This window comes from Parashewanella tropica (assembly GCF_004358445.1).
GTDB lineage: Bacteria > Pseudomonadota > Gammaproteobacteria > Enterobacterales > Shewanellaceae > Parashewanella > Parashewanella tropica.
In genome coordinates this window covers 2,258,116-2,315,786 of sequence record NZ_CP037951.1, presented here as the reverse complement: position 1 = coordinate 2,315,786, position 57,671 = coordinate 2,258,116, and the positions used below count along the sequence as shown (strand labels likewise).

The 57,671-nt window shown below is 40.0% G+C and carries 45 protein-coding genes, 1 tRNA gene, 1 pseudogene and 1 riboswitch (2 of these 48 only partly in view); of the genes and pseudogenes, 20 read left to right on the top strand and 27 right to left on the bottom strand.

Annotation, left to right across the window (positions count from 1 at the left end):
• From E2H97_RS10175 to E2H97_RS10150, 6 genes and pseudogenes are all read left to right on the top strand, one after another.
• A pseudogene (locus E2H97_RS10175) lies at nt 1-33 on the top strand (hypothetical protein); its annotated part reaches 183 nt to the left of the window's first position; the annotation flags it as partial.
• A 30-nt stretch (nt 34-63) separates the two neighbouring features.
• Nucleotides 64-1,416, top strand: a complete 1,353-nt coding sequence (locus E2H97_RS10170) for a DUF262 domain-containing protein (RefSeq protein WP_133407033.1) — start codon at nt 64-66, stop codon at nt 1,414-1,416.
• Entirely contained in the window at nt 1,413-3,326 is a 1,914-nt protein-coding gene (locus E2H97_RS10165) for a DUF262 domain-containing protein (protein WP_133407032.1), read from the top strand. Before E2H97_RS10170 ends, E2H97_RS10165 begins: the two co-directional genes overlap by 4 nt.
• A gap of 72 nt (nt 3,327-3,398) precedes the next feature.
• Nucleotides 3,399-4,253 carry an MATE family Na+-driven efflux transporter gene (locus tag E2H97_RS10160; RefSeq protein WP_133407031.1) on the top strand — a complete coding sequence of 285 codons (855 nt, stop codon included), beginning with the start codon at nt 3,399-3,401 and terminating at the stop codon, nt 4,251-4,253.
• A 68-nt stretch (nt 4,254-4,321) separates the two neighbouring features.
• Nucleotides 4,322-5,338 carry an IS110 family RNA-guided transposase gene (locus E2H97_RS10155; protein WP_133407030.1) on the top strand — a complete coding sequence of 339 codons (1,017 nt, stop codon included), beginning with the start codon at nt 4,322-4,324 and terminating at the stop codon, nt 5,336-5,338.
• A 339-nt stretch (nt 5,339-5,677) separates the two neighbouring features.
• Nucleotides 5,678-6,028 carry a hypothetical protein gene (locus E2H97_RS10150; protein WP_133407029.1) on the top strand — a complete coding sequence of 117 codons (351 nt, stop codon included), beginning with the start codon at nt 5,678-5,680 and terminating at the stop codon, nt 6,026-6,028.
• A gap of 584 nt (nt 6,029-6,612) precedes the next feature.
• Here the strand turns inward: E2H97_RS10150 and E2H97_RS18800 are convergent.
• The 16 genes from E2H97_RS18800 to acs form a co-directional block, all read right to left on the bottom strand.
• Nucleotides 6,613-6,756, bottom strand: a complete 144-nt coding sequence (locus E2H97_RS18800) for a hypothetical protein (protein ID WP_170308282.1) — start codon at nt 6,754-6,756, stop codon at nt 6,613-6,615.
• 184 nt (nt 6,757-6,940) lie between these two features.
• Complete coding sequence (locus E2H97_RS10145; RefSeq protein ID WP_218938209.1) at nt 6,941-7,408, bottom strand: ImmA/IrrE family metallo-endopeptidase; 468 nt, start codon at nt 7,406-7,408, stop codon at nt 6,941-6,943.
• A complete protein-coding gene (locus tag E2H97_RS10140) occupies nt 7,408-7,767 on the bottom strand; it encodes a helix-turn-helix domain-containing protein (RefSeq protein ID WP_133407028.1) in 360 nt (119 codons plus the stop codon). The genes E2H97_RS10145 and E2H97_RS10140 overlap by 1 nt, the downstream gene beginning before the upstream one ends.
• A gap of 255 nt (nt 7,768-8,022) precedes the next feature.
• Nucleotides 8,023-9,540, bottom strand: a complete 1,518-nt coding sequence (locus E2H97_RS10135) for a site-specific integrase (RefSeq protein WP_170308281.1) — start codon at nt 9,538-9,540, stop codon at nt 8,023-8,025.
• 310 nt (nt 9,541-9,850) lie between these two features.
• Nucleotides 9,851-9,938: transfer RNA gene (locus E2H97_RS10130), tRNA-Ser, on the bottom strand.
• A gap of 128 nt (nt 9,939-10,066) precedes the next feature.
• Entirely contained in the window at nt 10,067-10,684 is a 618-nt protein-coding gene (gene hisIE, locus E2H97_RS10125; protein ID WP_133407026.1) for a bifunctional phosphoribosyl-AMP cyclohydrolase/phosphoribosyl-ATP diphosphatase HisIE, read from the bottom strand.
• A 7-nt stretch (nt 10,685-10,691) separates the two neighbouring features.
• Entirely contained in the window at nt 10,692-11,468 is a 777-nt protein-coding gene (hisF, locus tag E2H97_RS10120; RefSeq protein ID WP_133407025.1) for an imidazole glycerol phosphate synthase subunit HisF, read from the bottom strand.
• Nucleotides 11,450-12,187, bottom strand: a complete 738-nt coding sequence (gene hisA, locus E2H97_RS10115) for a 1-(5-phosphoribosyl)-5-[(5-phosphoribosylamino)methylideneamino]imidazole-4-carboxamide isomerase (protein WP_133407024.1) — start codon at nt 12,185-12,187, stop codon at nt 11,450-11,452. The genes hisF and hisA overlap by 19 nt, the downstream gene beginning before the upstream one ends.
• On the bottom strand, nt 12,184-12,813 hold the full coding sequence (gene hisH, locus E2H97_RS10110) for an imidazole glycerol phosphate synthase subunit HisH (RefSeq protein WP_133407023.1): 630 nt from the start codon (nt 12,811-12,813) through the stop codon (nt 12,184-12,186). Before hisH ends, hisA begins: the two co-directional genes overlap by 4 nt.
• A complete protein-coding gene (hisB, locus tag E2H97_RS10105) occupies nt 12,813-13,901 on the bottom strand; it encodes a bifunctional histidinol-phosphatase/imidazoleglycerol-phosphate dehydratase HisB (protein WP_133407022.1) in 1,089 nt (362 codons plus the stop codon). Before hisB ends, hisH begins: the two co-directional genes overlap by 1 nt.
• A complete protein-coding gene (gene hisC, locus E2H97_RS10100; protein WP_133407021.1) occupies nt 13,898-14,956 on the bottom strand; it encodes a histidinol-phosphate transaminase in 1,059 nt (352 codons plus the stop codon). The genes hisB and hisC overlap by 4 nt, the downstream gene beginning before the upstream one ends.
• The gene (hisD, locus tag E2H97_RS10095) at nt 14,943-16,256 is read right to left on the bottom strand and encodes a histidinol dehydrogenase (RefSeq protein ID WP_133407020.1); all 1,314 of its coding nucleotides are present in this window, start codon (nt 16,254-16,256) and stop codon (nt 14,943-14,945) included. The genes hisC and hisD overlap by 14 nt, the downstream gene beginning before the upstream one ends.
• 5 nt (nt 16,257-16,261) lie before the next feature.
• The gene (gene hisG / locus E2H97_RS10090; protein WP_133407019.1) at nt 16,262-17,158 is read right to left on the bottom strand and encodes an ATP phosphoribosyltransferase; all 897 of its coding nucleotides are present in this window, start codon (nt 17,156-17,158) and stop codon (nt 16,262-16,264) included.
• A 462-nt stretch (nt 17,159-17,620) separates the two neighbouring features.
• Nucleotides 17,621-17,884: a GrxA family glutaredoxin gene (locus tag E2H97_RS10085; RefSeq protein ID WP_133407018.1), complete on the bottom strand. Its 264-nt coding sequence runs from the start codon at nt 17,882-17,884 to the stop codon at nt 17,621-17,623.
• Between the two features lie 64 nt (nt 17,885-17,948).
• Nucleotides 17,949-19,682 carry a DNA repair helicase RadD gene (gene radD / locus E2H97_RS10080; RefSeq protein ID WP_133407017.1) on the bottom strand — a complete coding sequence of 578 codons (1,734 nt, stop codon included), beginning with the start codon at nt 19,680-19,682 and terminating at the stop codon, nt 17,949-17,951.
• Nucleotides 19,683-19,905: 223 nt separating this feature from the next.
• Nucleotides 19,906-21,864, bottom strand: a complete 1,959-nt coding sequence (acs, locus tag E2H97_RS10075; protein ID WP_133407016.1) for an acetate--CoA ligase — start codon at nt 21,862-21,864, stop codon at nt 19,906-19,908.
• Between the two features lie 296 nt (nt 21,865-22,160).
• Between acs and E2H97_RS10070 the strand changes: the two genes are divergently transcribed.
• Together E2H97_RS10070 and E2H97_RS10065 are read left to right on the top strand one after the other, a co-directional pair.
• Nucleotides 22,161-23,753: an ABC-F family ATPase gene (locus E2H97_RS10070; protein ID WP_133407015.1), complete on the top strand. Its 1,593-nt coding sequence runs from the start codon at nt 22,161-22,163 to the stop codon at nt 23,751-23,753.
• A 346-nt stretch (nt 23,754-24,099) separates the two neighbouring features.
• Nucleotides 24,100-24,915, top strand: coding sequence for a cupredoxin domain-containing protein (locus tag E2H97_RS10065; RefSeq protein WP_133407014.1), 816 nt, complete (start codon nt 24,100-24,102; stop codon nt 24,913-24,915).
• 65 nt (nt 24,916-24,980) lie between these two features.
• Here the strand turns inward: E2H97_RS10065 and E2H97_RS10060 are convergent, their stop codons facing one another.
• From E2H97_RS10060 to E2H97_RS10050, 3 genes are all read right to left on the bottom strand, one after another.
• Nucleotides 24,981-25,751, bottom strand: coding sequence for a phytochelatin synthase family protein (locus E2H97_RS10060; RefSeq protein ID WP_133407013.1), 771 nt, complete (start codon nt 25,749-25,751; stop codon nt 24,981-24,983).
• An 86-nt stretch (nt 25,752-25,837) separates the two neighbouring features.
• On the bottom strand, nt 25,838-26,332 hold the full coding sequence (locus tag E2H97_RS10055) for a hypothetical protein (RefSeq protein WP_133407012.1): 495 nt from the start codon (nt 26,330-26,332) through the stop codon (nt 25,838-25,840).
• 147 nt (nt 26,333-26,479) lie between these two features.
• Nucleotides 26,480-27,394, bottom strand: a complete 915-nt coding sequence (locus E2H97_RS10050) for a M14 family metallopeptidase (RefSeq protein WP_218938208.1) — start codon at nt 27,392-27,394, stop codon at nt 26,480-26,482.
• Between the two features lie 359 nt (nt 27,395-27,753).
• On the opposite strand from E2H97_RS10050, the gene E2H97_RS10045 reads away from it, so the two are divergent.
• Together E2H97_RS10045 and E2H97_RS10040 are read left to right on the top strand one after the other, a co-directional pair.
• Nucleotides 27,754-32,784, top strand: a complete 5,031-nt coding sequence (locus tag E2H97_RS10045; RefSeq protein ID WP_133407010.1) for a hypothetical protein — start codon at nt 27,754-27,756, stop codon at nt 32,782-32,784.
• Nucleotides 32,785-32,872: 88 nt separating this feature from the next.
• Complete coding sequence (locus E2H97_RS10040) at nt 32,873-33,565, top strand: SDR family oxidoreductase (RefSeq protein ID WP_133407009.1); 693 nt, start codon at nt 32,873-32,875, stop codon at nt 33,563-33,565.
• Nucleotides 33,566-33,637: 72 nt separating this feature from the next.
• Here E2H97_RS10040 and atcC read toward each other — a convergent pair whose 3' ends face one another.
• From atcC to atcJ, 4 genes are read right to left on the bottom strand one after another with little or no spacing between them, the layout of a single operon-like run.
• Nucleotides 33,638-34,537, bottom strand: coding sequence for a cold adaptation protein AtcC (atcC, locus tag E2H97_RS10035; protein ID WP_133407008.1), 900 nt, complete (start codon nt 34,535-34,537; stop codon nt 33,638-33,640).
• Nucleotides 34,538-34,547: 10 nt separating this feature from the next.
• The gene (atcB, locus tag E2H97_RS10030) at nt 34,548-35,306 is read right to left on the bottom strand and encodes a cold adaptation protein AtcB (RefSeq protein ID WP_133407007.1); all 759 of its coding nucleotides are present in this window, start codon (nt 35,304-35,306) and stop codon (nt 34,548-34,550) included.
• On the bottom strand, nt 35,306-35,800 hold the full coding sequence (gene atcA, locus E2H97_RS10025) for a cold adaptation protein AtcA (RefSeq protein WP_133407006.1): 495 nt from the start codon (nt 35,798-35,800) through the stop codon (nt 35,306-35,308). Before atcA ends, atcB begins: the two co-directional genes overlap by 1 nt.
• A 24-nt stretch (nt 35,801-35,824) precedes the next feature.
• Nucleotides 35,825-36,106: a cold adaptation protein ActJcold adaptation protein ActJ gene (atcJ, locus tag E2H97_RS10020; protein ID WP_133407005.1), complete on the bottom strand. Its 282-nt coding sequence runs from the start codon at nt 36,104-36,106 to the stop codon at nt 35,825-35,827.
• Between the two features lie 278 nt (nt 36,107-36,384).
• Here atcJ and E2H97_RS10015 point away from each other — a divergent pair, with 278 nt between their 5' ends.
• On the top strand, nt 36,385-39,522 hold the full coding sequence (locus E2H97_RS10015; protein ID WP_133407004.1) for an ankyrin repeat domain-containing protein: 3,138 nt from the start codon (nt 36,385-36,387) through the stop codon (nt 39,520-39,522).
• Between the two features lie 41 nt (nt 39,523-39,563).
• Entirely contained in the window at nt 39,564-39,845 is a 282-nt protein-coding gene (locus E2H97_RS10010) for a hypothetical protein (RefSeq protein ID WP_133407003.1), read from the top strand.
• A gap of 80 nt (nt 39,846-39,925) precedes the next feature.
• Here E2H97_RS10010 and E2H97_RS10005 read toward each other — a convergent pair whose 3' ends face one another.
• Both E2H97_RS10005 and E2H97_RS10000 read right to left on the bottom strand, forming a co-directional pair.
• Nucleotides 39,926-41,824: a phytase gene (locus E2H97_RS10005; RefSeq protein WP_246028990.1), complete on the bottom strand. Its 1,899-nt coding sequence runs from the start codon at nt 41,822-41,824 to the stop codon at nt 39,926-39,928.
• Between the two features lie 11 nt (nt 41,825-41,835).
• A complete protein-coding gene (locus E2H97_RS10000) occupies nt 41,836-44,553 on the bottom strand; it encodes a TonB-dependent receptor (protein ID WP_133407001.1) in 2,718 nt (905 codons plus the stop codon).
• Between the two features lie 306 nt (nt 44,554-44,859).
• On the opposite strand from E2H97_RS10000, the gene E2H97_RS09995 reads away from it, so the two are divergent.
• The gene (locus E2H97_RS09995; RefSeq protein ID WP_133407000.1) at nt 44,860-45,789 is read left to right on the top strand and encodes a GGDEF domain-containing protein; all 930 of its coding nucleotides are present in this window, start codon (nt 44,860-44,862) and stop codon (nt 45,787-45,789) included.
• Complete coding sequence (locus tag E2H97_RS09990; RefSeq protein WP_133406999.1) at nt 45,783-46,793, top strand: AraC family transcriptional regulator ligand-binding domain-containing protein; 1,011 nt, start codon at nt 45,783-45,785, stop codon at nt 46,791-46,793. The genes E2H97_RS09995 and E2H97_RS09990 overlap by 7 nt, the downstream gene beginning before the upstream one ends.
• A 26-nt stretch (nt 46,794-46,819) precedes the next feature.
• On the opposite strand, the gene E2H97_RS09985 is transcribed toward E2H97_RS09990, so the two are convergent.
• Nucleotides 46,820-48,010 carry an ankyrin repeat domain-containing protein gene (locus E2H97_RS09985; RefSeq protein WP_133406998.1) on the bottom strand — a complete coding sequence of 397 codons (1,191 nt, stop codon included), beginning with the start codon at nt 48,008-48,010 and terminating at the stop codon, nt 46,820-46,822.
• Between the two features lie 266 nt (nt 48,011-48,276).
• Nucleotides 48,277-48,395, top strand: a riboswitch (TPP riboswitch).
• Between the two features lie 126 nt (nt 48,396-48,521).
• On the opposite strand from E2H97_RS09985, the gene thiC reads away from it, so the two are divergent.
• The 6 genes from thiC to thiH all read left to right on the top strand — a co-directional run bounded on the left by thiC (nt 48,522) and on the right by thiH (nt 55,197).
• Nucleotides 48,522-50,528, top strand: a complete 2,007-nt coding sequence (gene thiC / locus E2H97_RS09980; RefSeq protein WP_133406997.1) for a phosphomethylpyrimidine synthase ThiC — start codon at nt 48,522-48,524, stop codon at nt 50,526-50,528.
• Between the two features lie 5 nt (nt 50,529-50,533).
• On the top strand, nt 50,534-52,111 hold the full coding sequence (gene thiD, locus E2H97_RS09975) for a bifunctional hydroxymethylpyrimidine kinase/phosphomethylpyrimidine kinase (protein ID WP_246028989.1): 1,578 nt from the start codon (nt 50,534-50,536) through the stop codon (nt 52,109-52,111).
• Nucleotides 52,108-52,869, top strand: a complete 762-nt coding sequence (locus tag E2H97_RS09970) for a HesA/MoeB/ThiF family protein (RefSeq protein ID WP_133406996.1) — start codon at nt 52,108-52,110, stop codon at nt 52,867-52,869. The genes thiD and E2H97_RS09970 overlap by 4 nt, the downstream gene beginning before the upstream one ends.
• Complete coding sequence (gene thiS, locus E2H97_RS09965) at nt 52,866-53,087, top strand: sulfur carrier protein ThiS (RefSeq protein ID WP_170308280.1); 222 nt, start codon at nt 52,866-52,868, stop codon at nt 53,085-53,087. The genes E2H97_RS09970 and thiS overlap by 4 nt, the downstream gene beginning before the upstream one ends.
• A gap of 1 nt (nt 53,088) precedes the next feature.
• Entirely contained in the window at nt 53,089-53,865 is a 777-nt protein-coding gene (locus E2H97_RS09960; protein WP_133406994.1) for a thiazole synthase, read from the top strand.
• 219 nt (nt 53,866-54,084) lie between these two features.
• Nucleotides 54,085-55,197, top strand: coding sequence for a 2-iminoacetate synthase ThiH (gene thiH / locus E2H97_RS09955; RefSeq protein WP_133406993.1), 1,113 nt, complete (start codon nt 54,085-54,087; stop codon nt 55,195-55,197).
• 72 nt (nt 55,198-55,269) lie between these two features.
• Here the strand turns inward: thiH and E2H97_RS09950 are convergent, their stop codons facing one another.
• A protein-coding gene (locus E2H97_RS09950; protein ID WP_133406992.1) for a TonB-dependent receptor crosses the window boundary here: on the bottom strand, nt 55,270-57,671 show its 3' portion. It continues 772 nt past the right edge of the window; 2,402 of the gene's 3,174 nt are visible here — the last part of the coding sequence; its start codon lies beyond the right edge, outside the window; its stop codon occupies nt 55,270-55,272.

Below are 57,671 nucleotides of genomic sequence, written 5' to 3'. Positions count from 1 at the left end.
GTGCTCTACCACAAACCAAACATGCCACTTGCCGATGCCATAGTTGAGGAGGCACTGGCGTAAATGTCGATTATTCACAAGGATGTACAGTCCGTTAAATCACTGTTAAGCGAACCTCTGTCCATTCCCAGTTACCAGCGCCCCTATAAATGGCAGGGCAAGCATGTCAGTCAATTACTGGACGATGTCATTCTGCATCGCAGCAAAAGCCGTTACAGGCTGGGTACGGTAGTCTTACATCAAGATGATAAGAAACAGCAAAAAAGTATTGTGGATGGTCAACAAAGGCTGCTGACCCTGACACTGCTGTGTTCACTACTGGATAAAGCTAGACAGTTTCGTCCGCCCCTGCTGGAACAAACGTTCAGCTCAAAGGTGACACGTGAGAACCTACAACATAATGCCGCAGTGATTGAAAGCCGGATCAAACAGCTAGGAGAGGCCGATCGGGAAGAACTGATCGACTTTATCCTACATAAGTGTGAGCTGATTGTTGTCAGGCTGGACAGTCTGAGTGAAGCCTTCCAGTTCTTTGATTCCCAGAATGCACGGGGTAAAGAGCTAGAACCCTTCGATCTGCTGAAAGCCTTCCATCTCAGGGAGATGGAACACAACACTGAAGATGAGCGTACCCTGTGTGTGCAAAATTGGGAGGACAGTGTCAGCCCAGACCACACCCGAAAGCAAAGCCTGCCCAGCCTGCATACTATTATGAGCGACTATCTGTTCCGCCTGCGCTGCTGGGCAGATGGAAAGCCCGGCCAGTTGTTTAGCCGCCATAATATCGATGTGTTTAAAGGCGTGAATCTCAATCAGAAAAGTTACCCGTTTGCTTCCGCCATGCGGGCGCTGGATGTTCAGGTTGACCAGTATAACCTTGACTCAGTAAGGCGCTGGGATCAGCAGATCATGGGCTATCCGTTTCAGGTGGATCAAACCATGCTGAATGGTAAGCGTTTCTTCGAGTACATTCAGCACTACATCCATATCTACAAAACCCTGTTTATTGATGATAAACCTGAGCTTCGACAGTTGATGAATATTATCAATCACTACAAGGGGCGTAGCCGCAAGGGTGACCATTATGTGAGAAACCTGTTTTTCTGCGCGGTAATGCACTATTACGACCGCTTTGGTGATGACGAGCTGGAAAAGGCAGCACGGCTCTGTTTTGTGTGGAGTTATCGCATTCGTTTGGAACAAAACCGTGTGGTTATTGAATCTATTGATAACCAAGCCAGAGCGCGGAACGAACTGCTTCATGTGATTCGTCAGGCACTGCAACCACAGCAGGTGCTGGCATTTCCTATGGTACCAGTACATAGGGACAGTATCAAAGGCACCAATCTTGGTAATCATAACCCTGAAGTGAATGGCCTCGTTGAACAGTTTGAAGAGATGGGATATATCCAATGACCAGTTTAGAGAATAAAGAAATAGAAGAACTGTCTGTATCCCAGCTGTTCTGCGAGCAGACGTATGTGATTCCCATCTATCAGCGCAACTATGCTTGGGGTGAACCTGAAGTTGAACAGTTGCTTCAGGATGTGATGGATGTAGCCATGCAAAACAGTACATCCGATTATTATATTGGTAGCCTGGTGGCTTATCGTCGTGAAAATGGTGAATTTGAAACCATTGATGGCCAGCAGCGACATACGACCCTGAGCATTCTGCTCGCTGTGCTTAAAAATGAGTTTGAACAGGATTTGGGTAAAGTCGACCATATCAACCTCGGGTTCGACAGCCGACCAAAATCAGACCAAACCCTGAGAAAGCTTTTTAAAGACCCTCATCGAGCAGGTGATGAACCGGAAGAACGCACAATTCGTTCTGCCTATGAAGTGGCGTACCGGTATCTGTCTCGGGAAAAGGACAAGGTGGCAGCCTTCACAAAGTACTTGCTTGAGTGTGTCAAGATCTTGCGGGTTGTTGTGCCTGCCGACACCGACCTTAACCATTACTTTGAAATCATGAATAACCGTGGCGAACAGTTGGAAAAGCATGAAGTGCTTAAAGCTCGAATGATGGAGAAGCTTGATACAGATCAGCATCGCACTGCTTTTGCAAAGATATGGGATGCCTGTTCGGATATGAATCGGTATGTGCAGTTGGGAGTAGATTCCAAGGTACGAGAGAAAATATTTGGAAAGAAATGGGATAGATACTCATATGATTTTGAAGAGCTTTGTGAAAAGCTGGCAGTAGCCTCTCCAACGCACGAGCAGCAAACTCTTGCCGATATTATTGCCGAACCAAAGCTCAAGGACGAGGTCTATAAGCCAAAAACTGAAGAAGCAGGCACTTTCAGCACCATCATCAACTTTTCAAATTTTCTACTGCATGTTCTTCGAGTAACCACGCAGGAAGATGTGCCTTTGGATGACAAGCGACTACTTGATACCTTTGGACAGCACTTTGCCAGAAAAGGCGAAAATAAATTAACGCCAGATGAGTTTATTCTGGACTTACTCCTGTGCCGCTTACTCTACGACCGCTACATCATTAAGCGGGAAAATGACGAGGGCTGGAGCCTGAAATCGCTCACCCCATACGAGTCTTCTTTCAATTATAACAACAGTGCAGGCGATATGAACAAAACACTGATAATGATTCAGTCAATGTTTCACGTCTCCTTTCCTGCTCTTGTATATAAGCATTGGCTCAATGCTGCACTCAATCACTTGTTCTGGGAGTGCGATGAAGATGACTTGAAAGTAAAGGTTGATGAAGCAGGCTATTTGGAATTTATGGAAGAATTGTCAGATAAGTTCTTCTATGGACGATTCGGCATCTTCCAAGACAATGAACCAATCGACTATTACAAACTGACATTTGAATCCCCTAGGTTGCCCAAAAAACTGGATAAGTCCCATCTTGAACAGGCCACCAATGTTCAGAACTTTATTTTCAACCGGCTGGATTACCAACTCTGGAAGCGCCTAGATGCTGGAGAAACATTTGAAAACGTGAACATGGATTATGTGAACAACAGACTCAGACTCAATGGCTTCAATTTCACATTCCGTACTTCAGTAGAGCACTACTACCCTCAACACCCGCTTGGCGGGGCTGAAAAAATGGCGGATGTGGATCGCTTTGGTAACCTGTGCTTGATCAGCCGAAGTAATAACTCAAAACTGAGTAATTACCTTCCACTTGCCAAGAAGCAACATTATGAGAAGGCATCGACTGTCGAGAGCTTGAAGCAGGTGTTTATGATGAGTTATTCAGACTGGGGGGGTGGATATTCAGAGGTGGTTACAAATCATGAAGAGTTAATGATTAAGGTTTTGACTCAGAAGTATGAGCCATCGGTGAGTTAACCATTACTAAATGGAATGTGAAATATACTGTTACGATTAGTTGCATCACTCATTACTAAGAGATTTCGACAATTGATAGGTCAACAGAATGATATCAACTGGAAGCTTTGGCTGACATTATCTGTTGCTAGCTTTATCCCTTTAATTTACAAAACTGTCCGTATTCATTTTTTGGGTACGATGCCCGAAACTGGCACTTTTAGCATTGCTGCTCAAGTTGCTTGGTTGAATGTTGGGTATGAAGTTATTAGTGATGCATTCATTCTCCCTTTGGCATATATCCTTGGGAGGGTTAGCTCGAATACTAGTCGTTTTAATGAGCGCTTCTCAGGGGCTTTCTTGGCTTTGATAGTGGTTTACAGTATTTGTACGTCGTTTGTCTTACTGTACGCTCCTGAGCTTGTTGTAGCGATGAAGCAACAACAGGCCTTATATGAGAAAACAGTCGAATATATCAGGTTAGAGGCGATTGCGATCTTTATTAGCAGTTGTTATGGGCTCATCAGCTTGGCTCTAGTGCTTTACAATCGACATAAAGCTCTCTATTTACTTTTGCTTATACAAACGCTATTTACGATTGCTTGTGATACTGTTTTTGTTAGCCAATATTCCTTCTCCATAAAGCTAGGCGTTAACGGAATGGCTATAACAAATATCATCGTGTCGTTGGCTATGATGGTAATTGGATATAACGCACTTAGTAAGAGTGGAATCCGACTTTCATTAAGAGATTTAGATTTTGGAAAGCTCAATTGGTTTCGTGAATGGTTTAAAGTCGGAACCAAGTCGGGATTAGAGTCATTGGTAAGAAACATAGCCTTCATCATCATGATCTTACAAATGATTAATGAATTGAATCATGCTGGAACGTTTTGGATAGCTAACGGTTTCATTTGGGGATGGCTATTACTTCCAGTCCTTTCTTAATGAGATGGTACGTCCCTCCCTGCATACAGTTAAACTGCAACTGATGTAGCCTTTAAAGGAAGTGCCAAATGAATACTCCACACATTATTGGAATCGACTTAGGTAAAAACTCTTTTCATTTAGTTGGCCATGACCAATCTGGTCAACGGTTATTTAAGAAAAAGCTTACTCGCCAAAAGCTACTCGAATTTTTGGCATTTCATGAGCCGGTGATCATAGCTATGGAATCGTGCGGCGGCTCTCACTGGCTCGCGAGAAAATGTTCTGAGTTTGGACATACTGCTAAGTTAATCCCTCCCCAATATGTAAAGCCATACGTTAAAACTAATAAAAATGATTTCATTGATGCCGATGCTATTGCTGAAGCCGCTTCTCGACCAACTATGAGGTTCTCGTCTCCAAAAACAGAATCAGCTCAAGTTATCTCGACCATTCAAAAAATTCGTAATGGGTATATTAGAGAGCGAACCGCATGCATGAACAGAATAGGCTCAATTCTTCTTGAATTCGGGATAAGTTTGCCAAAAGGACACTTTATTATGAAAGGTCTGTTTCAATGGCTAGCTGATAAGAATCAACATCTTCCACCCCTAATTGTTTTTGAGTTAACAGAGTTACATGAACACTATCTGAACCTTAATGAGCGTATAGCATCACAAGCGAATAAAGTTGAGAGAATTCTTGCTGATAATGAGCAAGTTAAACAATTACAAAGTATCCCAGGCATAGGTCCTGTTGTCGCAAGCGCTTGTGTATCATCTGTTAGTGAACCAAGCGACTTCAAAAATGGACGAAATTTCGCAGCATGGATTGGGCTTGTTCCCCTCCAGCACTCTACAGGTGGAAAAACCATATTACTTGGAATATCAAAACGTGGAAATAAAGAGCTGAGAACACTATTCATCCATGGTGCGAGGTCTATTTTGTGGCGAGATAAATCTGCAGAGAAATACTTTGGTTCATGGCTTATCAACCTTAAAAAACGAAAGCCTTTTAACGTTGCTGTAGTTGCATTAGCCAACAAAATAGCCCGTATAGCCTGGGCAGTTTTAGTCAATAAAAAGTCTTTTGAAATCAGAATATAGTCAGAATTTGCAGTGAGAGTAAAAGATGACACAACGGTTAGACCACCAGACTGATGACCTGTTGCCCCAAACAGCAATGTAAAATGCTTTTCGCTTTGTGAGGACAGTCTGGCGCATACCTCATCATAGAGCTGAGACTAATGAAGGTCTCAAAAAGACTCTGAATATATTAGCGCAAATCAGCTCGTTATTTTTAACTCTAGTTGCAATAACGGGACGTACCATATATTGGGGCAGGTAATTAAACGAGAAGCAGCGATTCAAAATGGGCTGAGTAAAAAATGTATCAATAAGTACTTGAAGCTAACTTTGTTTATTGTAACGTTATGGCTAATTACAATGCCTTTATGGGAAGCGTTTATTAAAAACGTCATGGGGGTCGCTAATGCTCATGAGGTGGTTAGTTTAGTGATCCTCTTGTCTGGTTTTTATGTCGTTTTTGCACTTAACAATGTCATCGATAGCTATTTCTACGGAACTGGTCGAACAGATCTACTGCTTTACCAATCAATGGTAATAAACATTCTTTATTACGGTGCAGCATATGTCTGTTATTTAAAAGGTTGGTATGTTCCTACGCTATCAAATATCGCAGTGTTGTTTGGTTCAGGTATTGTTTTTGACGCGCTGATCACATGGTTGCTGTACTGGCTAGTGAGGTCACGTGAAGCCCAGACTGCAATTCTCTAAGTTTGATGATCCGATGCATATTTAACAAGTCTTAAAAATTATCACGTTGTGTACGAAAAGTGAGTTTTGTCGTAATTGAAGGTGTTATTACTTATCTGTTTATGCTCGACATTTACCAGCCAAACATGCCAATTTTGTTTCGGTTAAAAGAAAAAAACTCTGCGTTAGTCGCTGAGAATAAGGGGCGCAATAGGGCTTTTTTTAGCACCATTTAAGGCACTTTTGCCGATCATTCGAATACAACTATAATTTACTAAGGATAAAATCGAAGCAAAGCCTTTAACCGTGTGAGTTTGAGGCGTTCCCTTTGTAAAAGTTGAGTAAGCTATTTTGATCTATCTCCCCCCGTTACTCTTGCGCCAAAATACGCAAGGGGAACGCTTTATACTTTTACAAGGGGAACGCGCAAGATTTTGCCATAAGGAACGCTTGGTGTTGGCTGAGAAACAACAGCTTTTTTGTTAAATTGATGCTGGAGTATTTTTGAGGTCAAAGAAGCCTTTGAAACTTAAATTTGAGTTTAAGTGGGGGCCAATACAAAAAAGCAACTGACTAGCAGTTGCTTTGAATCAGCACAGATTGTCTTACTTTTTATTGCATCGAGTACAATGTGGTATGACAAAGCATTTAGCTTTCTTTGGGTAATACACTTTACCGTCACGAACCACACTTCGAGCAAAAGTCACATCACAAGTATTTTTGCACTTAGGGCAATAACCTGATTTCATGTGAAATTCTCCATGTAGTGGAGTTTAATCACAAGGAAATACTTGCGGAAAAATGATTTTTGTCATATTCTCCGCTATGGAATTCGTTATGACCTTGAAACTAAACTCTAGGTTAATAACACGTTGGACTAGGTTACGCCAATAACCATACCAACCCCATAGCTCTGCCTTTAGGCAGAGCTTTTTACATTTGAATTCCAAACTCGAAAGATAGCTGTTGAGTTTGATACCCCAAATGTTCCAATATTACATCAGCAAAACTGTCAGCTTGCCATTCAGCGTCTTCAGATTGTGTTGGTATTGTATCTGCGCAATGTAACACTGCTTTATGCAATAAAAATAAATGGCCTAGTTCGTGCAGCATCACGAATAATGCATCCTGCTCTCCATCACATGCTCCTTCGTATATTTTACTTGGAACAGTTATAGTTAAACTTGCAGGATCGTAGTGTCCTCTTGTGAAACCAAGCCACTCATCATCTGGTAATACGGATAGTGTAATTCCATACATTGATAAGGCTTCAAAAGAGTCTTCTAGGTTTCTTTTGTTTCGCTTGTTTATTTTGAATGCTTTGGCAACTTTTAATGCTCTAGCTCTTATATCTTCAATATGCATAGGGGAAACGCGGTTTCCCCTTAGTTGATAATCCATTATGCATTTTCTCCCTCAATCTCATGAAGTAAATCCGCCAACATTTTCAATTGTTCTGGGTTAAATTGAGAACTTGCAAAACCAGCTACTAGCATCTGATGTTGCTGCGATAACCCACTTAAAGGAACAGTTTCATTTGAAACGTTTGCTAACATTTCAATATTATGAATTTTGCTACCTTTTTTTTCTAAGAAAGCATCTATTTTTTTTACCCAATCCATTGATATTTTTTTACTTCCAGTTTCTAAGCAGCTCAGATATGCTGGTGACGTTTCTAACTCTGTTGCCATTTTTCGCAATGAGTAGTTGATGTCTATTCTGGCTTTTCTAATAGCCTTACCAAAATCTGTTAATGCCATGACTAAACCCTCCTTAGGTTTCGATTGGTATAATATTGACTAAATTAACAAGTGTCAACCAATTTGGTGAACAAAAATTAATTGATTTGGTAACTCTTAATTTCGTCTCTAGAGCTAACCTAATAAGACCAAAACCTTTCCCCACCACAATATACCCAAACAAATCCAAACTGAGCACTCAATGTAAATTAAATTGAGTGCCGAATGTTTCAATTTGCAGCTTTGTATATATTAAAATCATTGATTTTGCTGAGCTTATTTAATCTTGCAAACAATATCATAAAGAACCTTGATATCAGTCTGAGAGGACTTGTAGTGTCTGTAGGTGATATCGTCATCCATGCTATGACCCATGAGCGTCTTTACAAGTGATAGTTCTACGCCCATACAAAGCAATTCGTCGGAAAAAGTCTTTCTAAGGCAATGAAAGTCGATTTTATTGCCGTTTAGGTGTTCATCGTCTTTGTTTATGCCGATATTTTTAAGCATTGTCCGGTTAAACCAACGACTGATCGAATCACCTAGGCTGTGCGCACCTTTTTTTAGCTCTGGAAACACTCTGGCAGTTCCTTTATGACGCTGTTTTTTTACAAACTCAATAAATCCGAGTTCAACAAGCTTAGGATGGATAGGAATTATCCTTTCAGAACCTTCAGTTTTAAGTGAGGCGCCATGTAAATCAATAAGCCAGATCTCGCCCTCAAGTTTGATCTGCTTTGGAGTAAGTTGTGCTATCTCATTCAATCTCATTCCTGTGTAGCGACCAAGAATTGGGAACCAATAGGCAGCAGTTCTGAAGCCTTGTGCTTCGTTACTTCGCTTGAATTGATAGTTAAGAACCTGTGAAAGTTCATTCGACTCAAATTTTCTTCGCTCAAATCGCTGCGTTTGTCTGTTTTCTTTAACATCTAGACCGGAAAATGGGTTTGGTTTGTCTTCATCAGAATGTGCAAGATACCAAGTCATAAAAGTGCGGAAGTTGGATAGAATGGCATTGATCCGTTTTGCTGATAAAGCCTGATGATTCTGCCCCATTCCAGATCGTTCCATCACTTTCCTCTTTATTTCAACAGCTAGCTTTTTATCGATTTCGCGTACATCAAGCTCTGAACCATACCATTCGCTTAACATTGCGAACGACATTTGATAGTGGTGCAGAGTTGTTTCTTTAACGGAACGCTTTTTTTCTTCGCAGAACTTTTTGAAAAGATGATTCATGCTAAACTCCTCACTTGAATGGCCATTGTTGTCACTTTCTTCCACTAACCTTTTTTTAGCGAGTGTTAAAAGGTGCTGATGAGTTAGAATAGGTAGTGCTTTAATTGGATCTACTTCATTTGTCGTCACAGTTAGGTCTTCAAAAGCGTTGTCATTGCTTAGTTTATCGAGTTGAAGAAAAAACTGGTTCATCATGCGGATCATTGTGCTGAGTGCATAAGCCTTGTGTTCATCAAGTTCGTTGTACTCAGAAATAAATTGGGGCATTGAATGAGTTAATGGATCGTTTGTAGATACAAGGTTAGGTGCAATTTCCTCAAGAGAATCGAGTTCCTGCTCTGAAAGAGTCCTACTACCAGGCGAGACATTTGGATAAAAACTATTGTTAATGAGTTTCTTGCCTACCTCTAAAAGCGCTGAGAAACGTTGTTTTAAAATTTGCCTGATTTCATGCTGTTTAACATCAGTCATAAACGCTCTGTGTAAATCAGAGCCCTCAAATGGTACGTACTCATCGCCTAGTGGGAAAAGTTTTACTGTTACATTTTCTGTCATGGTCTCGATGTCCTTATCAAGATTGCGTTTAATGAAGGCTCCCAACAACTGTGCGGTTGCAGCATCATCCGTTTGCAACGAGCCGCAAAAGTAGCCGTTTCGAGGAATATAACAGGTTTTTTGAAAAACGATCCGAGGAAGTCGAAATCTTAGAAAAAAATTTTTTGAATTCGAGAATTGATAAAGGTGATTCGTCAACATTTTTGCCATTTTAACCTCTGATTTGTGACAGAGTTATGTGACAGATGTTTGTGAATGTCGGTAACCGCTAGATTAAAACTACTTATTTATCAGTGGCTTAAATAAAATCTGGCGGTGAGGGAGGGATTCGAACCCTCGATACGTTTCCGTATACACACTTTCCAGGCGTGCTCCTTCGGCCACTCGGACACCTCACCGTTTTGTTGTCGAGAATCGCGAGACTTCGCTGTCGACGGGGCGCTACTTTACGCAAAAGCCGATACTCGGTCAAGCTAAAATCAAGTATCGGCGCTTAAGTGGATAAATGCTAGACGTTTTAAGTTGTTTATTGCTTATGCCTTGATTGCAAACAGCTTATCGTATCTTTTAGGGATAAGTTTTGGGATTCCAGTAATACCATTAAATGAAAGAGTAGATCGGCACTTTCGTTAATGAGTTCTTCTTTATCATTAACGGTAGCAGCAAGGGCGACTTCAACGCCTTCTTCTCCTACTTTTTGGGCGATACGTTTTACACCTGAATCAAATAAGGATTTGGTGTAACTCTTTTCTCCATCCGCATTTTTTCTTGTTTTGATAAGTTGAGATAAACCCTGTAAAAATGGTTGTGCGGTTTCATCATCCCAACAACTGGTAGTGCCTAAGTGACAGGTTGGTCCGTTAGGAATCGCTTGAATTAGCAGGCTATCGTTGTCGCAATCAATACTGGCTGATACTAGTGTTAGGAAGTTACCTGAGCTTTCGCCTTTTACCCAAAGCCTTTGCTTGCTTCGACTAAAAAAGGTGACTTGTTTGGTTGTTAATGTTTGGTTAAGTGCTTCGGCGTTCATATAACCAAGCATTAATACTTGCCCTGATTGATAGTCTTGCACAATGGCAGGCACTAAGTGGTTTTGTTTTTCCCAGTCGATATTGGATAAGTTTGTTAGGGTAATCTTTGTCATCTTGTTCTCAGTCGATTCTGGTCGGTATTTGGTTACTAGCTAATTGCTGTTTTAAATCGCTTATGGCGATTTCTTGTTTGTGAAATACGCTAGCGGCTAGAGCACCATCAACATTGGTCTGGTTAAACACATCAATGAAATGCTGAGTACTTCCTGCGCCGCCCGATGCAATAAGCGGTACTGAGCAAATGGATCTGACTTGTTGTAATTGCTCAATGTCGTAACCGTTTTTTACACCATCTTGATTGATGGCATTGAGTACGATTTCACCACAGCCTAGTTGTTGCACTTTTTCTACCCAATCAAGCGTGTACCAGTCGGTAAATTGTGTGGTGACATCAGAGCCTGTGAATTGTTTTACTTTGTAACTATTAGTGGCTTGGTCGTGATATGAGTCAATGCCAACCACGATACATTGCTTACCAAATTCGTCTTGCATTCGAGTGATCAGTTCAGGCTCAGAAAGTGCTGGTGAATTGATGGAAATTTTATCTGCACCATAGGCGAGAATTTCTCGGGCATGCTCTAGCGTTTTAATGCCACCAGCGACACAAAATGGAATGTTGATCACTTCGGCAACTTGCTTAACCCATGATTTATCGACTTTATTGCCGTAAGCACTGGCGGTAATGTCATAAAATACGAGTTCATCAGCCCCTTCGTACGAATACCTTGCTGCAAGCTCTACAATATCACCCATGACTTTATGGTTGGTAAATTGCACACCTTTGACCACTTTACCGTCGCGTACGTCTAAGCAGGGGATTACCCGTTTTGCCAACATTGGATTGCCTCCTCAACCGTAAACTCATTAATTAATAGCGCCTTACCAACAATGACACTTGGTGCTCCAGATTGCTTAACGTTTTCGATGTCTTGTAGATTTCCGATCCCACCAGATGCTTGCCATTGAATATTGGGGTATTGCTGTGATAGCTCTTGGTATAAGTTAACGTTCGCGCCTTGTAAGGTGCCATCACATGAAATATCAGTGACTAGACAATGCTCAACATCGTAAGCTTGATATGTGTCGAGTACATTTTCTAACGTAACATTAGAGTTTGCTTGCCAGCCTGAGGTCGCGACACACTTTTTACCATCTTCTGAAATGTTGATGTCTAGGGCTAAACAAATTCGTTCGGCTCCAAATCGTTCAAAGCATTGTTTAACGATTTCAGGTTGGCTAACGGCTAATGAGCCAATCACCACACGTTGTACTCCAATATTTAGTAGTGCTTCAACTTGCTCAATTTTGCGTATTCCACCACCAACTTGAATATTGGCAGATAATGATTGTGTTAGGTTTTTTATTAGAGGCAGTTGACGTTTTTCAGGATACTTTGCGCCAGTTAAGTCCACGAGGTGAAGCCAAGTGGCACCTTGTTGTTGATAGGATTGCAATTGGATTAGTGGATCGACACTAAAATCCGTTTGTTTTGCGTAATCACCTTGGAATAGACGAACCACTTTTCCGTCAATTAAATCAATCGCTGGGATGATCATTTTTGTTCAATCCTTAAATTTATAAAATTATTCAAAATGGCTGAGCCTGTGTTGCCGCTTTTTTCAGGATGAAATTGCAAGCCGATAAAGTTGTCTTTGGCTATAGCTGCACTGAACAGGTTGCCATAATCGGTGCTGGCAATGGTGTAGCCGCTAATAGGAGCGCCATAGCTGTGAACAAAATAGACAAAGGCGTTATCCGCAATTCCATCAAATATTGGATGTGTCATATTGCTAAGTTGATTCCATCCCATATGAGGTAGTGGCTGTCCTTGGCTTTCTAATTGCTCGACCTGAGTTGGTATTACACCAAGCGTATTTACACGAGAACTGTTGCTTGATTCTTGTGATGTCTCAGTCAGTAATTGCATACCCAAACAAATGCCTAAAACAGGTTGAGTGAGTTGTTGTATGGTTTCAACTAATCCTTTGCTAATTAGGGATTGCATTCCCGGTTGTGCTGCACCTACACCCGGTAATATTACTCTTGCTGCTTGCTTTATTATCTTAGGGTTGTCACTAACAATAACATCATCCGTTATGCGTCTAACGGCTTGATATACAGAGGTGAGATTACAAACACCTGTGTCGATAATCACAGTATTATTTTTGCTGGTTTCAACCATTAGAGTGTCCCTTTACTGGATGGCAGCACATCAGACTCAACCTTAATAGCTTGACGTAAACAACGACCGAGCGCTTTAAATTGTGATTCTACTAAGTGGTGTTGGTTTTCTCCTTTTGCGGAGATGTGGAGGTTACACAGCAATCCATCTGATAAAGAATGGAAAAAGTGAGGTACCATTTCGGTTGCCATATCGCCCACTTGGTCGCGAGTGTAATTCACATCATATTTAAAGTATGCACGACCCGATAAATCGATTAAGCACTGAGCTTGAGTTTCATCCATAGGCAAGCTAAACCCAAATCGTCCGATACCACGTTTATCTCCCAATGCTTTTTTCATGGTTTGTCCAAGGGCGATACCTGTATCTTCTATGGTGTGATGATCGTCGATGTGTAAATCACCAGATACATCAACGTTAAGATAAAAGCCTGCATGAGTGGCGATTTGGTCGAGCATGTGATCGAAAAAGCCAATGCCTGTATTGATTTGACTTGATTGTGTTTTATCTAGATTTACTGTCACTTTGATTTTTGTTTCTTTAGTATTGCGCTCGACACTTGCTTGGCGAGGAGTATCACCCAGTGATGCGACAATGGCATCCCAATTCATTTGCCCACGGTCATATTTGATGCCTTTTAAGCCCATCGCATCGGCGAGTTGAATATCGGTGTCCCGATCACCAATAACGACTGACGTTTCGAAATCAATACATCCATTCGTGAGTAAGTGTTTGACCAAACCCAGTTTCGGCTTACGGCAACTACAGTTATCACTGTCAAAGTGCGGGCAAATGAGCTCGTCTTCAAATTTCACACCTTGGCTAGCAAATAAGTTCATCACGAATTGATGTGATTCTTCAAAGTCAGCCGTTGGAAAAGAATCGGTACCTAAACCATCTTGATTACTGATCAAAATGAGTTTGTAGCCTTCACTTTGTAATTTAAGTAGGGCGGGGATGACATTGGGCTCAAATTCAACTTTATCTAGTCTATCCAGTTGCTTATCTATTTCAGGCTCTTTTACTAAGGTGCCGTCACGGTCGATAAGTAACATTTTGGTTTTTGTTGTAGGGATGTATTGTGTCATGCTTGTTCTCCAGCACTTAAAGTATCTATCAATTGTTGGATTTGAGTGCTATCACCAATAGTGAAACGGATGTAACGACTGAGCTGTGGATTGCTGTAACGACGAGCCAAGATGCTGTTATCAATAAGGCTTTGCCATATTTTTTGGGGTTCTGTAAATTTCGCTAAAACAAAATTGCCGAAGCTTTCAAAGTAAGGGATATCTGCTTTCTTCAAATAGCGTTCTAATCGTTGTTTTTGTTGATTAAGCTCTGAAACTTGTTGCTGCATTATCTCAATACCATTTAGAGATAAAGATTGTTGTGCTATTTCGGCAACTGGAGTCGGAATTGGGTAAGGAGCAATCACTTTACTTACTAACTTTATTATCGCTGGATTAGCCAACAGGAAGCCGCAGCGTAACCCTGCCAATGCAAAGGCTTTGGATAGGGTACGAAGTACTACCAAGTTTGGATAGTTTTCTAGTAAATCAACAACAGAACTCGTGGGCGTAAACTCAATATAGGCTTCATCTACTACAACCAGTTGTTGTGGAAATTGCTGTAAGGTCTTTTCAATTGAGTCAGGAGAAACAAGGGTTCCAGTTGGATTATTTGGATTACAGATAAAAATCAGTTTTGAATTGATATCGCTGCTTTTAAGTTGAGGTAAAGTAAAGTCATCGGTAAATGGAATCGCAACAGACTTGACCCCGCATGTTTCAGCCGAAATCGCATACATGCCATAGCTTGGAGCAAAGTAACTAATGCTGTCTTTGTTTGGTGTACAAAAGGTACGGATCAGTAACTCAATTGCTTCATCTGCACCGCGAGTACAGAGAATTTGGGGTTGATTAACACCTGCGTACTCGCTATATCGCTTAATGAGTAGCTCTGGTTGTGGTTCTGGGTATCGATTAACGTTATCTAAGTTTACTTGTCCAATATTGTTATAAGGTGATTCGTTAGCGTTGATCATTACTACCGCTTCACCACCAATTTTTCGTGCACTTTCGTATGGTACGATCTCTTTCAAATCGGGGCGTTGTAGTTCAGCGATCCAATTAAGATTTTCCATTATCTTGCTCCTTTAAAATCGCTTGCTTACGCACTCTAGCAGCATTGGCGTGAGCGTCTAGTTGCTCAGCATCTGCTAAAGTGATGACTGCATCGGCAATGGCTAAGAAGCCTTGTTGATTGAGGCTTTGTACTGTGTAACGTCGTTGAAAATCAGCCAATGAAAGGCTTGATACTGATTTTGCGTAACCATAAGTCGGTAATACATGGTTTGTTCCACTGGCGTAATCCCCCATTGACTCTGGTGAATAGGCGCCTAAAAAGATTGAACCAGCGTTTCTAAATGAGCCTAATAATTCTCTTGGTGATTGAGTTTGTACAATCAAGTGTTCGGGGGCATAGCGGTTTGATATTTCAATGGCTTGCTCGATATTATCAACCACAATAACTCGGCTCTGGCTTAACGCTTGAGTAGCGATTTCTTTCCTTGGGAGATCTATCAATTGTTTTTCTACTGCATTGCTTATCGCATCCGCTTGTTCTTGGCTGGTGGTAATACAGATACATTGCGAGTCGACGCCATGCTCCGCTTGGGAAAGTAGATCGGCTGCCACAAATTCTTCATTAGCTTGGTCATCGGCAATGACTAATACTTCCGATGGTCCAGCTGGCATATCAATGGTAGTTGGGGTTCTGTTGTCACTGGCGATAGCACTTTTGGCTGCTGTCACATAACGATTTCCCGGTCCAAATATTTTATCTACGGGCTTGATGGTTTCTGTGCCAAAGGCGAGGGTGGCAATGGCTTGAGCGCCGCCTAATTGATAGATCTCAGTGATGCCACATTGTTCTGCAATGGATAGAATTGCTGGGTGAATAGGTGGTGGAGATACGATAACTTTACGTTTGCAGCCTGCTAACATGGCTGGAATAGCGAGCATCAGAGTTGTCGAAAGTAACGGAGCTGTACCACCGGGAATGTATAAACCTACAGACTCAATAGCTTCAGTTCTTAACTCACATTCAAGGCCTTTTGTGGTTTCAACTTTTATGGTTTCTTGTGCTTGAGCAGCGTGAAAACGCTGGATATTGCCAAAGGCTACACTAATCGCTTTCTTTAGTTCATCATCAAGTTGTAACTTAGCTGATTGAATATCTGATTGATTGATGGTTAAGTCATCAATGACGACATTATCCAACTCAGAAGTTAATGCTCTGAGCGCTTGATCACCATCAGAAATCACTTGCTCGATTATGGCATTAACTTGGCTAGATACATCTTTGCTTTGTATCAGTTCAGCTCTGGACAATACTGCAGTTTTCTCAGCATTATCTAAACTAGACCACTTCAATAATTGCATTGCCTTTACCTCATCATTTTTTCGATAGGCAAGATCAAAATCGAACTGGCACCCAAGGCTTTGAGTTTTTCCATGGTGCACCAGAAGATATCTTCTTTACTGACAGCGTGAACAGCAACGGCGTCATCATTATGAGTGAGATCCATAATTGTTGGGTTTTCAGCGCCCGGAAGAAGTGAAATGACATCTTCTAATGATGATTTAGGTACGTGCATCATGATGTACTTGCTTTCATTGGCTTGCATTACACCATCAATCCGACTGAGGATTTTATCTATCAATGCCAATTTGGTTTCGTTATCAACACTAGGGCTTTGGATTAAGCAGGCTTTTGAGCGGAAAATAACATCTTGCTCTACTAATCCGTTTGCAGCGAGTGTGGCACCTGTCGAAACTAAGTCGCAGATAGCATCTGCTAATCCTGCTCTAGGCGCGACTTCAACAGAACCTTTAAGTTCACAGTCTTGAACGGTTAAGCCCTTTGAGTTCATGTATTGCTTGAGAAGGTAAGGATAAGATGTGGCGATACGAGCATCATTCAAGCTTTCAATGCCTGTGTATTCTTGCTCTGATGGGGTAGCGATAGATAAACGGCATTCACCAAAATTGAGAACCTTAATTTTTTGATACTCGGCAGGGGAATTGAGCTTCTGTCGAGTGAGCTGAGTTTCTACTAGTACGTTTTCACCCACAATCCCAAGATCAACCACGCCATCCATAATTAATCCGGGAATGTCGTCGTCACGAACACGCAGCATATCGATATCAAAGTTATCAGAATGGGCGATAAGGGTTTGCTTGCTATATGTGAATTTAATACCACAGGTTTTTAAAAGCTGAATGGACTCATCGGCTAGGCGACCTGATTTCTGAATGGCGATTCTAAGTCTGTTTGTGTTCATTGTGTTTCCTGATACTGGATACCATTTGTACGTAATGTGAATGGCAAAATTAAAATTAATACGAAAAAGCCCCTGAATTCCTTCAGGGGCTTCAACTTAAAATTTGAGTATCAGTCCACCGGAAGGAATACACCTCCGGTGAATAACAACCGAAGGCTACCGCATATGATGATGGCGATGATGTTTGAAAGCGTTCAGTTCTAAGATCATGTCTAAATCCTGTTTATGTATGTGTTATTGACAAATAAAAAGGCGTCAATTTGTAAGTCTTTTTTTAAGTTATCTGGCTTTGAAAAAAAATGCAAGAGGATATTTGTGAATTGTTAATTATATTAGGTGAATAAATAATTGGTGGTGAGAATTTTGAGAATTTTGAGAATTTTGAGAATTTTGAGAATTTTGAGAATTTTGAGAGGAGTGGGAGGAGTTTGCCCGCCGTAGCAGGCAAATAACAGCTACGTATTAGCTTAGAAGCAATCCGTTTTTAGCAACATAAGCTTCAAACTCGGTACAGCCGCCAATGTATTGCTCATCAAGGATAACTTGAGGAACAGTGCGAACATCAACACCTAATTTTTTACTTAATTCTTCTTTTGAAATGTTTTCGGCATACATATCTGTATAGGTGAAATCAAAATCATCACGTTTTTGTTTTAACATTTCAGCAATTTGCACTGCGCGTGTGCAAAACGGGCAACCTGGGCGCCCATAAATGGTTACTTGCATTGTTACTCCCATGTAACTTTTAAACAGAAAATCGAACTTTTATACCATAGCAAGACCTGAAATTCTAAGGATTACTTTCAGTTTGATATCGACCTTTATAATCGAAAAAACTCTCAATCCATTGCCAGCCTTTTTTTTCTTTTTTCAGCAATAACATATCGGGTTTCCTGAACTTTGATGAGTCGTTGATAACATCTTGCGGTTTTTTATATTTAGGATGCTGAGTCCCCGGAACTTTGGTATGCGGATGAACAAATAACGCAAATAAAGCGCGAATTTGGGCAGGCGTTTCCATTTTAAAATAGCGGTGAAAATCATTGCCCTCATAATCTATATATTGAACTTTTAAGGTGGAATTCTCTGCATGTAGTAACATATCTTGGCATTTGAATAAGTGATGATGTTGCTGAGATAACACTTGTTTTAGACGCTTATCAGGATCAATCAGTGTTGAATTACAACTCTGACAAACTCTGGCTGCTATATCGTTTTCTTCACCACAGTCAGGGCAAGATTTAGAGCGAAAGCGAAAGTCGCATTGTTGTGTATGGCCATTATGTTCAACAATTCCTTGGCAGCGTCGACCATAATGTTCAACTAAGTCACCATCGGCATCAGTAATTCCCCAAAACGTATTCGCAAATTGACAAACAGGGCAGTGAACTTGCACAGGTACACTTTTGCTATTTGGCTTAGTTTGTCCAACTTCAGGAAAGTAAAGATCATAACCATTAGCGGCATAATCGATCACTAAGCACTCTTCTTTACCGTCAGCTAAACGTAATCCTCTTCCCACCATTTGTTGGAATAGGCTTACCGATGCTGTTGGGCGTAAAATAGCAATAAAATCCACATGTGGAGCATCAAAACCTGTGGTTAATACGGCTACATTGACCAGGAATTTAAACTGTTTTTGTTTAAACGCTGAAATGTATTGGTCGCGGTCGGCTTGAGGGGTTTCGGCAGTGATTAACACTGAATCGTCATCAAGGTAAGTCATGATTTCTTGAGCATGCCTAACGGTAGATGCGAATATAATTACACCTTGTCTTTGCTTTGCTAACTCAATAATTTGATTTGTGATCGCTTTAGTTGCACGTCCCGCATGGTTAAGAAGGTTATCTACTTTTTGTTGATTATATTCACCTGTTTCAGATGGCTGAATTGAGCTGAAATCATATTGTGCTGAAACGCCATCTAATACTTTAGGTGGCGTTAAAAAGCCTTTTTTTATCAAAGGGCGAAGCGGTAATTCAAAAATGCATTTTTCAAAAATAGGTTGGTCATCGTTTCCCATTTTTCCGTGATAATGATGACGGTAAATCCAGCCACAGCCTAAGCGGTAAGGCGTAGCGGTTAAACCTAATAACCGTATTTTTGGATTGATGGTTTTTAAGTGAGATAGCAGTTGTTGATATTGACTGTTTTCATCCAAACTTACACGATGACATTCGTCTATGATGACCAATGAGAATGGAGTATCAAATTTTTCGATAGCCCTTGATGCTGATTGGACACTCGCTACAACGGTTTTACCTTGAGTTTGTTTCTTGTTTAGACCTGCAGAATAGATATCAGCATCTTCAGTCAGCAATCCTACTTTTTCAGCATTTTGCTCAACAAGCTCTTTAACATGAGTCAGGATCAACACTCGACCTTTGGCGATTCTTGCGAGTTCTGCAATAACAATACTTTTGCCTGCACCTGTTGGTAGAACGATAACGGCAGAGTCTGTTGAGGATTTGAAATGAGTAATGGCAGCATCGACGGAGTGCTGTTGATAGTCCCTAAGTTTCACTTGAAATATTTTAAAGGAATGATGAGCTGACTGTAACACTTAACTCAATGAATTACAGCGAGGATTGAAGTTTAGTTTTGAAGAGTATTCAGTTTTATTGGTCTAAGTGGAGTAATAGCATAAACGCCAACAGGAGCGCACATCCATGTGCTGACGACCGTGACATCCTGTCACGGACGGTTGTCCTATTATGCTATTACTCCAAAGTCACCGTTCTTGATGCTTATTCACAATGCGGTGGGTTAATTCTATTTTCAATCAGTTGTTCAATAACAGCAGGTTCGGCTAATGTGGAACTATCACCAAAATTATCATAATCATTGGCAGCGATTTTACGCAAAAAGCGACGCATAATTTTTCCACTTCGGGTTTTAGGCAATTCAGGTGCCCATTGAATGGCATCAAGTGTAGCCAAAGCACCCAAGTGCTGCCTAACCCATTGAGTGAGAGTATGTTTCAACTCATCTGAAGGTTCGGTATTTTCCGTCAAAGTCACGTAAGCGTATATGCCTTGTCCTTTGATATTATGCGGATAACCGACAACGGCAGCTTCGGCAACGTTTGTGTGACTGACCAAAGCGCTTTCTACTTCTGCTGTACCTAAACGGTGTCCTGAAACATTGAGTACATCGTCCACACGACCTGTGATCCAAAAATAGCCATCTTCATCGCGTCTAGCGCCATCACCCGAGAAGTAATAATTTTCGAAAGTGGAGAAATAGGTTTCTTCAAAGCGTTGATGGTTGCCATAAACCGTACGCATTTGCGATGGCCATGAACCTGTGAATACTAGATTTCCTTCACCAGCACCTTCGATAATATTACCTTCATTATCTACTAGCTCTGGTTTGATACCGAAGAATGGAAGCGTGGCGGCACCGGGTTTTGTTGCCGTTGCACCGGGTAATGGTGTGAGCATCGGCGCGCCTGTCTCGGTTTGCCACCAAGTGTCAACAATTGGGCAGCGTTGTTTACCGATAACTTCGTGGTACCAAAGCCATGCTTGAGGGTTGATTGGCTCACCAGCTGTTCCCATTAATCGTAATGAATCCCCCTGATAGTCATTGAAACTATCCGCACCTTTTGCCATTAATGCACGAATAAGCGTTGGCGCAGTATATAGAACGGTGACCTTATGACGGTCAATCATTTCACCAATACGTGAAGCAGAAGGGTAGTTAGGTATGCCCTCATGCATCACAATTGTCGCACCGTTACATAATGGAGCATAAACCATGAAGCTGTGACCTGTAATCCAACCTACATCGGCAGTACACCAGTGGATATCGTCGTGTTTGTAGTCAAATACATACTCATGAGTCATGGAAGTATAAACCAGATAGCCACCAGTAGTATGCAATACACCTTTGGGCTGACCTGTTGAACCAGAGGTATATAGTAAAAATAATGGGTCTTCGGCGTTCATTGCCTCTGCTAGATGTGTATGGTCAACTTGAGCACACGCTTCTTGCCAGCAAATATCACGATTATCAACCCAAATCGAACTGTTGCCTGTGTGTTGATATACGATGACAGTTTCGATTTGTCCTTCATCTAATTGCTCAATAGCATGATCGACATTTGCTTTTAAAGGAGTGATTCTACCGCCACGAACACCTTCATCGGTGGTAATAATGACTTTTGAATTGCCATCTTTCACACGTGAAGCAATTGCATCAGGTGAGAAACCTGCAAAAATAACAGAGTGAGGCGCTCCAATACGCGCGCAAGCCAACATAGCAATAATGACTTCAGGAACCATTGGCATGTAAATGGTAACGACTTCGCCTTTGGTTACACCTTTGGATAATAATACGTTAGCAAACTGACAAACACGTTCATGTAATTGGCGATAAGTAATGGTTTGTTGGTTTCTGGCGTCATCGCCTTCCCAAATAATTGCAACTTTATCGCCTTTCGACTCTAAGTGACGATCCAAACAGTTATAGCTGGCATTTAATTGACCGTCTTCAAACCAGTTAATGTGGATATTACCTTTCTCAAAACTGGTATCTTTAACCTTTGAATAAGGGGTAAACCAGTGGAGTCGCTTTCCGTGTTCTCCCCAAAACTCCTCAGGTGTTTCGATAGATTGCTTATAAAGAGCATGATAGCCCTCAGAATCGATATTGGCTTGATTTACAAATTCTGCAGAGGGTGGGAATAGAGTATCTTTCATCATAGCTTTTCCTTGCATGTGTGAGGTCGTGAGTGAGGTTCTGTTTTTATTAATGTTTTCTCACTTCGGAAGAACGAAGAGTTTGAAAGCAAGTGATTCATTACTCTTTGAACGTTGCTTTCGATACTAACAAATCCGTATGTGCAGTGATGTAAGACTTTAGTATTGCCATGGGTAAGCTTTTATAAATCAAAAATACGGTAAGGAAACTGATGAAATACAGATTTTTTCTGGTTATCCCACCAGTGAGTGCGTATAATTTCGCTGTTTTTTCTCTTCATTAATTCGGAAGTTTCTCTGTGATCACAACTGCAAATATCACAATGCAATTTGGCTCTAAGCCATTGTTCGAAAATATCTCTGTTAAGTTTGGTGGTGGTAACCGCTATGGCTTAATTGGCGCAAATGGCTGTGGTAAATCCACTTTCATGAAAATTCTTACCGGTGAACTAGAACCGTCTAGCGGTAACGTTTCTATCGATGTTAACGAGCGCGTCGGTAAATTAAGCCAGAACCAATTCGGTTACGAAGAATACAGCTTGATTGATACTGTGATCATGGGGCACACCGAGCTTTGGGCAGTTAAAAAAGAGCGTGATGCAATTTACGCTATGGCTGAAATGTCTGAAGAAGACGGTATTCGTGTAGCTGATTTAGAAATGCAATACGCAGAAATGGACGGTTACTCAGCAGAATCTAGAGCTGGTGAATTACTTTTAGGTGTGGGTATTGGTATTGAATCGCACTTTGGTTTGATGTCTGAAATTGCACCGGGTTTAAAACTTCGTGTACTTTTGGCTCAAGCACTGTTCTCTGATCCTGATTTGCTGCTACTTGACGAACCAACCAACAACTTGGATATCGACACCATTCGCTGGTTGCAAGAAGTGCTTAATGAACGTCAAAGCACCATGATCATTATCTCGCATGACCGTTACTTCCTAAACTCTGTATGTACTCATATGGCAGATTTGGACTACGGTGAGCTGAAGATCTTCCCTGGTAACTACGACGAATACATGACTGCGGCATCACAAGCTCGTGAACGCATGTTAGCTGACAATGCCAAGAAGAAAGCACAAATTGCTGAACTGCAAACCTTCGTAGCTCGATTCTCTGCTAACGCTTCTAAAGCCAAACAAGCGACATCTCGTGCTAAGCAGATTGATAAGATTAAGCTCGATGAAGTTAAGCCTTCAAGCCGTCAAAACCCGTTCATTCGTTTTGAACAAGAGAAGAAACTGTTCCGTAACGCACTAACCGTTGAAAAACTATCTAACGGTTACGATGAATTGCTGTTTAAGAATCTAGATATGATAGTTGAAGTGGGTGAGCGCGTTGCTGTATTAGGTGAAAACGGTATCGGTAAAACAACTTTACTTCGCACCTTAATTCAAGATTTACCGCAAAAAGACGGGCTTATCCAGTGGTCTGAAAACTGTAATATCGGCTACTATGCACAAGATCATGAAGCTGATTTTGAAAACGACATGAACCTATTCGACTGGATGAGCCAATGGCGCAAACCAGAAGACGACGATCAAGCTGTCCGTGGCATTTTAGGTCGTATGTTGTTCAGTGCTGACGATATTAAGAAGTCAGTGAAGGTTCTATCTGGTGGTGAAAAGGGTCGCATGCTTTTCGGTAAGTTGATCATGCAAAAGCCAAATATCCTAATTATGGATGAGCCAACCAACCACATGGATATGGAAACCATTGAATCGTTAAACAATGCGCTTGAATTATTCGAGGGTACATTATTGTTCGTAAGTCACGATCGCGCCTTCGTATCATCACTCGCTAACCGCATTGTAGAGATCACCCCGAAAGGTGTAACAGACTTCAAAGGTAGTTATGATGAATTTCTAGCTAGCAAAGGGATTGAAGGTTAATTAGCCTCTTTTGAATTGAATGCGTTTATCGAAAGGTAAGCGCATTTTTTTATGGCATTGTTTGATTTAATAAATAGTATGACGTGTGGTCAGATTAGTGGTCTATTATGATTTTCATATTTCTGATTTTTAGGTCTGATAGAAGCTTTATTTTGCTAACTCTATGATTTTGTAAGTACAGGGCACTTAGTATTGAGTTTATATTCTAGTTTTGTGTTTGTAACTTGCTAATTTAGTTAGAGTTATAGCTCTTTTAAATTTAAGATAATGTATTGATCTAAATCAAATCTCCATTTAGTCTCCGCTCCAGAACAATAGTTTGAAGTCATTGTTTTGGAGAAATACCATGCTAAAGAAAAAAACAACAATCGCGGCATTACTTGCTTCTGTATTTATCAGTGGAACCGCTTTTGCAGAAAGATTTACTTTTAACATTTCTAATCCAACCCAAAATTTACAAATTAAGATGGGGGATATTCTCGCAGTTGAGTCTACTGATAGCGGAAGATTGATTCGTGTTTCAAAGGATGCATACGATACATGTAACATTGATTCGATCAAAGAGAGTCGACTGGTCATTGGGGATTTTCAGCCGAGAGATGGAAATCCGTGGACTCTATACATAGTTGCTCGTAAGTTGTCAGCAAGCTTACCAGGCATAGCAAGTTATGAAGAAGGTAATAATTATTACTTTATCGTTCAAGACGATAAAAACTCTAACCAAAGGTGTTTAGACAATAATGGAAAGTTTTCTTTTTACATTAAAACCAAAGAACAACCTAAACCACCAGTAAAACCAGAAAAACCGTCAGGTCCTACACAAGCTGAAATTAATCAAAAGATTGTTAGTGATATTCGTTTTATCAACAGAACTGAGCTAAATAAGCATCCTCAAACTGGTGAGTATCGTGTAAATGGTATCGATAAAGATGGTCGTATCAGGCTGACATATTTAAACGGTATTCACTTGAATCATGCAAAAGTACCAGCATACCGAAATAAAGTATTTTGGGTAGTTGAAGAGAACGGCACTAAGCATGTGTACTCTGGCCGTTTAGGCTGGCATGCTGCTAATGGTGGGTATGCTTTTTTAATTAGAGATAACAACAGTTATCCTTTTCCAAAAGTAAATTCAGGCTTTGTAATTGAATCAATCCACTAGTAATTATTGATTCTAACTGTGTATTGAATATTTACGTGCATAGCTGGATAGCATCTTACGCAAGATCACTTAGGTATTTGGGACATTAGCTTTATGTCCCTTTTTTGTTTTAATTGCTTAGGTATAAATAGCAAACCTCTGCTGTTGTGGCTTGTAGAGTCAATTCCCTGTGTTGCCTTGTAGAGTTCGTTTGCTTTTACCCAAACAGGTGGGTACTTATAGCGTGCGACATCTAAGATGAGAAAGCTATCAGATTTAGGGTTGTAAGCTGCAATTGGCGAAAAATGCCCACCACCGACTTGTTTAATTGTTTTTCTATCGTAATTAACGATCACAAACCCTGTTTGGAGTGTATGAGTCACCTTAGATTTAAACTGGTCTAAAGTAGATATGTTTATGCCATAAACCATTTTTGTGTCAGGTACATATACCTTACTGAGCTCATAGGCTTGATCTAAAGTGAGTCCTTGATGATTAATCATCGTAGGTGTTATTTGCTTGCTGAGTACTTGGTGATCATAAAATAGGTTTTGTTGGTTAAACAATTTATATGGGTAGTGTTCTGGTGCAATGGAAGGTTTTATTTCCATAGCATTTAACACCATAACAATTGACGCTGGAGCGCAATACGCTAAGCCATTTTCTGTAACGTAATATCGTGATAAAGACCAATAATTGTGGTTAAATTTTTTGGGAGAACTGGTAAGCTGCTCAATTCCTGTTGCCGAATCTAATCGAATTAGGTTACCTGGAATAGGGAGGTCAGGGCTGGCAGCAAAACTATTAAAATTAGCAGTAAGTAATAAAATACCAGTGAAGAGCTGAGATATTTTCATGTCTAAAACCAAGTTAAAGCAACAAGCTGCCCCATATTCATATAGCGTGGCTGAACGCTGGCTGTCTATGCTTAACTTTGCTTAAGTCATGAATTAATGGTGAAGTGATGATAAATAACGGTTTGCTGTATTGTCCAATGCATAAAGAACTTATTTGCCTGTGTTGTCATCACTGTTTCCATTGGAATGAGTAAATGAGATAGCGGTTGATATTGATATTTGGTTTTAAATGAAAAGTCGTGGTGATTAATATATTTATGGTAAGTATTCGTTACTATATTTTGCTTAATGCTTAAATGCTCACAATCTAACTTTTCCTCCCTAAAATACTCTGTGGCTTTATCAATATCAGTCATTCCACCTTTCACTAATATCTTTTTATTTGAATAGGTTGGTTTTTGTTTTTTGTAGTTAACATGTTCAGTTAAGTCTGAACGCATTTTACCATCAACAAGAACGGATACCCTTTTATCAAATGAAAAATCTGATTGATTAAGCTTTGCTAAGCCTGCTTGAAATTGATTGCAGGCAATAACTTGGCTTGAAATAAAGAATAAGCCAACTGCAAATAATGTCTTCATAGCAGATTAATTAAAGAGGAATTTTCACTGATGGTAAGCTGGCGTTCTCTAGGTGTAAATGAAAAACTGGGTCTCGTTCAGCTTGTTGTAAATAGTGTGATTTCATTACGTCGAGGTAAACCATGTATGATTTACCTCGACTAACAGTTAACCGATTGAGATTAAATAATCTAATCCGCCTGTAATCGCTGCAACTTGAGCAAGATTACACTCTTTATCAGTAACTTTAGGGCTATCAGGGTAGACTTCGGTTGTTGTGCAGTATATACGGTCAGTAAAACCTGCGCATAAACCCAGTTCTTTGGTTGGATAATTAATAACGCCATCTTGTTCGACGGGCTTACTCAAAATTTGCCCGTCGCCTTCAGGGGGCGCAATGTGAGTAACCTTTCGAACTGAATCAATAATGGCTTTTTGAAAGTCAGGTTGAGGCATATCTGAATCACCTACAAGGTAAAAACCATCAGGAATCGTTCCTTCGGAATAGGCTTTACCATCTCTTGCGGCGAGAGCAGGCCGAAACTCTTCTTCATCAGAGTCAGTAGTTTCATGCAAGTCGATATGAGCCAAAATATCTACATTCAAGCTTTTGACAAAAGCCATGGCTTGTGCGGCTTCTTCTGATGGGCTTTTGTCATAAAAAGAGCGATTAGGATCAACCGCATTAGGATTCCAACGGTTAATGGTTTCGTAACCCCATGGGCTAATGCAAGGCAGAATGATGATATTAAAGTGTTCAACGTATTTTATAGCGTATTCTTTTGCAAAGAGAATTGCCCCTTGTACACCACTGGTTTCGTAACCGTGTACGCCGCCAGTAATCAATACTGTAGGTTTATCATCTTGCCAATTTTTAGATGTTAAAGCGTAAAGAGGGTAGCGATGAGGGTTGATAGGCAAATTCCCGTACTGACTCACTTTAAAAAAATCAGACAAAGCTTCAAGTTTGTAGATGACTTGGGTTTTGTATTCACGTTTTACTTCTGCTTGAGCCAGCCAAAATTCTTTTTCTTTTTGTTGCCAAGGTTTATTGGGTGTACCAATTGGATAGAAATGACTCATTGTTATCTTTATTTTGTTGGTTTTAAGATAGCTTAATATGAGACTGATTGTGTTAGCAACAGAAGCTGAAATGAAGAGTTGAAAAAAATAGTGTTGTTATGCATATGTTGTTCATGGCGTTATTAGTAAGATGGTTTGAGTAAAAGGATTATTCAGCTAAAAGTGGTGCAGAGGGATCTAAGTTTAAAACTTGAATATCATTAATTTTCTTATGGTTAGTTAATAATGTCAGTGAGATCAATTATTAATTTGTCTAAAAATGAAGCAACTTTAATTAATAAAATAATTCCTCGTAATTCTCGTAAATTTTAATTTTGATACATTCACTAACAATTTGTTTAAAAATTTTTGGTGAAATCATGGCAACCTTCGGAGTAGTTGAAACTTTACCTACAAAAATTTCAGTAGACGAGTCATTAGACAAGCAAGTCTTTACTCAAGCTCGGTTAGCTATTGAACACAACGATTTGGGTAGTTTTGAGAGAGCGGTATCTCAAGACCAGTTTCTCGTTACTTTTCAAGATCAAGAGCACCACCCAGAAGGAACTCAAAATAATATATTTCACCTGTTGCTAGCTTCTAACTGTTCGAATAAAAGTAAAATGTTAGAAGTACTATTAAAAAAGCCAAAAGCAGGAGAGGCTTTAGTTGCTGTAAATGGTGATGGTTTCACTCCAATACATATGCTTAGCAAAGTTCATGACAAAAACTTGCTGTCATGTTTGGAGTATTTATTAAACCAAGAAATAATAAATCCTAGTATATTAGCTGATGCTTTTTGTGAAAGTGATTTTTCAAATAATACCCCCTTTCATCTTTTATTAATGAGAATAACTAGAGATAGCCCTGATGCTTCTCCAAAGTTTCAAGCTACATCGCATCAAGAAATTCTTAAAGTGTTGAAATTGGTTTGTAAGCATGCCCCAGAAAGGGTTAAAGGGGTATTTACTCAGCCCAATGCAAATTTTCTAACTGTCGAGGACTTACTAATAGTGTTATTGGAACATGCTGAGGCTAATAAGAGTAAAAACCCAAGAGAAAAATTACATATAACCCGACTTGTAAAAAAAATGCAAGAAGAGTTAACCAAGTTTGAGGTTAGGTTAGTAGTAGAGGAAAAAACTAGATCATCGGCAACTTCAACACCTTTAGCTACTCAGTCAGTAACTCCAGCACCATTAGTAACTCAGCAAACGGCACCAACAACAAGATTTGTAACTCAATCAGCTGCACCAACAGTACCATTAGTAACTCAGCCTTCAGCTCAGCAAAACTATTCAGCTACAGAGATGATGTTCAGCTTAGCACAGACGACAGTCCCTCAAACTCACAATCCAAATTCAAGTGTTATTAGTAAACCAATGGCTCAGCATATGTTGACGCCAGCAGTTCATGCAGATTCTACTTCTACTTGGGGAGATTTGCCTAGCCTCTTTATGTCTCCACTTCAAACTGGTAATGGTCATAATCCTTATTGTCGAAGTGGTATGGAAGGATTTTCATATACTATTCCGCAAGCCCAATCGCAATTACCAATCGTAGAAGAAGAAATGGAGAGCTTGGGTGAAAATGATCCCTTAACTGCTCGACTGCTTGCTACCGATACAAAAACAGAAACTAGTGATGAAAAAGGGCTGCATGGTAACCACGTATCTGCTGGTCTATTCGGACACCCAACGACCTATGGCTCTTATCAAGGCTATCCTGCTGCAGGATGGCCTTATCATCAAGGTTATTATTCTGTACATCCTTATGGGAACGCTTATCATAGTCAGCCCGATCCAAGAGGAATTATATTTGGTCACCAAAGTAATCCTCTTCCACCAGAGCTAGTCGAACAACAGTGGGACAAGATGGTGGAAGCTCTTATTGATGAAGTAAGAAGAACAGATGTTAAATATTATACACCTGAAGTCTGTATTGTTTTAAGCAGGGCTTTGAACAGAGCAGAATCGAAACAATGGTTTGTTAACTCAGTGTTTCCAACTTGGGATGGAAGTTTGATTCTGATGGGTGATGTCATTCAGTGGCTAAAGGAGGAAATTGAACAACCTGAATTATCTCCTGAAGAACAATGGTTGCAAAATAAGCAACAATTTTTAGAAGAATTAATACGCCAAAATCCTGGTGATTTTTCTTCTTCAGATATTACCAAATTGAGTAGAACGATTGACCGTCATAGACCAAATTTTGAGAGCTATTTGTGTAGACGCTTAAAAGGAGAGGCGTTTACAGGAGAATTGATTCAGTGGCTTAAAGGGGGCATAAGAGCCATCGGAATAATGGATCCTCAAGCTTCTCAAGCTATGAGAATGTTGCCTGTAGAGCTTACCATCGTGCCTTCAGCGCAGCAAAACTCTATTGGGGATACTGAACATGCTCATAGTCCAACAACGCTAACCACTAGCGCTCCCCAAGCCATTACTTTAGTTGGAGATGGAGATGATCATTGGCAGCACACTAAAGCCTCTTTTGTGTCGGATCTTATTGCTAAAAATCCTCGGGATTTCTCTATCGCTGATGAGCACTCCTTAGATGCAATGATTTCTCAACGAAAAGGCGAGTTTGAAAATCATTTCAAAAGCTGGAAAAAAGGGGAGCCTTATTCGGCTGAGTTTGTGACTTGGGCGAAGGGCGAAATTAGAAAAACAACGGAACAGCAGTTTGAAGCTCCTAAAGTGGGTAAACAACATTCTGAAATACCTACAACTGATATCACTCAGCCTTCTCAAAATCAGCAATCTGTATCAGTAACGCATCTTCAAGAGCCTCAGACTGCAACAGTAACAACCTCAATTGCTACCAAAGCAGCAACGCCAATGGCTCACGAAGACAAATGGACTAGGGATAGGTACTCAACGATAGAAAAGCTGGTGAGTTTTTCCGGGGAAAGGATATCTTATGGTGATTTGACATTCTTATTAGAATGGACAGAAAAAAATAAGCCATTAGTTGAAGAGCGTGAACGTTTAGAAGCTGATAGAAGTAAAGTTACTGAGATGGAAGCCAAAACTCTTGAAATGTGTAACATGGTACTTAGGGAGCTGAAGAGGCCTGTAATTGGAATTAAGCAAGGTGAGGATTTTGACCCTGAAGCACAATGGAAGCAGGTTGAAAGGCCCGCATTTATAGCGCTGCTAAGAGAAGCTAATAAAGAGGAATTTGCAGAAGAATATGAAGAACAGTTGTGTCTAATTATTGATAAACACAAATCTAAAGCCCAGCAGTTACAGGCTAATCTATCACAGGCTGAATTTACGAAATTAGCTACAACCATCTCAGCTGAGCTGAAGGTTGCTAAATTGGACATTGCAGAGCAACAAGCAAAAGAGCAAGTAGAAGAAGATCTAGTCTGGAGAAGGAGGTGTTATAGCTTTTTTGACACTCTCATTGTTGAAAGTAATGGACTTTTGGCATATTCAGATATTGCTAAGGTTATGAAGTTATTCGAAAAATATAAAGATCAGATTACAGAAAGGGAGGTGGCATTCGAGCAAACTGGCTCTAATTATGGCAGAGTTGCCGACTTAACAGATGAATTAGTTAGACAGTTACTTGAGGAACTTGGTCTAAGTGATGTAGCAAGAGAGAAAATGCTGCCATGCATACACACTCAACCTAAGTCATTAGCACTAGCGGCTGATGAAATTAAAGCTTCTGATCGAGCTGGCGAGATGTACGATGTATTAACCGCATTTTTTCTGGACGATTTTAAACCATATCCATATAACCTTGTAATACAACAAATTAAAAAATACCCCGCTGAATTAAAGGCATTTGAAAAGGCAACTACGGCCGTAGCTCAAGAGCAAGCAATTTTTCGATTTTCTCATTTGATTAAAAGGGATTTGCAAGTACTTGAAGCTCGACAGCGGCAAGTTGAAGTTGCGAATTCCACAAGAACTCAACAAAGCTTTGTACAAGAAGTTGAAGTACCAAAAACGCATGGTGAAAAACCAACACCAGTTCAACCCGCAGTTACACTTGTTGCCAAGCCTACCATGTTGCCAGCAGCTGATGTGATGGACTCGCTACGAGGAGCTAAAATCGGTGTTACTGACCGAAACACTAGAGATTTATATAAAGCGGTGGATAGAACAGCGCCATTGGTACAAATTGTCCCTGATGAGTTAGAAGAGTTACCAGAGTATTTACATGGATGTAAACCTGATGGGTGCATTGATTTAGCAGCTGTTTACCCAAGGCCCGGAGTTATGATCATTGATAACATGGAAGTTGATGTTCCACCACATGCTCGAGCATTAGCTGCTTTAACCAATCAAGTTATTTTAGGTCAATTAAAATCAGAAAGGCTTGATGAAGCACTGCGGGTAATGCAGCAAGATTATTATATAGATCCGAAGGAATTTAAAGTAATTAGAAGTGACCTTTTAACAAGGCCAGTAATGACAGAGTTGAAAGTCATGCCTGATGAAATGGCGGAAGTTCGAACATTAAGATTAATGATGAATAATCTTAGAGCTAGACGGAATCTTAGCCCTGCAGCCAGTTGTGATTGCCAAGGATTAACCAATTCACTTGAATATGCACTAAGAGGTTTAGGCGAGCACGAAATAATTGCGACACCAAACCAAGTTGATGTTCTTTACTACCCAGTGGCTGTTGATAAAGCAGGAAATAACGAGGTTGGGTTTTGTAATGAAAGGTTAGAGGCGAAAACTGAAAAAGTTGAATTGTTTTATCGTGCTTTATCAAGTAAGCCTGGATCTGAAAGGTTTTCTGGGCGCCGTTATATTGCGTGTAAAGGAACAAAAATAGATGAATCAGGCGGGCATTGGTTACATATTGTAAAGATGAGAACGACAGGTCGATATTTTGGGGTTGATCCGCACAGTAACGCCATCTTTCCGATTTTAGATGAAAATGAACAGCCTACATGGGTGGCACGAAGATTTTTCGATGGTACTGCAATTTGCACATGGAATCAGAGCTTGGTTTCTGATGAGTATTTTAAAGAACTCTTAACTTGTAGTGATTATATTTTAAAACAAGAGCGAGCATGTGCAATTAATCCTAGAAGTGCCAAACCTAAATACAAAGAAATAGAAGAGAGTTTGTTTCATCACAGTGCAAGGTTAAGAAGAGCTGAAGCTTATAGATTTGCTTTGAATTTACTTGCGCCAGAAAGGGGGGCATTACTAGTAAAATTAGAAAATCAGCAACAAGCTATTAGAAAAAATTTCAATATAAAAGCCTTACCTTCAAGAATGTCTTTAAGGCAAGTGTTAGAGGAAATAGTACGATTTTATCCAAGCATTCAAAATGCACGAGATGATGACAGTCGACTCAAGAGGTATGACGAGGTGTTAATGCAGCAATTGAACACTGTACTTGGTTATTCTGTAGGTATGAATATGGAACGTCGTTAGAGTTTGGTTTATTCAACTCTGTACTGAACAAGTAATGCTGCCAAGTGTCTTGCTATATGATATCTTCACAAAAAAATGAGGAGTCATTATGAGTAAGACACTTTTTATTACAGGTGCAAATCGCGGTATTGGATTAGCGTTAACCAGAGCTTATCTTAGTGATGGCTGGCAGGTTATGGCAACTTGTCGAGATCCTGAATCGGCTAATGAGTTAACCGCATTGATTGAAGAATTTGATAAGTTAGAGATCTTCGCTTTAGATGTGACCGATTACGATGCGGTGGCTGATTTATCTAATGAATTAGGGGATGCTGATTTTGATCTGTTTATCAACAATGCGGGTTACTACGGACCTAAAGGTTATGGTTTTGGTGAAACCGATGTTGATGAATGGCGAAAAGTATTTGAAATCAATACTATCGCTCCACTAAAACTGGCAGAAGCTTTTTACCCACAGTTAAAATCGTCTCAAGGCTTAATCGCAAATATGTCATCAAAAATGGGATCGATGGAAGATAACGGCAGTGGCGGCAGCTATATTTATCGTTCTTCAAAAGCGGCATTAAATTCAGTTACCAAATCTTTATCCCTTGATGGTTTAGTCGATGGTGTAAATGCTGTGGCGCTTCATCCGGGTTGGGTACAAACCGATATGGGCGGACCGAATGCCCTTATCACACCATTAGAGTCAGCAACGGGATTAAAATACGTTTTAGATAATTTTTCCGAAGAGCAAAATGGCGGCTTTTTTGATCCTAAGGGTAACTCTATTCCTTGGTAAACTTTTAGCTGACGGTAGATACAAAAATCCCCGATATATAATCGGGGGTTAAGAAGATTTCATTCTTGAAAATTACAGAACGAAATACTGAGGCCAGCCTAATAGCCCATTCATTCCTGCTTTCTGCTCGATTCTATCAAGCTTTTCAGGTGTTGAACCTTTGAGTGTTTCAGCCTGATAAACCTTAGCAAAACTTAAAGTACGAATAACTGCTGCATTAAAGTTTTTATTAAGATCTGCATTGATAACATCTTGTATCGAGTCTGGTAAAGGTTCCAGCTGTTTATTAATAAACTCTTCAACAAATTCTGGCTCTAGCCATTGTTCTTCGAAATCTATTGTAACGATGTTTTTCTTTAGATCCTCTTTCACTTTTGTGTGAACACCAAAGAACAATCGATAAATAATGGCTTCGGCAAACATTTCTTCAATAGTTAAACAATCGAAGGGGTCGTATTTTCCATTAGCAAAAAATAACGCTTTAACGGCTTCAGCCGCTTGTTGAGTTTCAAACTCTTTAAGCACTTCTTGGTAATTGTCCCAACCGTTCCATTCATCAGTATCAGCAGGAGCCGAGACACTTTCAAGTAGGCGTTGGTCAACATCACCATATACCGATTTAGCATGCAGTAAGCGATACTTACTGGCAACCGTCAACATGCTCCAGCCTTTTTGAAAGCTCTTAACCAAGCCATCAGGCTTTTTAAGCAGAAGCATAGCTTTCACTTGATCATGATTCGTCAGTGCTGCAAGACCTAGGCTGGCAACACCAATCACATCTTGTGAGGCTTGTTCCAATAAATGCATTTTGTATTTATTGTAAAACTTATCCGCAAGTTTTAGGCTCATAAGCACGCCTTTGTGCTTGATTTGAGCTACTTCTTCTTCAGAGAAAATTTCCTCTTCTTTGGCGAAGTTCAATACTTTTGATAGAAAAGGACCTTGATCCAAATCTCTTAATACGATTTGCATTGAGTATTCCTTAGTCTAAAAAGCTAAACATATCGTCAACTTCTGAATACTCATCTTTTGACTCGTTCTTTTCTTTAGCTTGAGTAACGATTTCACCTACAAACTTATTTATGATGGTTTGCCAGTTTGATGATTGGTTTTTCAGTAGGTTCTTGATTTGCTGCTCGACTTCAGGTGCAAGTTCTTTGATGAGCGCCAGTAAACTACGCGGATCATCAATTTCTAGACTGCGAGACTCTTCTGCTTCAGTGCGGTCTGTGTAACCCACAGTGGTTCCGTCATCTTCATCATCAAAAACATCGGCAATATTATTGTCCAGATCGTCTTCAGACGGTGTCATCAACAATTCGATAAATGGAATTGAAAGATAAAATAAACCTGCTGGCTCTTCTGCAATACACTCAAGTACTTCAGCTTGCTTTTCCTCGCTTGGCTGAACTCGAATTAAATAGGTTAAAAAGTCGAAGGTTTGCTGCATCAGTTCATCTGCATTACTTTTGACTTTTTCTTCCCAATAAAGCGGTTGCTGACAAACGATGTCACGAATTTGTTCAGGCGTCATCAACTCTGACATGATAGATGGGCAAGAAATATCATGGTTGCTGTTGATTTGAGTGAGCGTCACAATATCCATGTTTTCGATGACTTCAACTAACTGCTCATCATTCATGGTATTGGCGATCAGTTCAAACTTCTTGCTGGCTTGCTTAGGTTCAACATCCGCTAGTTGTTTGATTTCTGCTGCGGTTAACTCAATGAGACTATTCATTAATATTCCTCATCATAATCATACTGATCTTGATATTCGTCACTGTAATCATCGTTATGTTCGTTGAGATCTTCTAAGCCTTCTTTTTTTGCAACAGGCTTAGTGTCGATAATCATCATTTGAAATAATGCGGCACAACTTTGCTTTAATAAGGCTTCAGATTCATCTTTTACAGCCTTAACCAGTGGAATATCTTCATTATTAAATGCAACACTGACTTTAAATTCATCCCATGAAGGCATGGTGTTGTTATCTATCCAGTTTTGCCATTTAAGGTGTACTTGCTCTGGAAAACGAACATTGCCATATAGAGCGACAGTGAGGTATTCAGGTAACGAACTTAGCATGCTGGCGTCAGCCAATAGCGCTTTCTTCATTTGATTGGTGTATTGAGCCAAGGCTTCAGGTGTATCAGGGTCTTGGTAAGACTCAATGTTTTCAAGCGCGTCTAACTTTAATTGGTTGACGTAATTAAGATCGAGTTGATCAGTCATAGTAATCTCAAGGTACCAATAGAATTAAAAATAACCATCCCACAGCTCTTTCATGGCAGCGGTTGGATCGTTAACAATGACATTATTAAAGTCACGAATAAATGCTTTACGAGATTTAGGGGAAGACAAGACTTCATAAGCATTTTGAATGCGTTGTAATAAAGTAGCAGCGTGTTGCTTTTCTTCCTCTGATGCATTTATGAGTTTATCGGGATGATATTTATTTGATAAACGTTTATACGCTTTTTTGATCTCATCGTCTTTTGCGTTGGCTTTAATACCCAGCACAGTAAAGTGATTTATCATGTATGTTCCTGACTTATATATGAAAATATAATTTCGACAGAATAGCTTTAGAGAGTTAAAAACTACCACGACCGCACATAATATCAAAAGTTATCGACTTTGTCTCAGTAGAAAATTAAAGGGACGCTGGATATATTTCGTTTTCTAAATCCATGAAGAGTGCATTTCATGATAATGATAAACAGTTAATAAATAAGACATAAATTAAGGAAAATTAACTGTGCCACGCCCTCATTTATCTATTATTAGTATTATTTATATTAGTGAGAGCCTAGGTAATGTCAGTAGAGCAAACAGCAAGCGGTGTAATGGCTAGCCAAGAATTAAGTTCGGACTTTCAAGAGTTGGAAGGTGTAGATTCTCGTGCACTTTCAGAAGGTTTCATCCGGTCACTTGCAAATATTGCGCAATCTGAGCATATAAACTCTGTTGATCTTCAGCGATTTGAAACAGCCTTAATGGAGCTGGAGGAGAACTCTATCGACATAGAAAAATCATCACCGCTTTTTGTTGCTAGGTTAAAAAAAATTACACAACTTTTAAATGATTCTAATGTTCCAGTTCAGAGTAAAGTTGATGCTGTAGCACAAATGACACGCTGTTTTGTAATAAAATCCAATGTTCTAGATGCCGATCTTCTAGATTACCCGCTTGTAATCCTAGAGACTGATAAAAGTGAAGATGATCGCCATGAACGTTGTGAAAAAACTCAAGAGTTACTATTAAAAGCCATAGATGGTGTGGAGGTTTCACAAGCAAGCCCGAAAAGGAAGCTAACTACTGAAGAAAAAAAAGCGATTGTCGATCAACTACGTCAGGAATACGGTATCGTTCTAGGGGCTAGAGTATCCCCAAAATCATCACCTAAAAATGTACGAAATATAAAGGGTATTGTGGCGCAAGTTAGGCAGCTTGTTCCAGTTCAATCATTAGTTCATTTAACAAAGCAATCTGTGCCTTCAGATGTGGTCGCTATGGAGAACATGCGCTTTGTGACAGAAGCAAATGGTGTAAAAACTGCTGATGGTGTTCGATTTTATTGTGCAGATAAGCAGACTGGAATCCCTAAATTAGTCACATCTGCTGATCTTACTCCCAGTGAATTCAAAGAGCTGTTAAATTCTGAAGATGGTAACGCTCTTGTTATTCAAATTATATCGTCAATCGATAGTCTCGAGGAATGGGACAAATTTTATCATCAAAAGCTGAGTGCAAAAGTAGTACCTCCACTTTCTATGATTGCTGAGCATGCGATGTTAATTACATTAGAAAAGCTTGTTGCAGATGGCAAAATTAAGCTTACCGAACCGTATGCATGGCAGTGGGCAATTAGGAAAGAGCCATTTGCAATTGTAGTTGCAGATTTAACCTCAAGCCGAGTAGCGGCAAAATATACTGCTGAGACAGCAAAAATGACTTATGAAGGAGAATTGTCGGTTATTGAGTTAGGAATTGCTGTTGAGCAAGCATTATCTGTTGCAAAGCTTTCTGATGAAATCGTTGATTTTCGCCGTCAACAGATATTGGAATGGTGTTTGGCACGTTCAGGAGCCAGAAAAGCATTAGAGGAATTACCTGACAGTTTGTATATCAAGGAACTGGAGAATCCTTTGGCGAAAGAACAAGCTGAGTTGCTGTTCAAAGGTTTTCCACCTTTGGTTGAACGGGAACTTAAAAAGGCAGAAACCGTTGCAACAGTTACTGACTTATATGCCAAGGGTCATTTTCCTGAAGATGTAAATGATCCAATTTGGATGCAATTAACTAACTTATTCGACAACCTTGGCAATTCAAAGCTACCGATTACGGATGACGATGTTTCTTTTTGGAAAGAAGCAATAAAAGAAAAAATAGCAAAGTGGCACCAACTGGGTAAGCCTGAATTAAGGCCTGGAATTAAGAATATAAAAGAAAGAGTATCAAGTTGGGCAGTAAGGCAAGCACAAGAACAAGAAGAAAAAATTAAAGCTGCAAAAGAAGCTGAAATTAGAGAGTATCAGCTACAAAAAGAGGGTAAGTTGAATGAGTTAAAGCAAGAGACAATGTTAACTTCATTTTTAAACAAGCTCACAGAATTTCATCAGCTATATAGTGCTGAGTTTGAAATGGAAGTTGAAGAGTTAAAAGGACAAGCGCAGAGAATTGACGAACGTGATTTAAGAGATGAGGTTAAAGTCAAAGCGGCGTTTACTAAATTTCTGAAGACTTGTTCCATTGAAGAGCTACAAGTAGTATCCCCACTTTTGATCACTTTTGAGTTCCGCCAATTGGCAATTACTCGAGCTGATGAGCTTGGAGCTTTGGATAAATATTTAGATGTCGTTAACGGTTCTAGATTACTTGATTGGCTCCCTAGGTCAATGCTTGAAAAATGCAGTACAAGTTCTAGAGATACACTCTTGATGAGAGCGATTAGTGCTGGTGCCAAAATTGAAAAGTACGCTGCAGCAGCGGATGTCAATTGCAGAGGTGCAGGAGGAAATACACCGCTTATGACTGCTTTGAGCTCGGGGAATAAGCAAGCGGCTATGTACCTAATGTCTCTTGTCGATATAGATCTTGAAGTAGTTAACGACAATGGACAAAATTTGCATCATTTTGTAGCGTTACATGCGGATTCAGAAATTAGAGATCTATGGCTCTCTGCTAAAACCTTAAAAGCAGATATTAATGGCAGTGATAAAAAAGATGTATCACCTTTGATGTTGGCTGTTGAAAGGGGAGATATGGATGGCGTTGAAGCCTTTATAAAAGCTGGAGCAAGCGTTGACACTACAGATGAAAAAGATGAGTTAATAAGACGTGCCATTATTTCAGATAACCCACAAATTCTACTTTATGTTGCTTCCAAATTTAAATGCAACCTTCAAGCTGTCGATAAAGGTGGCAATAACTACTTACATTTTGCTGTCAGGTATTCGAAAGACAAATGTCTTGAGGGGTTACTACAAAATGGCTTATCGCCATTTGAAACCAATAATGAAGGTAAAACTCCACTAGAGTATGCGGTTGATACCAATAACATCGGTTGTATTAGAGTGTTTAGTTTATACATGGATCTTGGTGGTGTTGTTGCCTTAAGCGAGCAACCCATTCTTCTATATGCAGTGAAAAAACGAAAAGCATTTGCAGCTGGAGAGTTGATGAGTCATGTACAGTTTGATGAAACTTTAGTTGATGAAGAAGGGCACAATCTTGCTCATATTGCTGCAATCAATGGGGATGCTTATACAATTGGTTGTTTGCTCAAAGAAGGCTTTGATATCACTACTCCAGTTGGATATCTTTTACCTGCGAATTCTGCTGCTAATAATTCAAAGTTTTATGGCCTAAACTATGCACAAATTGCACATAAAATTTCCAAAGAAACTAAAGGGGGTCAAGAGATCACCAAAGGCTTCCAAGTGCAGTGTTAGCTAGTGAGCGTAGTGTAATAGACAAGATTAATGCAGCTAAGATGCAGCGGTTGGAGCAGAAAAGAGTAGAAAGGGAGGCACGTGTTAAAGCTATTCAGGCAGAATTCCGACTACAAGAAGCAGAGTTAGCAATACGCATGCAGGCGGCAGAATTAAATAGTCGTCAAGATACAGTATCCGTTGATACTCTGCCAAAACCCGAAATTCAATTAACAGAGTTATCTGAAGCTGAACAGCCAACAACTGAGGATGAATTAAGCCTTGAAGGTGGCGTACCTATGGTGGAATTAAAACCAAAATCTACTCAAGACGATGAAGTTTAGCGATTCAATTAATTGTATAAGATGTGAAAACAAGGCACAGGCTTTTGACCTGTGCCTTGTTACTTAAAATAGAGCTTAAATTACTTCACTAATAATTTATTGATTTCACTCCAAGGCACCCATTTAAAAACTTGGTTTCCATCAGGCAAGCGATTTCGACCATCCTGAACCGCCAACATTCCTTGCTGCCAAGCGCCTGAACCTACAGCTTTTGAAGTAACGGCAAGGCCGTCAGTTTCAGAGCTGCCGTCGATACCAGTGTCAAAGTTTGTACCAATTCTAAAGTGACCTTTGAATGTATAAGGCGCTTTTGCATCATAGATGACATAAGAATCATTACCTTGGCTTGAAGCGACTAAATAGGTTTCATCTTTACCGTGATAAAGGGCTAACCCTTCAACATCGGCTACAAGTTGCTTGCCGTCCGCCTTCAAGATCAATGAGCCTTGAGTGCTTGCTTCAGGTTTAGCACTAAAGTGCCAAATACCAGTGTCTTCTTCACCAATAAATAAATCACCAGTATTGTCATCCGCTACACAACCTTCTACTTGAGAAGGAGCAGATAGGGTGCGGATATTTTCAATACTCGGTTTCATACCTTTCCATGAAACTTTGTATTGAATAGTTTTACCTGACTTTTCATTCGCTAAAGCAAACAAATGAGAGCCATCGTTATACAAACACATTCCATAGATGTCAGATAAATCAGTTGTAAGCTTTGCAAGCTCTGTAACTTTTCCGTTTGAACTGACATCGTAGAAAGCAAGCCTGTCGCCATCACGAAGACTGGCCACGGCAATATCGTGCTTATTGCCATTGATAGTGATTCCTTGGCGAATATCAACATTGTTGATACGTCCTGTTGCGATAGATTGAACCTCTTGACCTGTCATATCGAAAACTTGTAAGCCCCAACGTTTTTGAGCACCAAGGATCAGGCTTTTTTCAGGTGAGGTAGGGTGAACCCAGATAGCAGGATCATCCATAGTATCGCCAGAACGGTCTGAAGTTCCACTTTCAACCCAAGCAGGAATTTCTGAAATAAGAGACTCTTTATTAACAGGTTTAGGTAGTTCGAGGTTTAATGAAGCAAAACGATAGCTATCGACCTCATCATCAAAACTTACGATTTCAACTTCATTTCCAACATTGCGAGCCGTGAGTTTTTCAACTTCATCACCGGAAATTTTTGCAACTTGACCCTCTAAATCAAAAATGTCGCCAGATTCATTCTGATAAAGCAGGTTACCGTTCAACTCAAATAGCGATGTGATCTTGTTGTTCGGTTTAGAAACAACTAATTCTGTTTCATTAGCGGCTTCAGGCTGAGCACTGTATTTCCAAATGCCCGCATTTTGTTCAGCAATATATAAGCTGTCGCTATTTGCATCATAAGCACAATCTAATGAACCAACAGGAACAGACAGCTTACGAACAAGGCGAGGCTTAAACTCTTTGCCGTTAGAGAGTAACCATTGCTCGGCGATGCCATGCTCACTACCAAACCAAGCGTAAGTTAGTCCATCTGCTTTACGCGGTTGCATGCAAAGCCAGTTGATTTCAAAGTCACGTTTAGGTAGTTGAACTTGGACGTCAGGCTTACCATCTTTGACGAGTATTGGTTGCACTTGATCATTGCGACGATCATAAGTGACCACCAAATCATCATGGATACCGAGTAACGTAAACTCGCCCTTTAACCAAAGTTTGCCTTTAGGATCTTTGTTGTTGCTAACAATAAGCAAACCTTGCTTTTCGCTAGTAACTAACCAACCGTTATCAAACGGTTGTGCTTGCCCACCTTTAACATCGCTAAAACTGGTATATTGAGGTGAAATTACTGTAGCCGCTTTAGCTGCTTGCTGAGCTACTGGCTCACTTTGATTACAAGCCGTCAAGCCAAGTAAACCAGCAGCAACAGAGATTCCTAAAAGAGTTTTTGTAAATGTTTTCATTCTATTATCATTATTGTTAGTCATTATGATTTACCTTAAAAGCTTACCATTTGAACACCAAGCTGGAAGGTACGACCGTACTCTTCAAACTGGTTATTGAAGCGACGTTTACCTTGGTAGCTATAGAATGGCTCATCTGTGATATTAATAGCTTTAAAGTAAACCGTAACTTGCTCTGTTACTTTTGCTTTTGCTACAAAGTCCCACTGTAGGTGGCTATCGTCGTAGATATCAGTCTTAGCCACTTCTTGTAAATATTCAGATTTATACGCAGCAGATAACCAAACGCTTGCCCATTCGTCTTCATAACCTACAGATAAATTTGCGCTAACATCTGACTGACTTGGCATAGGAATGATTTTATCGCCGATATCGGCTTCAGAATCCGTCAATGTAACGTTGGCATTTACCACTAAGTCATTGAATGGCGCAGGTAAGAAGTTAAACTCTTGAACATAGGCTAGCTCAACACCTTTAATTTCTGCATCTTGACCATTGATAAAGGTTTTGGCTTTTTCGAACTTTTTATATTGCCCCGTTCCAGCTACGTCACTTTCATAGATGAAATTTTCAATGTCTTTGTAGAATACACCCGCAGAAAGTAAACCAATACCATCAAAGTAATGTTCAATGCTCAAGTCAAAGTTCATTGACTCTAATGATTTGAGATCAGGGTTGCCGAATTCCGCTTCAAGTTCACCATCGTGATCTTCTATTAAGAAACCAGGACGTAATTCTTCAAAAGTAGGGCGGGTGATGGTATTCGTCCATGCGGCACGAATAATGGTGTTATCTGATAGGTTATATTTAGCATGTAAAGCAGGTAACCAATGATCTTCACTTGAACTTACGTTATTCGCTGAGAATTTCTCCGTTGACTCATCATACTTAAAGCCATTGGCTTGTCTATCCATGGTTTCGTAACGGACACCAGCTAATAGTCTGAGGTTGTCAAAGTCAATATGACCCATCATATAACCTGCGGTAATGTCTTCAGAGATATCAAAATCATTGATTTTAGATTCAACTTCATCAAGGTTATCGTCAGCATTGAGCTTGTTGACGATGTTCCAGATAGGTGCTGCATTAATTGAGGGACCAAAGCGACCAAGTCGATAATCGATGTCGCTTCCAGTAAAGTTACTCATAACCAAAGCATCTTCGCTAATGCCTTGTTCATCTAAGTCTTCAAAAATCCAAACATCTTCACGGTTGGTTTTATCGCGTTTGCTGGATTTCAAACCAAATTTGATTTCACCACTGTTATCGTTGATTTCGAGACTGCGGCTAAAGTTGATTTTTGCAGACACCATTTCATCTTTGGTTTTTGAGTCAGCGACTTCAATTTCTTTAAGTTCGTATTCACCAGCATCTTTGTAAGCAGCTGGGCCGATGATTCTTGGAGTATGAGTGTCAGAGAAGCTCATATCTTCAATGTCAGCTTCGAAATCAGCACCGTCTATATGACGTGGTTTGCCAGCAGACGCTTCAGAATAAGCTAATTGGTAATCAATGGTCCATTTGGTAAAACGGCTTTCACCACCAAATACATAAGATGTAATATTCTGCTCTTCAGTACGAGATTTAAGGGAGCGTTTAACTTCTGCCTCATGCTTTTGGCCAACAGCAAGTCCGAGCTCATCATCACCAATTTCCCATTTGGCTGCTGAGCTATTCCGAGATTCGGTATCATCAAATTGGCTATAAAGAGTACGCAGGTAAAGGTCGTTGTTATCGTTTGGACGATAATCTAGGTTTAAGCCAATGCCAAGACGTTCACGAGTAATATCGTAGCTACGTGCTTCAACTTCTTCGAGTAAAGGACCTTTATCAGAAAAATTCCAATTACCATCAGCTTCTACATTGTCTGAACCAAAATCCCGCTTATACCAACTTGCGGCAAAGGCCACACCGAATTTGTCATTGAAAATATCACTGTAGCTAACTGCTAGCTTAGGACTCGTTTCTTCTTTTAGCTGGTTATAGCTGGCTTCAGCTGAAACATTATAAAAAGTATCATCACGGTCAAATGCCGATAAACTCTTAACTTCAACTGCACCACCTAATGAATCAGCATCCATATCTGGCGATAGTGTTTTACTGACCTCAACAGATTGAACTAAATCGGATGGAATAACATCAAGGGCTACAGCGCGACGGCTGTCTTCAGGGGCTGGAAGGCGAGTACCGTTCATGGAAACAGAATTGAAATCTGGCGCTAAACCGCGAACACGAACAAATCGTCCTTCACCTTGATCACGTTCAATTGAAACGCCCGGAACTCTTTGAAGTGCTTCACTTACGTTGCTGTCTGGAAAGTTACCAAGAACATCAGCACTGATTACGCTCACTAGATTATCGGCACTGCGTTGACGGTTTAATGATTTACTTAACGACCCGCCTTGACCAACAACTTGAATACGTTCAATTGAGCCACTTTTTAATTTCACATTTAAGCTAGTGGTTGTATTGTCTTTGACCTCAATCGTTTTAGTTTGAGGCGCCGCACCAAGATAAGTAATGGTGACAGTGTAAGTTCCAGCTTTTAAGCCATTAAAAAAGAAACGCCCATCGCGACCTGCTGTTTGAGTTTGATTCAGTTCTTTTATCGAAACAATTGCCCCTGCTAATGGTTGCTGGCTGCTGTTGTCACGGATGTTACCTTCAAACTTGCCTGCCTCAACGGCAAAATTAGTCATCCCTGCTGCAATTAATGACAGTGTCAACATGGATAATTTAGTTGGCTTTTTCATTATTTTTCCTGTGAGTTCATCTGAGATTCGGCAAAGGTAGGAAATCAAGTTTTCATTTTTGTGACTGTAATATTGCGCCTTTGTTTAACTCGCGTTTTCGCTCCTGTTTTAAGGTGGCTATGAGCTAAATTGACTGCCATGAATCCCTTTCTATGTCAGCTTTTGTGTTTCGAAGGCTTAGATATTTAATTAAATATGATAATTAGGTGAGCTGATTTGACTGCTAAGGAGAATAGGTCGCTAGTAATAAATGTTTAACATCTTGTCGTTAATTTGAATTGAACTATTCAGTCTGGTTCAAAGAAAATGAAATTTGGGGTTAATTCGATCAACTGGCGTTGGTTATCAGTGATTATCGTAGCATTACTCGCTCCTTTAATACTTATGTTGCAATTTTTACCAATCAAACAGAGTGTTGCTGTCGATTGGTTGGATATCGTTACTGAGGGTGCATTGTTTGCGGTAAGTTTTTGTTGGTTGTTAGTGGTATACAGTGCAAGACCTAAGGGGTGGGTTACCAATTTTCTTTTAATTGGTCTTAGTTTTTATAGCTTCGGTTGTTACCTAGATATTATGGATGAAATCTTTATTCGAAATGATTTAGGTCTTATTATCAATATCATAGAGAAACTTCCAACACCTCTTGGGTTAACGATTTTGACAATTGGACTTTGGCAGTGGCGCAAAGAACAGCGAATAATTAACCAACAACTTCACAACCGTGAACAGTTTATCCGCCAACACCATCTTATTGATCCTCTCACTCAACTTAATGATGTTAGAAGTTTTGAATATCACCTTGAGCGATCGGTAAAACAAAATCTAAAATTCGGATTAGTCATGTTCGATTTAGATAACTTTGCAGAATTTAATAAGGTTCATGGAATCGCTGGTGGAGATAAATTCCTTAACGAAGTCAGTCATTGGTTAAGCTACCGTTCGCGAAACTGTGATCTGATTTGCCGTTATGCAGGGGATAGATTTATCGCTATGGTTGAATCGAATAGTGATCACTTTGTTCCTATTTTGGCAAAAGAGATCTCTGACGCTTTAGCATTCTATGATATCCATGTCAGTCATTCTTGGATACTACCTTCAGAAGTCGAGTCTTTAAATTGTTATCAAGTTTCTGATGAAGAATCCATTCTATTTAGATTGATTGGTTCATTAAATCAAAAAATGGAATCCATAAAGTTCAAAAATACGTCGGATAACGCTTGGAAGGTACAATGCTAACTCCTGCATTTTATCGCGATAAGTCTTTGAGATGTCAGCCGTTTGTACTGAGTTTGGTTGCATTATTTAAACAAAGAGGACTCACAGCGGATAAACTGCTTAAGGGAACAGGAATTTTTTTAGCTGATTTTAGACAAACGGAAAAGCTGTTATCGCCACAACAGTTCAATCAGTTAATCCATAACGCTAAAAAGCTGTGGAAAGGAGATGATTTACCTTTCCTACTCGGGCAATTTTGGTTAGCAGAACAATCTCAAGAACTCGCTTCTGGGCTCATTTCGGCAAATGATGCAACTCAGGCATTTTCTTTTTGGCATCAATTTAAGTGGCTTACTCATCCTTGGCTGCAATTATCATTTTTAGAGACAGAAGATTACTGGCATATAATATTCAGTCTTGATAATGGTGGGCATCAACATCAAGTTTTTTTGTATGAAAACCTGTTTGCTAATTTGCAATCGGTTTATAAGCAAATGACCAAGAAACAACTTATCGCACAATATAGCTTCCCTTATGCACAGCCACAACAATTGGCTTATTATCATAAATATTTTGGACAAAATCTTGAGTTTTCAGCGCCTGTTTGTCGAATGTCAATTTGTAAAACAGAGATTCAGCCACTTCAATCACAGGCTAACCATTATTCATCAAAGAGGCTCATCCATCGAGGTACTTATAAGAGCTTAAAGCTTCAACCTTATCGAATTGGGCTAGAAGGATTTATTCGTAAGCGCTTAAAAAGTAAAAAAATCAGCCTTGATGAAATGGCTAAGCAGTTAAATTTAAGTCCTGCCTCTTTAAAAAGAAGGTTGAAAGAGTGTCAAACAAGTTATCAAGTGTTGCAGGATGAAGCTCAATTGATTAATGCCTTAATCGCATTGTCGAAACTTGAACCCAATGATGTAGCTAAAAAAATGGATTATCAAGATAGTAGTAACTTCCGTCGCTCTTTTAAGCGTTGGACAGGCGCATTACCGCAAAGCTATCGATTATGGTTGGCTTAGAGGTCATATTCGCTCTCTATGGGTATTTATGTTTCATCTCCTTTTGTAATGTCCTCATGCTTTGATATGACACTTCTTGTATCATAATTATTTTTTATGCAAACATATGTCTCTTCATCACTCTCACCATCTGGTGTATATAATTCTTCGTTTGGGAGAACGCAAACCCTCGCTGTATATAGCACTTGTGAAGAATTGACATGTGTTATGCGCTTCGGCACCAATCTTGGTATTTGAAAGTGTTGCCAATAAGGGCGCACTACTGTTGCAAGCCTATTTTTTTTATCTCCAAAAAACCAAAACGGTAATGCTCTGGTAATTTCCTCCCAATTTTTATACACGCTGAGGGTTTGAGGACAGCAGCTGAGAATTGCACCTACCGTACTTATGAGTCCTTTTCGCATTGCAATGGTCAAAGGAGTTCCTCGTGGTTCTGCGCTAGAGTGACTTTGGAGGGCAATTAGTCTCTCTGCTTGTAGGTTTAGCCCATTAAATTCTTCATTAAAGCCAAGTAGAGTTGATAATAATCCTGCATGATCTCTATTTATAACGTAATGAAATATGGAAGTACCATTCTCATTTATGAAAAATGGGTTCATGCCATTCTGAAGCATAAGGTACAGCACTTTCTGGCTATTAGGATACTGCTCAATCATGCTGGCAATAAAATCTTTTGAACTTCTTACGGGATAATTTAAATCAACACCTCTTTCAATTTGAGTTTGTATCAAATCCCATTTTCCATCTTTGACTAGAGAGCTCAGTTCTAAAGTGGCTCGTTGTTGCTGTGGTAACTGGTGAAATATGGAGCAGATTTGCGAGGTTTCTTCATCGCTAATAGGAAGTGAAGGACGAAAGTGTGCTCGTACTATGTATCTAAATTTATCATCAGGTTTTGGTTCAACTATAGTTCGATTAAAAGAAGAGATTGAAGAGGTTACAATAAATGTTGGTTTACGAGATAACACATGTGGAATTTCTGAAACGTCTGCAACAGCAAAAAATTTAGCTAAATACGGTTGATGATTAGGATCGCTTTTATCAATGAGTACTGTAAATACGACTTCGTTACCAGACTCTGTAGTAAATGAAACACAACAAGTATCCGTTTCTTCAATAAATGAAAACATTGATAACGCCGGAGTAGTAAAAGCGTTACCCAGTCTAAATAGATATTTTGTCGGTGCTACTTGAGCTTGTACCTCAGAGGAAGCCATTTTCATCCCTTTTAAGCGGTAAGGGCTTAATGCATTACATCTTTTGTATCATATAATGTGTTTAAAATTTCTAAAGTTAAATGAATAAAAGTTCACAAAGTAGAGTATTAAAAACATCATTTGAGAAAGGCTGCATGAAAATTTTGCAGAGACTCACGTTTTCATCTTCAATTGTTGTTGCTAATGAATTTAAATTGTGAATATACTAATTGCGCTCAAACTTCTGAAGCCTTCAGGCTTTTGAGCCACTACCAATTGATATTGGTAAACACTTGTCGGAGTGCCTAAATGGCTGAGATCGCACTTTCCATATTGGAATAAAAAAGCGGGATCCGTTGAACCTGATTGGGTTAAGACCTACGAAGGAAACAAGAAAAATTGAATTAAAGGATTAACACACACTCTCAATAGGAGTGTATTCTTTACTATTCACTTTTCCAGTCAATATATCAGACCTCATTGGACACCAGACAAGCAAACTCAAAGAATTACAACTATTGTGAGATTGCTTATGAGCACCAACACTCGAAACGAAAGCCTTCATTCAGAAGGTCATTTTGAAAACAGTAACAAACAACCGCAAACCCGTCGTGAACGCCGCGAATACGCAGAGCAGTACATCAACAACTTAAGACCAGAGCAATTTCCCAACTCTGAAAAAATCTATGTAGAAGGTAGCCGTCCTGACATTCAGGTAGGGATGCGTCGAATTTACCAAACCGATACAGTTTTAGGCGGCACTAAAGATGACCCTATCACTGAGCCAAATCCTCCGATTGATGTTTACGATTGTACTGGTCCATATTCAGACTTTGATTATGAAATCAACGTTCATAAAGGGCTAAAGCAAGTAAGAAAAGGCTGGATTGAAGAACGTGAAGATACCGAGTTATTACCAAAAGTATCTTCCGAATACACTCAGCAGCGACTTGCTGATGATGGCTTGGACCACATACGTTTTGAAGATTTACCAACTCCGCGTAAAGCGAAGAAAGGTAAGTGTGTTACCCAAATGCACTACGCTCGCCAAGGCATTATCACGCCTGAAATGGAATACGTTGCCATACGCGAAAACATGGGACGTGCAGAATTAGCAAAAACTGAGCTAGGTAAACGTGATAAAGGCGAAAGCTTTGGTGCAATCATGGAGCCAATTACTCCAGAGTTTGTTCGTTCAGAAGTTGCACGTGGCCGTGCCGTCATTCCATCAAACATTAACCACCCAGAAGCTGAACCTATGATCATGGGTCGTAACTTCTTGGTGAAAGTGAACTCAAACATTGGTAATTCGGCGGTAACTTCTTCAATTGAAGAAGAAGTTGAGAAGATGATTTGGTCAGTAAAGTGGGGGGCCGATACTCTGATGGATCTGTCTACAGGTCGTTATATTCATGAAACTCGTGAATGGCTGGTTCGTAACTGTCCAGTGCCTGTAGGTACAGTACCGATTTACCAAGCGCTTGAAAAAGTAAATGGGGTTGCTGAAGACCTTACTTGGGAAGTGTTCCGCGATACGCTGATTGAACAAGCTGAGCAAGGTGTCGATTACTTCACGATTCACGCAGGTGTATTACTGCGCTATGTACCTATGACGGCTAAACGAGTAACAGGCATTGTTTCTCGTGGTGGTTCTATCATGGCGAAATGGTGCTTGAGTCATCATAAAGAAAGTTTCTTATATACTCATTGGCGTGAGATCTGTGAAATTTGTGCTGAATATGACGTGTCGCTTTCAATTGGTGATGGTATGCGTCCGGGGTCGATTGCTGATGCCAATGATGAAGCTCAGTTTGCTGAGTTAGAAACCCAAGGTGAATTGACCAAGATTGCATGGGAATATGACGTGCAAGTATTCATCGAAGGTCCTGGTCATGTGCCAATGCACAAGATCAAAGAGAACATGGAAAAGCAGCTTAAACACTGTGATGAAGCGCCTTTCTATACCCTTGGTTGTCAAGTAACAGATATTGCACCGGGTTATGATCACTTTACATCCGCAATGGGGGGAGCGCAAATCGGTTGGTACGGTGTGGCAATTCTTTGCTATGTCACGCCAAAAGAACACTTAGGCTTACCGAACAAAGAAGACGTAAAGCAAGGCATGATTGCCTACAAGATCGCGGCACATGCGGCTGACGTTGCAAAAGGGCACCCAACTGCGCAGATCCGTGATAATGCTCTGTCTAAAGCACGTTTTGAATTCCGTTGGGAAGATCAAATTAACCTTGGTCTAGATCCTGATACAGCCAAGGCATATCACGATGAAACACTGCCACAAGAATCGGCAAAAGTGGCTCATTTCTGTTCAATGTGTGGTCCTAAATTTTGCTCAATGAAAATTACTCAAGATGTACGAGAGTATGCTGCATCATTAGAAAAAGGTGTTGAAGTTCAAAGCCACCAAAACTATGTGAATGCCATTGAACAAGAAGTAATGGCAGGCTTTGAGCAAAAGGCTAAGGAGTTCAACGAATCAGGAGCTGAGGTTTACCACACTCTTGAGTCAGAAAATGCGTAGGAGACATGATGGTTTCTTACCAAAATGAAACTACTGGGTGCATTGCGCGCCCTGTAGTTTGGACAATCGCTGGTTCAGACAGTGGTGGCGGGGCTGGAATTCAAGCGGACTTCGCAACCATCAATGATTTAAACAGCCATGCCTGTACTGTGATCACTTCTATTACAGCACAGAGTAGTGTCGCTGTAGATTTAGTTGAGCCAGTTTCAGAGCAGATGTTACGGCAGCAGCTTGAAACACTTTATACTGATCTACCACCCCAAGCCATAAAAATTGGTTTACTGGTGGACCAACAACAAATCGAGGTCGTAGCTGAATGGCTAAAGCAAGAGCGTGCTGATTATCCAGATTTAGTTGTGGTGCTTGATCCAGTGTTAATTGCCAGTAGTGGTGATGGTCTTGCTGATTCTAAGGGCTTAGATTTCGCTCCTTTAAAAGGCTTAATTGATGTAATAACGCCTAATTTTTACGAGTTACAACAGTTATCAGAATTTAGCTTCATAAAACAAAGTGACATAGTTACTGCCGCTAGAGCATTATCAAAATCTTTGGCTTGCAGTGTGTTAGCTAAAGGTGGAGATAATCCAGAGTTTGTGGATAGCCAACACGCGACGGATTTACTTGTTTGTCATCAGGTCGAACATTGCTCGGAAAATCATAATAATGCTGAATTTTGGTTTGCAAGTGAGCGTGTAGATACGAAAAACAATCATGGCACAGGCTGTACTTTGTCTTCTGCAATTGCGGCAGTATCTGCGCATGGGTACACCATTTTAGATGCCGTTGCCATTGCCAAGGCTTATTTATCTAAGGGTTTAACTCAAAGCTATCAGTTAGGTAAAGGTCCGGGGATTTTGGCTAGAACTGGGTGGCCACAAAATATTGATTGTTTTCCAATTATCACTTCAACTGAACCTGAGTTAGTTGCGAGTAAACCAGCAAAAGGCTTTAAAGCGCTAGATACTGATTTAGATGTTTATCCAGTTGTGGGCAATGTGGAGCTTATCGAAGCTTTACTTAAAGCTGGATGCACGACGGTTCAATTACGTTTAAAGGCCGAAGACTTGAATGATAAAGAGTCTGAATGGTTAGAAACACAAATTATTAAGGCCATTGAGTTAGGCAATCAATATAACGCTCAAGTGTTCATTAATGATCATTGGGAACTGGCACTCAAGCATAACGCTTTTGGAATCCATCTAGGTCAAGAAGATGTGATAGGCGTTGACTTACAAGCTATTGCAGATGCCGATATTGCATTGGGGTTATCCAGTCACGGCACTTTTGAAGCCTTATTGGCGTATCAATTACAGCCTTCATACTTAGCAATTGGTCATATTTTCCCAACTACGACTAAAGACATGCCATCTTTACCTCAGGGGTTAGTTAAGCTTCACCAAAATACTCAATTGTTCAAAGGTCATGTGCCATTAGTCACAATTGGTGGAATCAACAAAAGCAATTTACTCGATACTAAATCAACTGGAGTTGATTCAATAGCCGTAGTGAGAGCAATCACCCAAGCTGAATCACCACAAAATGCTTTTAGAGAGTTGAAAGTCATGTGGTTGGAGGGCGTATGATCACGGATAACGACTTCATGCGCTATTCAAGGCAGATTCTCTTACCTGAAGTCGGAGAGCAAGGGCAATCAAAGCTGAAGCAAGCATCTGTAGTGATTGTTGGTGTTGGTGGGTTAGGTACATTGGTTTCACACTATTTAGCGGCGGCAGGTGTTGGAAAAATTCACTTATTTGATGGAGATAGCATTGATTTAAGTAATCTTCCAAGGCAACTATTGTTTTCTGATGATGATATCGGACTTAATAAAGCCGAAACGGCTGCGGAAAAACTCTGGGCTCAGTACGGTGATTGTGAAATCAAGGTAACTAATCAGCACTTCGATGCACAAAGTCAGAATGATATTGATGAAGATGTTTTAGTAATAATTGACTGCTGCGACAACTTCGAAGCAAGGCGCAGCATCAATCGCTTTTGTGTCGAGAATGAAAAGCTTCTTGTCTCTGTCGCCGTCGCTAACTTCAACTTACAAGCCATGGTCTATCAACCGGATGATTCTGGCTGCTATCAATGTCTTTATCCAGATTCTACCGAAACGGCAGAAAACTGCGCCACCGTTGGCGTATTGGGGCCTATGGTAGGAATTGCTGCGTCAATTCAGTCGCTTTTAGCCGTCAAATTATTATTAGGTATACCAAATATTTCAGGGAAACTGTGGCACTTTGACGGATTAAACTTCAATTGGTTTTCAGCCCAGTTAGAAAAAGATCCAGAGTGTCCAGTTTGCAAGGAACAACAGCTTAAAGAGGAATGTGCGTGATCCAAGTTAGTTATAATGGTGAGCAAATCAAAATTAATGAGAACAGCACCATTCTATCTGCCATTGAGCAAGCAGTTTTACTCAGTGACGAACCAATAAGTTTAAAAAGTATTGCAGTTGTTTATAACAGCAAAGTACTACCAAGAAGATTATGGACTGAAACTGTTTGTCAGCAAAGTGACGAGTTACAAGTCTTTCAAGCAGTGGCAGGAGGGTAAGATGCTTACGATAGCCGATCATCAATTTCAATCAAGATTATTCACTGGTACAGGTAAGTTTAGAAATTCAAAATTAATGTTAAATTCCATTAAAGCGTCAGAAAGTCAGCTAACAACATTAGCAATGAAGCGGGTTGATGCTGAAAATGGTACTGATGATTTAATGCAGCCTTTGCTGGATTCGGGCGTAAAGTTACTGCCAAATACATCTGGTGCTCGTAATGCAAAAGAAGCGATATTTGCAGCCGAGCTTTCTCGAGAATTGTTTAATACCAACTGGGTAAAATTAGAAATCCATCCAGATCATCGTTATCTGATGCCTGACCCAATTGAAACCTTACAAGCTGCAAAAGAATTAGTAGAACAGGGCTTTGTAGTATTGCCATATGTACATGCCGATCCTGTTTTGTGTTGCCGATTACAAGAAGTTGGCGTTCATGCAGTAATGCCATTGGGAAGTCCTATTGGTAGTAATCAAGGTCTGGTATCAGAAGAGTTTCTAAAAATCATCATTGAACAAGCACAAGTACCAGTCGTTGTGGATGCAGGTATTGGTGCGCCTTCCCAAGCCGCTAGAGCAATGGAACTCGGTGCAGATGCCGTGTTAGTCAACACCGCAATTGCCAGCAGTTCTGATCCAATAATCATGGCAAAGTGCTTTAAAGATACAGTTAATGCAGGGCGTTTAGCGTATGAGGCAGGGTTAGGAGTGGTGTCAACTAAGGCACACAATACCAGCCCATTAACCGGCTTTTTACATGATAGTCAGTTGGCGTAAGTTTGGTCACTGTGTTGTTATCGAGTATGTGGGTCAATGATTAGTTCTAAGGAGCAATAGTATGAATACCAACGGAAGCGCACATCCATGTGCTGACGATCGTGACATCCTGTCACGGACGGTTGGTTTATCAAACTATTGCTTCTGCCAGTGTCTCCCTTTAATCGTATCAATTACAAAGTAGGTATTTTTTTAGTTTTATTATTGTGAGTAATTTAAATGAGCTTTGTAGACAGGTTTAGTCAAATCGATCGTGACGATTTGAAACTAAGGCTTTATTCAAAAACTCAAAGGGATGTTGAGCGAGCATTGCTGCGTCCAGAGCGTAACCTAGATAATTTAATGGCGCTTTTGTCTCCTGCTGCTGAAGATTATATTGAGCAGATGGCTCAAGGTTCAGTGGCACTAACTCGTCAACGTTTTGGCTCCAACATAGGTATGTATTTACCCATGTATTTATCAAATTTATGTGCTAACGAATGTGATTACTGTGGGTTCAGCATGAGTAATCGCATTAAACGTGTGATCTTGAAAGATGATGAAATCGAAGCTGAGTGTAAGATCTTAAAATCATGGGGAATAGATTCGATCCTGTTAGTTTCAGGTGAACATGAAACCAAAGTGGGCATCGAATATTTCAAAAAAGTACTTCCCCAAGTGAAAAAGCACTTTAGCCATGTTGCTATAGAAGTGCAGCCGCTTACCCAAGATGAGTATCATCAATTAGTTGAGCTAGGTCTCGATGCCGTGATGGTTTACCAAGAGACGTATCAACCACACACTTATGCTCAACATCATTTACGTGGTAACAAATCAAAATTCGATTATCGATTAGAAACACCGGATAGATTGGGTAAAGCTGGCGTTGATAAAATCGGACTAGGTGTGTTACTTGGGCTTGATGATTGGCGACTTGATGCGTTAATGATGGGCTATCACTTAGACTACATGGAAAAAAAATATTGGCGTAGCCGATACAGTATTTCTTTACCTAGACTTCGTCCATGTGTTGGTGGTGTGCAACCTAAAGTGGAATTAACTGATGTGGGGTTAGTGCAATTGATTTGTGCATTTAGGCTGTTTAATCCGCAACTTGATATCAGTTTATCCACTCGTGAAGAAGGTCAGTTTAGAGAAAACCTATTGCCTTTAGGGATCACTCACGTGAGTGCAGGAAGTTCTACAGAACCTGGCGGTTATCTGCACCCTAAAACTGAGTTATCACAATTTGAGATCAGTGATGAGCGAGGGGTTTTAGAATTTGCTGAAGCTATGCGGGCAAGGGGATTAAACCCTGTATTTAAAGATTGGGAAGCTGAGTGGATTAGCTAGTTAGCTTTAAGTGTCAGCCATTAAAAAAGCCAGTCAAGTTATGACTGGCTTTTTGTTAAGTTCTAAGTGATTTTAGAACTTGTATTTAACACCTACCTGCATCTGCCAAGTAGACTTATTTACGTTGTAAGTGTTGTAGTTTCTAGTATCTATAGAATCTTGACGGTACGGGAGTTTATATGTGTAAACACCTGTTTTTGCGTCATAGTCATGGTCAACAAGGATCTTGTTATTAAAGCGTTGAGTTTCAACACGTCCCCAGTCTTTATTTATCAAGTTAAGAACATTTCGAATAGTGAAATAAAACTCTCCTTTGTGCTCAGATGTAAAGCCTGGGACTTCCTGAGCAAATTTAAAGTCTAGCTGGTGTGTCCAAGGTTGGTTACTTGTTCCTTTAGGAATAATCTTACCTGCATACTTATCAAGACCAATTTTCTTAATTGCAGCTAAGAATTGATCGTATGTTAAATCACCTTCAAATTTAACATTTGGGTCATTAGGTCCTGTAGGTATGTATGGAAGGTAGGCATCAGATTTAGAGAAACCACTCTGATCTCCAAGGTTCTTGTCATTATGAGAGCCTAGTACCCAAGATAGTGGACGACCTTTCTTGATATTGTAGAACAAGTTGAAACGTGAGTTATAACCTGCGAAGAACTCAGTTTCATAGCCCATAGTTAAGCTAAAGCGGTGAGGAGTCTCAAAATTACCTGTACCAAGAGTCGGCTCGTTACGATCGTATCGAGTTATTGCATATTGGTAGTTAGATACTGCTCGAGAAGAAGTTCCAGGGAAGCCTTCTTTAACATCGCTATAAGTATAAGTTAAGCGGAAGTCTAAACCGAAATCCCAAGCCTTAGCTGTTGTTAAAGACCAGTTGAAACTACGACCACTTTTATCTGCGTTGGTCAATAGTATATCACGGCGTTTAGTTGAACCACCTTTACCTTCGTTAGCTAGTGGATCCCAAGTCTCATACACTTGTCGACCTGTACCGTCAACTTTAAGCTTTCTACGAGCTAAATCTTTCCATGCTAAGTCGTTTTCACGCTTGATGTATAAAATTTCAGTACCGAAGAACCAGTTTTCACCAAAAGAACCAAGATCCCATGTTGTATCAGCTGCTAGGTTGAAACGCCAATCGGAAGGTAGTTCAAAATTAGGAGCTATAGCATTTACATCACCGTCACCGTCAATTTTGGCTATTGCATCGTCAGCACCTTGAGGTACTTTAGAGAAATCAATTTTGCCAAAGCTGTCTTTCCAACCATCACGGTATGAAAGAAGTGTTACACCATCATTCGAAAAGCTGTTTGCAATCCAAACATTAGGTGAACCACCAGTGTAGCGACCGATTCCACCTCTCAAAGTAACATTATCGGTTAAAGTGTAGTTAAAGCCGGCACGTGGTAACCAAATATCTAGACCATCAAGAGTATGATTGTTTGCAAAATTATATCGCTTAACAAAATTGCTATTTAACTCAGGCTTCTTATCCATTGAAATGGTTTCATAGCGTAAACCAAATTGAAGCTCCAAATCATCATTTACAGTCCAAACATCCTCTGCCCAAAGTGCAATATTCTGAATATCAAATTTTGCAGCAATATCATCACGATTTTTAGACTTTGCATTGTTGTAAGTAAAGTTACCTACTTTGCCTGCTCTGAAGTCTTCAATTGAGTTGAAAACCCAGCGTCCTTTGAAATCAGCTGCGAATAAGTTATAAACTTTCAAATCGCTATAATTAAATCCGAAACCCAGTATATGGTCACCTAAAACGTAGTCACCAGCAAAAGAAATTTCTAACTTTTGATTATTCAACTCGTTTGCTTGTCTGAAACGCTCGGTACCAAAGTTGATACCAATATCGCTATCTTTAGCATCGGTTTGAACCCTAACGCTACCAATATTTAGGGGGGTGATAGGAGAAACAGACGTCGTAGTATCTTTGTGGGCAACTTTGATTTCGGTAGAAAAAACATCTGACCAGTCACTATAAACGTTCAACCCGAATGTTTCGAGTTTTTCATTTTTGTTGTAAGTATGACTAGAAAGGTTTAAGTTTTCGTCATCACTTGTCGCTGATGTTCTGTTACCATCTGTATTTTGATAAGTCAAAGAAGCACGGTGATCGTTGTTAATCTCCCAATCAAGCTTAAGGATAAGCTTTTCATCTTCCTCAACAGGCGTTGCATCAAAGCTACCAATGTTATTTAAACCATATTTTGATTTAGCGATTGCAACAACATCATCAAATTGTGCTTTTGTAACAGGGCTAGCATTTGCAAAGCCAGTACCAGCTGGACCATATAATTGCTTTTGAGGTGCATCAAACTTTTCATAACTACCAAAGAAGAATAATTTATCTTTGATTATTGGAAGACCAATGGTTCCACCAAAAGTCGTTTCTTTAAAGTCTTGCTTTACTTTCTTTCCGTTTATTTCACCATCACCCGCAAGCGAATCATTTG

What these genes read in the sequence shown, in the direction of transcription:
- E2H97_RS09970 (WP_133406996.1), top strand. Translation starts at nt 52,108, where the DNA reads ATGATCACGGATAACGACTTCATGCGCTATTCAAGGCAGATTCTCTTA.
- atcJ (WP_133407005.1), bottom strand. Translation starts at nt 36,106, where the DNA reads ATGATAAATCACTTTACTGTGCTGGGTATTAAAGCCAACGCAAAAGAC.
- E2H97_RS10065 (WP_133407014.1), top strand. Translation starts at nt 24,100, where the DNA reads ATGCTAAAGAAAAAAACAACAATCGCGGCATTACTTGCTTCTGTATTT.
- E2H97_RS10150 (WP_133407029.1), top strand. Translation starts at nt 5,678, where the DNA reads ATGCCTTTATGGGAAGCGTTTATTAAAAACGTCATGGGGGTCGCTAAT.
- E2H97_RS09990 (WP_133406999.1), top strand. Translation starts at nt 45,783, where the DNA reads ATGCTAACTCCTGCATTTTATCGCGATAAGTCTTTGAGATGTCAGCCG.
- hisD (WP_133407020.1), bottom strand. Translation starts at nt 16,256, where the DNA reads ATGCAATTATTGAAGTGGTCTAGTTTAGATAATGCTGAGAAAACTGCA.
- hisA (WP_133407024.1), bottom strand. Translation starts at nt 12,187, where the DNA reads ATGATCATCCCAGCGATTGATTTAATTGACGGAAAAGTGGTTCGTCTA.
- E2H97_RS10040 (WP_133407009.1), top strand. Translation starts at nt 32,873, where the DNA reads ATGAGTAAGACACTTTTTATTACAGGTGCAAATCGCGGTATTGGATTA.
- acs (WP_133407016.1), bottom strand. Translation starts at nt 21,864, where the DNA reads ATGATGAAAGATACTCTATTCCCACCCTCTGCAGAATTTGTAAATCAA.
- E2H97_RS10000 (WP_133407001.1), bottom strand. Translation starts at nt 44,553, where the DNA reads ATGAAAAAGCCAACTAAATTATCCATGTTGACACTGTCATTAATTGCA.
- E2H97_RS10165 (WP_133407032.1), top strand. Translation starts at nt 1,413, where the DNA reads ATGACCAGTTTAGAGAATAAAGAAATAGAAGAACTGTCTGTATCCCAG.
- hisC (WP_133407021.1), bottom strand. Translation starts at nt 14,956, where the DNA reads ATGGAAAATCTTAATTGGATCGCTGAACTACAACGCCCCGATTTGAAA.
- atcB (WP_133407007.1), bottom strand. Translation starts at nt 35,306, where the DNA reads ATGAATAGTCTCATTGAGTTAACCGCAGCAGAAATCAAACAACTAGCG.
- E2H97_RS09995 (WP_133407000.1), top strand. Translation starts at nt 44,860, where the DNA reads ATGAAATTTGGGGTTAATTCGATCAACTGGCGTTGGTTATCAGTGATT.
- E2H97_RS10145 (WP_218938209.1), bottom strand. Translation starts at nt 7,408, where the DNA reads ATGGATTATCAACTAAGGGGAAACCGCGTTTCCCCTATGCATATTGAA.
- thiH (WP_133406993.1), top strand. Translation starts at nt 54,085, where the DNA reads ATGAGCTTTGTAGACAGGTTTAGTCAAATCGATCGTGACGATTTGAAA.
- E2H97_RS10055 (WP_133407012.1), bottom strand. Translation starts at nt 26,332, where the DNA reads ATGAAGACATTATTTGCAGTTGGCTTATTCTTTATTTCAAGCCAAGTT.
- E2H97_RS10085 (WP_133407018.1), bottom strand. Translation starts at nt 17,884, where the DNA reads ATGCAAGTAACCATTTATGGGCGCCCAGGTTGCCCGTTTTGCACACGC.
- hisB (WP_133407022.1), bottom strand. Translation starts at nt 13,901, where the DNA reads ATGACACAATACATCCCTACAACAAAAACCAAAATGTTACTTATCGAC.
- E2H97_RS09960 (WP_133406994.1), top strand. Translation starts at nt 53,089, where the DNA reads ATGCTTACGATAGCCGATCATCAATTTCAATCAAGATTATTCACTGGT.
- hisIE (WP_133407026.1), bottom strand. Translation starts at nt 10,684, where the DNA reads ATGACAAAGATTACCCTAACAAACTTATCCAATATCGACTGGGAAAAA.
- E2H97_RS10170 (WP_133407033.1), top strand. Translation starts at nt 64, where the DNA reads ATGTCGATTATTCACAAGGATGTACAGTCCGTTAAATCACTGTTAAGC.
- atcC (WP_133407008.1), bottom strand. Translation starts at nt 34,537, where the DNA reads ATGCAAATCGTATTAAGAGATTTGGATCAAGGTCCTTTTCTATCAAAA.
- E2H97_RS10010 (WP_133407003.1), top strand. Translation starts at nt 39,564, where the DNA reads ATGCAGCGGTTGGAGCAGAAAAGAGTAGAAAGGGAGGCACGTGTTAAA.
- thiC (WP_133406997.1), top strand. Translation starts at nt 48,522, where the DNA reads ATGAGCACCAACACTCGAAACGAAAGCCTTCATTCAGAAGGTCATTTT.
- E2H97_RS10005 (WP_246028990.1), bottom strand. Translation starts at nt 41,824, where the DNA reads ATGACTAACAATAATGATAATAGAATGAAAACATTTACAAAAACTCTT.
- E2H97_RS18800 (WP_170308282.1), bottom strand. Translation starts at nt 6,756, where the DNA reads ATGAAATCAGGTTATTGCCCTAAGTGCAAAAATACTTGTGATGTGACT.
- E2H97_RS10140 (WP_133407028.1), bottom strand. Translation starts at nt 7,767, where the DNA reads ATGGCATTAACAGATTTTGGTAAGGCTATTAGAAAAGCCAGAATAGAC.
- E2H97_RS10050 (WP_218938208.1), bottom strand. Translation starts at nt 27,394, where the DNA reads ATGAGTCATTTCTATCCAATTGGTACACCCAATAAACCTTGGCAACAA.
- E2H97_RS10060 (WP_133407013.1), bottom strand. Translation starts at nt 25,751, where the DNA reads ATGAAAATATCTCAGCTCTTCACTGGTATTTTATTACTTACTGCTAAT.
- hisH (WP_133407023.1), bottom strand. Translation starts at nt 12,813, where the DNA reads ATGGTTGAAACCAGCAAAAATAATACTGTGATTATCGACACAGGTGTT.
- hisF (WP_133407025.1), bottom strand. Translation starts at nt 11,468, where the DNA reads ATGTTGGCAAAACGGGTAATCCCCTGCTTAGACGTACGCGACGGTAAA.
- E2H97_RS09985 (WP_133406998.1), bottom strand. Translation starts at nt 48,010, where the DNA reads ATGGCTTCCTCTGAGGTACAAGCTCAAGTAGCACCGACAAAATATCTA.
- E2H97_RS10155 (WP_133407030.1), top strand. Translation starts at nt 4,322, where the DNA reads ATGAATACTCCACACATTATTGGAATCGACTTAGGTAAAAACTCTTTT.
- E2H97_RS10015 (WP_133407004.1), top strand. Translation starts at nt 36,385, where the DNA reads ATGTCAGTAGAGCAAACAGCAAGCGGTGTAATGGCTAGCCAAGAATTA.
- E2H97_RS10135 (WP_170308281.1), bottom strand. Translation starts at nt 9,540, where the DNA reads ATGACAGAAAATGTAACAGTAAAACTTTTCCCACTAGGCGATGAGTAC.
- E2H97_RS10045 (WP_133407010.1), top strand. Translation starts at nt 27,754, where the DNA reads ATGGCAACCTTCGGAGTAGTTGAAACTTTACCTACAAAAATTTCAGTA.
- thiD (WP_246028989.1), top strand. Translation starts at nt 50,534, where the DNA reads ATGATGGTTTCTTACCAAAATGAAACTACTGGGTGCATTGCGCGCCCT.
- hisG (WP_133407019.1), bottom strand. Translation starts at nt 17,158, where the DNA reads ATGAACACAAACAGACTTAGAATCGCCATTCAGAAATCAGGTCGCCTA.
- atcA (WP_133407006.1), bottom strand. Translation starts at nt 35,800, where the DNA reads ATGACTGATCAACTCGATCTTAATTACGTCAACCAATTAAAGTTAGAC.